The organism is Rhizobacter sp. (assembly GCF_032229685.1).
Classification (GTDB): Bacteria; Pseudomonadota; Gammaproteobacteria; order Burkholderiales; family Burkholderiaceae_C; genus LMDS01.
The window spans coordinates 285,538-340,769 of sequence record NZ_JAVTWP010000031.1 but is presented as its reverse complement, the minus strand read 5'-3'; the positions used below and the strand labels follow the sequence as shown (position 1 = coordinate 340,769).

General features: G+C 67.2%; 54 protein-coding genes (2 of these 54 only partly in view). 22 read left to right on the top strand and 32 right to left on the bottom strand.

Going from position 1 to position 55,232, the window contains the following annotated elements:
• The 7 genes in view from AC30PD_RS13285 to AC30PD_RS13255 are tightly spaced (at most 39 nt apart) and all read left to right on the top strand, a layout consistent with a single transcriptional unit that may run on beyond the window.
• Nucleotides 1–247: the end of an ABC transporter permease gene (locus AC30PD_RS13285; protein WP_489536127.1), read on the top strand. It extends 680 nt beyond the left edge of the window; the window shows 247 of its 927 coding nt (coding positions 681–927); its start codon lies off the left edge, out of view; it ends in the stop codon at nt 245–247.
• A complete protein-coding gene (locus tag AC30PD_RS13280; RefSeq protein ID WP_489536126.1) occupies nt 244–1,086 on the top strand; it encodes an ABC transporter permease in 843 nt (280 codons plus the stop codon). The genes AC30PD_RS13285 and AC30PD_RS13280 overlap by 4 nt, the downstream gene beginning before the upstream one ends.
• A 39-nt stretch (nt 1,087–1,125) precedes the next feature.
• Nucleotides 1,126–2,550: a DUF3138 family protein gene (locus AC30PD_RS13275; protein WP_489536125.1), complete on the top strand. Its 1,425-nt coding sequence runs from the start codon at nt 1,126–1,128 to the stop codon at nt 2,548–2,550.
• A gap of 10 nt (nt 2,551–2,560) precedes the next feature.
• Nucleotides 2,561–4,072: an aldehyde dehydrogenase gene (locus AC30PD_RS13270; RefSeq protein WP_489536124.1), complete on the top strand. Its 1,512-nt coding sequence runs from the start codon at nt 2,561–2,563 to the stop codon at nt 4,070–4,072.
• Between the two features lie 13 nt (nt 4,073–4,085).
• On the top strand, nt 4,086–5,363 hold the full coding sequence (gene gabT / locus AC30PD_RS13265) for a 4-aminobutyrate--2-oxoglutarate transaminase (RefSeq protein WP_489536123.1): 1,278 nt from the start codon (nt 4,086–4,088) through the stop codon (nt 5,361–5,363).
• Nucleotides 5,360–6,700 (top strand): type III glutamate--ammonia ligase, encoded by a 1,341-nt coding sequence (gene glnT, locus AC30PD_RS13260; RefSeq protein WP_489536122.1) that lies wholly within the window; start codon nt 5,360–5,362, stop codon nt 6,698–6,700. The genes gabT and glnT overlap by 4 nt, the downstream gene beginning before the upstream one ends.
• 36 nt (nt 6,701–6,736) lie before the next feature.
• A complete protein-coding gene (locus tag AC30PD_RS13255; protein WP_489536121.1) occupies nt 6,737–7,642 on the top strand; it encodes a DMT family transporter in 906 nt (301 codons plus the stop codon).
• Nucleotides 7,643–7,713: 71 nt separating this feature from the next.
• Here the strand turns inward: AC30PD_RS13255 and dusA are convergent, their stop codons facing one another.
• Nucleotides 7,714–8,655: a tRNA dihydrouridine(20/20a) synthase DusA gene (dusA, locus tag AC30PD_RS13250; RefSeq protein ID WP_489536340.1), complete on the bottom strand. Its 942-nt coding sequence runs from the start codon at nt 8,653–8,655 to the stop codon at nt 7,714–7,716.
• Between the two features lie 217 nt (nt 8,656–8,872).
• Between dusA and AC30PD_RS13245 the strand changes: the two genes are divergently transcribed.
• Together AC30PD_RS13245 and AC30PD_RS13240 are read left to right on the top strand one after the other, a co-directional pair.
• On the top strand, nt 8,873–9,106 hold the full coding sequence (locus tag AC30PD_RS13245) for a (2Fe-2S)-binding protein (protein WP_489536120.1): 234 nt from the start codon (nt 8,873–8,875) through the stop codon (nt 9,104–9,106).
• Nucleotides 9,107–9,308: 202 nt separating this feature from the next.
• Complete coding sequence (locus tag AC30PD_RS13240; protein WP_489536119.1) at nt 9,309–10,040, top strand: ChaN family lipoprotein; 732 nt, start codon at nt 9,309–9,311, stop codon at nt 10,038–10,040.
• Nucleotides 10,041–10,049: 9 nt separating this feature from the next.
• Here the strand turns inward: AC30PD_RS13240 and AC30PD_RS13235 are convergent, their stop codons facing one another.
• Complete coding sequence (locus AC30PD_RS13235; protein WP_489536118.1) at nt 10,050–11,429, bottom strand: NAD(P)/FAD-dependent oxidoreductase; 1,380 nt, start codon at nt 11,427–11,429, stop codon at nt 10,050–10,052.
• Nucleotides 11,430–11,556: 127 nt separating this feature from the next.
• Between AC30PD_RS13235 and AC30PD_RS13230 the strand changes: the two genes are divergently transcribed.
• Nucleotides 11,557–12,324 (top strand): class I SAM-dependent methyltransferase, encoded by a 768-nt coding sequence (locus AC30PD_RS13230; RefSeq protein ID WP_489536117.1) that lies wholly within the window; start codon nt 11,557–11,559, stop codon nt 12,322–12,324.
• Nucleotides 12,325–12,337: 13 nt separating this feature from the next.
• Complete coding sequence (locus tag AC30PD_RS13225) at nt 12,338–13,690, top strand: NAD(P)/FAD-dependent oxidoreductase (protein ID WP_489536116.1); 1,353 nt, start codon at nt 12,338–12,340, stop codon at nt 13,688–13,690.
• Between the two features lie 21 nt (nt 13,691–13,711).
• Here the strand turns inward: AC30PD_RS13225 and AC30PD_RS13220 are convergent, their stop codons facing one another.
• From AC30PD_RS13220 to AC30PD_RS13175, 10 genes are all read right to left on the bottom strand, one after another.
• Nucleotides 13,712–14,596 (bottom strand): alpha/beta fold hydrolase, encoded by an 885-nt coding sequence (locus AC30PD_RS13220; protein WP_489536115.1) that lies wholly within the window; start codon nt 14,594–14,596, stop codon nt 13,712–13,714.
• Between the two features lie 2 nt (nt 14,597–14,598).
• Nucleotides 14,599–15,411, bottom strand: coding sequence for an alpha/beta fold hydrolase (locus AC30PD_RS13215; RefSeq protein ID WP_489536114.1), 813 nt, complete (start codon nt 15,409–15,411; stop codon nt 14,599–14,601).
• 33 nt (nt 15,412–15,444) lie between these two features.
• Nucleotides 15,445–17,142 (bottom strand): wax ester/triacylglycerol synthase family O-acyltransferase, encoded by a 1,698-nt coding sequence (locus AC30PD_RS13210; protein WP_489536113.1) that lies wholly within the window; start codon nt 17,140–17,142, stop codon nt 15,445–15,447.
• 74 nt (nt 17,143–17,216) lie between these two features.
• Nucleotides 17,217–18,095, bottom strand: coding sequence for a DMT family transporter (locus AC30PD_RS13205; protein ID WP_489536112.1), 879 nt, complete (start codon nt 18,093–18,095; stop codon nt 17,217–17,219).
• Between the two features lie 23 nt (nt 18,096–18,118).
• Nucleotides 18,119–19,537, bottom strand: coding sequence for a replicative DNA helicase (gene dnaB / locus AC30PD_RS13200; RefSeq protein WP_489536111.1), 1,419 nt, complete (start codon nt 19,535–19,537; stop codon nt 18,119–18,121).
• A 153-nt stretch (nt 19,538–19,690) separates the two neighbouring features.
• Nucleotides 19,691–20,143, bottom strand: a complete 453-nt coding sequence (gene rplI, locus AC30PD_RS13195; RefSeq protein ID WP_489536110.1) for a 50S ribosomal protein L9 — start codon at nt 20,141–20,143, stop codon at nt 19,691–19,693.
• Nucleotides 20,144–20,154: 11 nt separating this feature from the next.
• Complete coding sequence (gene rpsR / locus AC30PD_RS13190; protein WP_489536109.1) at nt 20,155–20,445, bottom strand: 30S ribosomal protein S18; 291 nt, start codon at nt 20,443–20,445, stop codon at nt 20,155–20,157.
• A 64-nt stretch (nt 20,446–20,509) separates the two neighbouring features.
• Nucleotides 20,510–20,791 carry a primosomal replication protein N gene (gene priB, locus AC30PD_RS13185; RefSeq protein ID WP_489536108.1) on the bottom strand — a complete coding sequence of 94 codons (282 nt, stop codon included), beginning with the start codon at nt 20,789–20,791 and terminating at the stop codon, nt 20,510–20,512.
• Between the two features lie 50 nt (nt 20,792–20,841).
• A complete protein-coding gene (gene rpsF, locus AC30PD_RS13180; protein ID WP_489536107.1) occupies nt 20,842–21,222 on the bottom strand; it encodes a 30S ribosomal protein S6 in 381 nt (126 codons plus the stop codon).
• Nucleotides 21,223–21,373: 151 nt separating this feature from the next.
• Entirely contained in the window at nt 21,374–23,473 is a 2,100-nt protein-coding gene (locus tag AC30PD_RS13175; protein WP_489536106.1) for a sodium:solute symporter family protein, read from the bottom strand.
• 304 nt (nt 23,474–23,777) lie between these two features.
• Between AC30PD_RS13175 and AC30PD_RS13170 the strand changes: the two genes are divergently transcribed.
• Nucleotides 23,778–25,100 carry a hypothetical protein gene (locus AC30PD_RS13170; RefSeq protein WP_489536105.1) on the top strand — a complete coding sequence of 441 codons (1,323 nt, stop codon included), beginning with the start codon at nt 23,778–23,780 and terminating at the stop codon, nt 25,098–25,100.
• A gap of 46 nt (nt 25,101–25,146) precedes the next feature.
• Here the strand turns inward: AC30PD_RS13170 and clpB are convergent, their stop codons facing one another.
• From clpB to AC30PD_RS13125, 9 genes are all read right to left on the bottom strand, one after another.
• Nucleotides 25,147–27,741 carry an ATP-dependent chaperone ClpB gene (gene clpB / locus AC30PD_RS13165; RefSeq protein ID WP_489536104.1) on the bottom strand — a complete coding sequence of 865 codons (2,595 nt, stop codon included), beginning with the start codon at nt 27,739–27,741 and terminating at the stop codon, nt 25,147–25,149.
• A gap of 77 nt (nt 27,742–27,818) precedes the next feature.
• Nucleotides 27,819–28,208, bottom strand: a complete 390-nt coding sequence (crcB, locus tag AC30PD_RS13160; RefSeq protein ID WP_489536103.1) for a fluoride efflux transporter CrcB — start codon at nt 28,206–28,208, stop codon at nt 27,819–27,821.
• A 4-nt stretch (nt 28,209–28,212) separates the two neighbouring features.
• Entirely contained in the window at nt 28,213–28,704 is a 492-nt protein-coding gene (locus tag AC30PD_RS13155) for a molybdenum cofactor biosynthesis protein MoaE (protein WP_489536102.1), read from the bottom strand.
• Between the two features lies 1 nt (nt 28,705).
• Nucleotides 28,706–28,957 (bottom strand): MoaD/ThiS family protein, encoded by a 252-nt coding sequence (locus AC30PD_RS13150; protein ID WP_489536101.1) that lies wholly within the window; start codon nt 28,955–28,957, stop codon nt 28,706–28,708.
• Nucleotides 28,957–30,168: a molybdopterin molybdotransferase MoeA gene (locus tag AC30PD_RS13145; protein ID WP_489536100.1), complete on the bottom strand. Its 1,212-nt coding sequence runs from the start codon at nt 30,166–30,168 to the stop codon at nt 28,957–28,959. The genes AC30PD_RS13150 and AC30PD_RS13145 overlap by 1 nt, the downstream gene beginning before the upstream one ends.
• Nucleotides 30,104–30,706, bottom strand: coding sequence for a molybdopterin-guanine dinucleotide biosynthesis protein B (gene mobB / locus AC30PD_RS13140; protein WP_489536099.1), 603 nt, complete (start codon nt 30,704–30,706; stop codon nt 30,104–30,106). The genes AC30PD_RS13145 and mobB overlap by 65 nt, the downstream gene beginning before the upstream one ends.
• Nucleotides 30,707–32,113, bottom strand: a complete 1,407-nt coding sequence (thrC, locus tag AC30PD_RS13135; RefSeq protein WP_489536098.1) for a threonine synthase — start codon at nt 32,111–32,113, stop codon at nt 30,707–30,709.
• On the bottom strand, nt 32,110–33,447 hold the full coding sequence (locus AC30PD_RS13130) for a homoserine dehydrogenase (RefSeq protein ID WP_489536097.1): 1,338 nt from the start codon (nt 33,445–33,447) through the stop codon (nt 32,110–32,112). The genes thrC and AC30PD_RS13130 overlap by 4 nt, the downstream gene beginning before the upstream one ends.
• 31 nt (nt 33,448–33,478) lie before the next feature.
• On the bottom strand, nt 33,479–34,705 hold the full coding sequence (locus AC30PD_RS13125; protein ID WP_489536096.1) for a pyridoxal phosphate-dependent aminotransferase: 1,227 nt from the start codon (nt 34,703–34,705) through the stop codon (nt 33,479–33,481).
• Between the two features lie 115 nt (nt 34,706–34,820).
• Here AC30PD_RS13125 and AC30PD_RS13120 point away from each other — a divergent pair, with 115 nt between their 5' ends.
• The 3 genes from AC30PD_RS13120 to AC30PD_RS13110 all read left to right on the top strand — a co-directional run bounded on the left by AC30PD_RS13120 (nt 34,821) and on the right by AC30PD_RS13110 (nt 37,646).
• Complete coding sequence (locus AC30PD_RS13120) at nt 34,821–35,219, top strand: Mth938-like domain-containing protein (protein ID WP_489536095.1); 399 nt, start codon at nt 34,821–34,823, stop codon at nt 35,217–35,219.
• Between the two features lie 84 nt (nt 35,220–35,303).
• Entirely contained in the window at nt 35,304–35,780 is a 477-nt protein-coding gene (locus tag AC30PD_RS13115; RefSeq protein ID WP_489536094.1) for a peroxiredoxin, read from the top strand.
• Nucleotides 35,781–35,981: 201 nt separating this feature from the next.
• The gene (locus AC30PD_RS13110; RefSeq protein ID WP_489536093.1) at nt 35,982–37,646 is read left to right on the top strand and encodes a PhoH family protein; all 1,665 of its coding nucleotides are present in this window, start codon (nt 35,982–35,984) and stop codon (nt 37,644–37,646) included.
• A 13-nt stretch (nt 37,647–37,659) separates the two neighbouring features.
• Here the strand turns inward: AC30PD_RS13110 and AC30PD_RS13105 are convergent, their stop codons facing one another.
• Entirely contained in the window at nt 37,660–38,931 is a 1,272-nt protein-coding gene (locus AC30PD_RS13105; RefSeq protein ID WP_489536092.1) for a serine hydrolase domain-containing protein, read from the bottom strand.
• A gap of 37 nt (nt 38,932–38,968) precedes the next feature.
• A complete protein-coding gene (locus AC30PD_RS13100) occupies nt 38,969–40,882 on the bottom strand; it encodes a propionate--CoA ligase (protein ID WP_489536091.1) in 1,914 nt (637 codons plus the stop codon).
• 233 nt (nt 40,883–41,115) lie between these two features.
• Here AC30PD_RS13100 and AC30PD_RS13095 point away from each other — a divergent pair, with 233 nt between their 5' ends.
• Genes AC30PD_RS13095 through moeA form a run of 6 tightly spaced genes read left to right on the top strand, consistent with a single transcriptional unit; the run spans nt 41,116 to nt 46,159 of the window.
• The gene (locus AC30PD_RS13095) at nt 41,116–41,745 is read left to right on the top strand and encodes a C40 family peptidase (protein ID WP_489536090.1); all 630 of its coding nucleotides are present in this window, start codon (nt 41,116–41,118) and stop codon (nt 41,743–41,745) included.
• A gap of 53 nt (nt 41,746–41,798) precedes the next feature.
• Nucleotides 41,799–42,926, top strand: coding sequence for a GTP 3',8-cyclase MoaA (gene moaA, locus AC30PD_RS13090; protein ID WP_489536089.1), 1,128 nt, complete (start codon nt 41,799–41,801; stop codon nt 42,924–42,926).
• A gap of 16 nt (nt 42,927–42,942) precedes the next feature.
• The gene (locus AC30PD_RS13085) at nt 42,943–43,743 is read left to right on the top strand and encodes a phytochelatin synthase family protein (protein ID WP_489536088.1); all 801 of its coding nucleotides are present in this window, start codon (nt 42,943–42,945) and stop codon (nt 43,741–43,743) included.
• Nucleotides 43,744–43,753: 10 nt separating this feature from the next.
• Entirely contained in the window at nt 43,754–44,353 is a 600-nt protein-coding gene (mobA, locus tag AC30PD_RS13080) for a molybdenum cofactor guanylyltransferase MobA (RefSeq protein WP_489536087.1), read from the top strand.
• Nucleotides 44,346–44,867 (top strand): GNAT family N-acetyltransferase, encoded by a 522-nt coding sequence (locus AC30PD_RS13075; RefSeq protein WP_489536086.1) that lies wholly within the window; start codon nt 44,346–44,348, stop codon nt 44,865–44,867. Before mobA ends, AC30PD_RS13075 begins: the two co-directional genes overlap by 8 nt.
• Nucleotides 44,864–46,159 (top strand): molybdopterin molybdotransferase MoeA, encoded by a 1,296-nt coding sequence (gene moeA, locus AC30PD_RS13070; protein ID WP_489536085.1) that lies wholly within the window; start codon nt 44,864–44,866, stop codon nt 46,157–46,159. Before AC30PD_RS13075 ends, moeA begins: the two co-directional genes overlap by 4 nt.
• 3 nt (nt 46,160–46,162) lie before the next feature.
• Here moeA and ppsA read toward each other — a convergent pair whose 3' ends face one another.
• Nucleotides 46,163–48,574, bottom strand: a complete 2,412-nt coding sequence (gene ppsA / locus AC30PD_RS13065; RefSeq protein WP_489536084.1) for a phosphoenolpyruvate synthase — start codon at nt 48,572–48,574, stop codon at nt 46,163–46,165.
• 228 nt (nt 48,575–48,802) lie between these two features.
• Between ppsA and ppsR the strand changes: the two genes are divergently transcribed.
• The gene (ppsR, locus tag AC30PD_RS13060; RefSeq protein WP_489536083.1) at nt 48,803–49,624 is read left to right on the top strand and encodes a posphoenolpyruvate synthetase regulatory kinase/phosphorylase PpsR; all 822 of its coding nucleotides are present in this window, start codon (nt 48,803–48,805) and stop codon (nt 49,622–49,624) included.
• Between the two features lie 4 nt (nt 49,625–49,628).
• Here ppsR and AC30PD_RS13055 read toward each other — a convergent pair whose 3' ends face one another.
• The 8 genes in view from AC30PD_RS13055 to bamA are tightly spaced (at most 18 nt apart) and all read right to left on the bottom strand, a layout consistent with a single transcriptional unit that may run on beyond the window.
• On the bottom strand, nt 49,629–50,417 hold the full coding sequence (locus AC30PD_RS13055) for a TrmH family RNA methyltransferase (RefSeq protein ID WP_489536082.1): 789 nt from the start codon (nt 50,415–50,417) through the stop codon (nt 49,629–49,631).
• A gap of 1 nt (nt 50,418) precedes the next feature.
• Nucleotides 50,419–51,036 (bottom strand): ribonuclease HII, encoded by a 618-nt coding sequence (gene rnhB / locus AC30PD_RS13050; RefSeq protein ID WP_489536081.1) that lies wholly within the window; start codon nt 51,034–51,036, stop codon nt 50,419–50,421.
• Entirely contained in the window at nt 51,008–52,168 is a 1,161-nt protein-coding gene (lpxB, locus tag AC30PD_RS13045; RefSeq protein WP_489536080.1) for a lipid-A-disaccharide synthase, read from the bottom strand. The genes rnhB and lpxB overlap by 29 nt, the downstream gene beginning before the upstream one ends.
• Before the next feature lie 12 nt (nt 52,169–52,180).
• The gene (lpxA, locus tag AC30PD_RS13040; protein ID WP_489536079.1) at nt 52,181–52,969 is read right to left on the bottom strand and encodes an acyl-ACP--UDP-N-acetylglucosamine O-acyltransferase; all 789 of its coding nucleotides are present in this window, start codon (nt 52,967–52,969) and stop codon (nt 52,181–52,183) included.
• Nucleotides 52,970–52,987: 18 nt separating this feature from the next.
• Nucleotides 52,988–53,425 (bottom strand): 3-hydroxyacyl-ACP dehydratase FabZ, encoded by a 438-nt coding sequence (gene fabZ, locus AC30PD_RS13035; protein ID WP_489536078.1) that lies wholly within the window; start codon nt 53,423–53,425, stop codon nt 52,988–52,990.
• Between the two features lie 2 nt (nt 53,426–53,427).
• Nucleotides 53,428–54,489 carry a UDP-3-O-(3-hydroxymyristoyl)glucosamine N-acyltransferase gene (gene lpxD, locus AC30PD_RS13030; protein ID WP_489536077.1) on the bottom strand — a complete coding sequence of 354 codons (1,062 nt, stop codon included), beginning with the start codon at nt 54,487–54,489 and terminating at the stop codon, nt 53,428–53,430.
• An 8-nt stretch (nt 54,490–54,497) separates the two neighbouring features.
• Complete coding sequence (locus AC30PD_RS13025) at nt 54,498–55,028, bottom strand: OmpH/Skp family outer membrane protein (RefSeq protein ID WP_489536076.1); 531 nt, start codon at nt 55,026–55,028, stop codon at nt 54,498–54,500.
• Nucleotides 55,028–55,232, bottom strand: the end of a protein-coding gene (bamA, locus tag AC30PD_RS13020) for an outer membrane protein assembly factor BamA (protein WP_489536075.1). The gene runs 2,102 nt beyond the window's last position; the window shows 205 of its 2,307 coding nt (coding positions 2,103–2,307); its start codon lies beyond the right edge, outside the window — the gene reads right to left on this strand; it ends in the stop codon at nt 55,028–55,030. Before bamA ends, AC30PD_RS13025 begins: the two co-directional genes overlap by 1 nt.

Below are 55,232 nucleotides of genomic sequence, written 5' to 3'. Positions count from 1 at the left end.
GTCGAAGGCCGGCATCATCGCCGGCTCGATGCTGGTGTTCATCCCGTGCGTGGGCGAATACGTGATCCCCGAGCTGCTGGGCGGCCCGCAGACGCAGATGATCGGCCGCACGCTCTGGGACGAGTTCTTCAGCAACAACGACTGGCCGATGGCCTCGACCGTGGCCGTGGCGATGGTGCTGCTGATCATCGTGCCGCTGGCGATCTTCAACAAGTACCAGGCCGAATCGACGGAGAAGCGCGCATGAACGCCGCGGCCATCAACCGTTGGTTCGGCAGAGGCTGGCTGTCGCTGGGTTTCGTCTTCCTGTACCTGCCCATCGTGGCGCTGGTGCTGTATTCGTTCAACGACTCGCCGCTGCCCAACGTGTGGCGCGGCTTCACGCTCAAGTGGTACGCCGCGCTCGGCAGCGACACCGAAATGCTGGCCGGCCTGTGGCTGTCGCTGAAGATCGCTTTCTTCACCGCCTGCTCGTCGGTCGTGCTCGGCACGCTGGCCGCCATCGCGCTGGTGAAGTACCGGCGCTTCAGCGGCCGCACGCTGTTCTCGGGCATGGTCAACGCACCGCTGGTGATGCCCGAAGTCATCATCGGCCTGTCTTTGCTGCTGATGCTGGTGTCGCTGCAGCGCGCGCTCGGCTTCCCCGAGCGTGGCCTCGTCACCATCTGGATGGGCCACTTGCTGCTCGGCATGGCCTACGCCGCGGTGATCGTGCAGGCGCGGCTGCAAGACCTGAATCCGCAGCTCGAAGAGGCCGCGCTCGACCTTGGCGCCAAACCCTGGCAGGTGTTCACGCTGGTCACCTTGCCGATGATCTCGCAGGCGCTCATGTCGGCCTGGCTGCTGACCTTCACGCTCTCGCTCGACGACGTGGTGCTCTCGGCCTTCCTGTCGGGCCCGGGCGCCACCACGATGCCGCTCGTGATCTTCTCGCGCGCCAAGCTCGGGCTGAACCCGAGCGTGAACGCCATCGCCACGCTGATCGTCACGCTCGTGACCATCGGTGTCGTGGCCGCGAGTTACGTGATTGCCCGGCGCGAACGCATCCGCGCCGCTGAAATGGCCGCCGCCGTGCGCGCCGGCTGAACACCGCACAACCAACGATTCAACAAGAGGAGAGACCGCATGAAGAGACTCCAGCCACACGCCATCGCTATCGCCAGCGCCCTCGCCCTGGCGGCGGCCGCACCAAAGCTCGCGCTGGCGCAGTCGAACGATGCGCTGATGAAAGAGCTGAAGGCGCTGAAAGACCGCGTCACGCAGCTCGAAGAAGCACTGAAAGCCAAAGACGCCAAGCCCGCCGATGCCGACAAACAATGGGGCATGACGCCGCAGCAGGTGCAGGACTTCAACCGCGTCAGCGTGAAGACCGAAGCGCTCGAAGACGCGATCGAGGCCCAGGGTTTCAAGGGCCTGAAGATCAGCGGCCAGATGGACCCGAGCTTCATCTACAACAAGCGCCAAGACCGGGCCGGCTTCCAGTTCCTGAACGCGGTCGGCGACGACGGCTACAACTACGACAACTCGTACTTCGGCATGGCGATGATCGACTTCCAGAAAGAAATGGAAGGCGGTACCAAATGGCGCCTGACGCTCGCGCCGAACCGTGGCGTGGGCGCGGTGTTCGACGGCCAGTCGATCGTGCACGAAGCGAGCGTCTCAATCCCGCTCGGCGACCTGCAGACACGCCTGATCGCCGGCCAGATCCCCGACTGGTCGGGCTACGAATACCTGCCGCCGACGCAGAACAAGCTGATCACGCACAACCTGCTGTTCGACTTCACGCTGCCCACCGCCTACACCGGCGCCGGCATGGAAATCACCAGCGGCAAGTGGATCGTGAAGGGCGTCGTCGCCAACATGAACGCCTCGCGCAAGACCAGCGGCAACAAGACACCGGTGCTCGCCTACCGCGTCGACTACTCCAAGGGCGAATACCAGGGCTTCGGTTTTGCCGGCGTGCACGGCAAGGGCGCTAACTTCCGCGCCGACGACGGCGTGGGCAACCCGGTCAGCGGCCTGCCCTACGACACGCGCGACACCTCGATCAACCTGCTCGAGTTCGACGCCTACTTCATCCGCGGCGACTGGACGGTGCTCGGCCAGGTCAGCTATGGCCAGCAGAAGAAGGGCGCGATCACGGCCGACCCGCTCACCGGTGACCTGCGTGATTCGCGCTGGTACGGCGCTTCGGTGCTGGCGGCCTACAAGTTCACGCCGCGCTTCGAGGGCATCGCGCGCGTCGACTACATCAACAACAAGAAGAACGGCGGCGGCCTGCTCGGCTACACCTTCGCCGACGACCGCAACGGCATCGGCCCCGGTTATGTGGACGACGGTGCCGGCGGCTGGATGGCCGGCGACCAGGAACGTGGCGCGAACCGCATGGCCATTTCCTTCGGCGTGGGCTATCTGTTCAACGCCAACACCACCTTCAAGGCCGAGTACCGCCTCGACCGCGCCAACCAGGCCGTGTTCATCGACGCGAAGGACGGCGGCTACAGCAAGTCCAACCACCTGCTCGGCGCCTCGATGGTGCTGAGCTTCTGACGCACCGCCCATGGCCACGACCAGCAAGCCCGCACCAATCGACTGGCGTGCGCGAGCCGCCGAACTTCAATTCGACGGTCGCGGGCTGATCGGCGGCCAGCGTGTGGCGGCGGCGTCGGGTGAAACCTTCGACAGCATCTCGCCCATCGACGGGCGGGTGCTGACGGCCGTGGCGCGGGGCCGCGCACCCGACATCGACGCGGCGGTGGCCTCGGCGCGGCAGGCCTTCAATGACGGGCGCTGGTCGGGCAAGCCGCCGGCCGTGCGCAAGAAGGTGCTGCAGCGGTTCTCGGAATTGATCCTCGGTGCGAAAGAAGAGCTCGCGCTGCTCGAAACGCTCGACATGGGCAAGCCGATCCAGTACAGCCTGGCCGTCGACGTGGGCGCCACGGCACGCTGCATCGCCTGGTACGCCGAAGCCATCGACAAGGTCTACGACGAGATCGCGCCGACCGGCAGCAACGCGCTCGCGTTGATCACGCGCGAACCCATGGGCGTGATCGGCGCGGTGGTGCCCTGGAACTACCCGATGATCATGGCCGCCTGGAAGCTCGGGCCTGCGCTGGCCACCGGCAACAGCGTGGTGCTCAAACCGAGCGAGAAGTCGCCGCTGACGGCCTTGCGTCTTGCCGAACTGGCGATCCAGGCCGGCTTGCCCGAGGGCGTGTTCAACGTCGTGCCCGGCTTCGGCGGCGAAGCGGGCGAGGCTCTCGCCCTGCACATGGACGTCGACGCCATCGGCTTCACCGGCAGCACCCGTGTGGGCCGCAAGATGCTCGAATACGCGGGCCGCAGCAACCTCAAGCGCGTCTACAACGAGCTCGGCGGCAAGTCGGCCTTCGTCGTGTTCGACGATTTCGAAGACGTGGCGCGTGCCGCGAAAACGGCCGCCGGGAGCCTGTTCTTCAATGCGGGCGAAAGCTGCAATGCGCCCTCGCGCGTGTTCGTGCACGAGTCGGTGGCCGACGAGTTCACGGCCATCGTCCAGGCCGAAGCGCCGAAATACGCTCCCGGGGACCCGCTCGGTGGCCAGGCGCAGATCGGCGCCATCGTCGACGAGACACAGATGCGCACCGTGCTCGGCTACATCGAGGCCGGCCGCAGCGAAGGCGCGCGCGTGCTCAACGGCGGCAAGCAGGTGATGAGCGAAACGGGCGGCTACTACATCGAGCCGACGGTGTTCGATGGGGTGAGCAACCAGATGAAAATCGCGCGCGAAGAGATCTTCGGGCCGGTGCTCTCGGTGATCCGCTTCAAGACCGAAGCCGAGGTCGTGGCCATGGCCAACGACAGCGCCTACGGCCTGCAGGCCAGCGTGTGGAGCGACAACATCAACCGCGCCCACCGCGTGGCGCGCGCGCTGCGCGCCGGCACCGTGCACGTGAACCAGTACGACGAAGACGACATCACCGTGCCTTTCGGCGGCTTCAAGCAGAGTGGCAACGGCCGCGACAAATCGCTGCACGCCTTCGACAAATACACCGAGCTCAAGACCACGTGGATCCGCATCGACGCGGAATGAAGGGGCCAGCGCCATGAACCACTCGAAGAACGAACAGCTGATGGCCCGCAAGGCCGCCGCCACGCCGCGCGGCGTGGGCGTGATGGGCACGTTCTTCGCAGACCGTGCCGACAACGCCGAACTGTGGGACGTGGAAGGCCGGCGCTACATCGACTTCGCCGGCGGCATCGCCGTGATGAACACCGGCCACGGCAACCCGCAGGTCGTGGCCGCCGTCGCCGCGCAGTTGCAGCGCTTCACGCACACCTGCTACCAGGTCGTGCCGTATGAAAGCTACATCGCGCTGGCCGAGAAACTCAATGCGCTCACGCCGGGCACACACGCCAAGAAGACCGCGCTGTTCTCGACCGGCGCCGAAGCGATCGAGAACGCGGTCAAGATCGCACGCTCGTACACCAAGCGCTCAGGCGTGATCGCCTTCAGCGGCGCCTTCCACGGCCGGAGCCTCTTCGCCGTGTCGCTCACCGGCAAGGTGCAGCCCTACAAGGCCGGCTTCGGGCCGTTCGCGCCCGAGGTCTACCACGCGCCCTTCCCTTGCCACTGCGCGAACCTCGACGAGGTGAAGAAGGCCGTTCAGCACATCTTCAAGGCCGACATCGAACCGAGCCGCGTGGCGGCCATCGTGTTCGAGCCGGTGCAGGGCGAAGGTGGTTTCAACGTGATCCAGCATGAGGCTGTGAAGTGGTTGCGCGCGCTGTGCGACGAACACGGCATCGTGCTCATTGCCGACGAGATCCAGACCGGTTTCGGGCGCACCGGCAAGATGTTCGCGATGGAACATTTCGGCGTGCTGCCCGACCTGATGACGATCGCCAAATCGCTCGCCGGCGGCCTGCCGCTCTCGGCCGTGACCGGCCGCGCCGAGATCATGGACGCGCCCGCGCCCGGTGGCCTGGGCGGCACCTACGCCGGCAACCCGCTCGCCATCGCGGCGGCGCACGCGGTGATCGACGTGATGGCGGCCGAGCGCCTGCCCGAGCGCGGCCAGAGGTTGGGCGACCGTCTGAAGGCCGTGCTCGAATCGCTGCGCGCCGAGGTGCCACAGATCGCCGACGTGCGCGGCCTCGGTGCGATGGTCGCGGTCGAGTTCAACCAGCCCGGCAGCGGCGCGCCCGACGCCGACTTCACTCGATCAGTGCAGGCCGAGGCGTTGAAGCGCGGCCTGATCCTGCTGACCTGCGGCGTCAACGCCAACGTCGTGCGTTTCCTGTTCCCGCTCACCGTCAGCGAGCCGGTGTTCGACGAGGCGATGCAGATTCTTCGCTCCGGAATGCACGCCGCCCTCGCATGAGCCGGGCCGACGACGAGACCGTTCAACGCCTGCAAGCATCGCTGGCCGCCGAGGGCGTGCACACGCTGATCGCGCAGTTCACCGACATCCACGGCGTGGCCAAGGGCAAGCTCGTGCCCCTGGCGCACCTGGGCACCGTGTTGGGCACCGGTGCAGGCTTCTCGGGCCCGTCGATCGCCGGTACCGGCCTGCCGCGCATGGGCCCACGTTCCGAGTACTACGGGCGCGGTGATGCGCTCACGGCGCGCGCGCTGCCGTGGATGCCGGGTTACGCCGGCATCGTGTGCGACGGGTTCGTTGCCGGTGAACCCTTCGAGGCCTGCCCGCGCCAGGTGCTGCGGCGCCAGATCGCGCGCCTTGCCGAACGCGGCTGGGCGCTGCAGACCGGCATCGAGCCCGAGTTCTTCTTGTTGCGCCGCGGTGCGAACAGCGTCGAGCCCGCCGATGCGAACGACCGCCTGGCCAAACCGTCTTACGACCTGAAGAGCCTGCCGCGCCAGCACGCCTTTCTGGCCGAGCTGGCCGAGGGCTTGCGCGCTTGCGGGCTCGACGTGTTTCAGGCCGATCACGAAGACGCGCAAGGCCAGTACGAGATCAACTTCATGCACGCCGACGCGCTGGCCAGCGCCGACGCGCTGATGCGCTTCAAGCAGGCAGCCCACGTGCTTGCCGAGCGCCATGGCAGCGTCTTCTCGATGATGCCCAAGCCCTTCGCCAACCAACCCGGCAGCGGCATGCACTTTCATGTGTCGCTGTGGCAGGGCGAACGTTCCCTGTTCGACGACACGGCCCAGGGCATGCCCGAACTGCTGCGGCACTTCATCGGCGGTGTGCTCGCCCATTCGGCAGCGCTGTGCGCGGTTGCGGCGCCGACCGTCAATTCCTACAAGCGGCTCGTCGTCGGCGAGTCGCTGTCGGGCACGAGCTGGGCGCCGGCGGTGGTGGCGCACGGCCCGAACAACCGCACGGCGCTGGTCCGCACCCTGCCCGGCCGTTTCGAATGGCGCCTGCCCGACGCCTCGGCCAACCCGTATCTCGCCACCGCGGCGCTGATCGCCGCCGGGCTCAACGGGGTCGACCGCCGCCTCGAACCGGGCGAGGCGTGTACCGACGACTTGTTCGAATGCACGCCCGCCGAGTTGGCCACGCGTGGCATCGGCCTGTTGCCGCAGAGCCTCGGCGAAGCGGTCGCCGCGCTCGAAGCCGACGCCACCGTTCAGCAAGCCCTCGGCGCCGCCTTGAGCGCGGAGTTCATCAGCCTCAAGCGCGCCGAATGGTCGGCTTATGCACGCCACGTGAGCGCCTGGGAACTGGAGCGTTATGCCGACGTCTTCTGAAGCCTTGCATGGCTTCTGGCGTTGGCACGCCGCGCGATGAGCGCCACGCCGGTTCCCTGGCTCGCGTACCTCAGCCTGGCCGCCAGCATGGCGCTGGTGGGCAGCTACGTGGGCCTGTCGAAAGTACTGGTCGTGGTGTTCCCGATCTTCCTGCTGGCCCTGCTTCGTTTTGGCATGGCCGCGGTGGCGATGGCGGGCTGGGTTCGGCGCGGCCCGAACGAAGCGCCGCTGAGCCGACATGATCGCTGGCTGTTGTTCTTCGAGTCGTTCTTCGGCAACTTCCTGTTCTCGATCTGCATGCTGTTCGGCGTGTCGATGAGTTCGGCGCTCGAGGCCGGCGTGATCATGGCCGGCATTCCGGCCGCGGTCGCGTTGATGTCGCGTGTGTTCCTGAAAGAGCGCATCGCACTGCCGGTGATGGCCGGCATCGTCTGCGCGGTGGGCGGCATCGCGCTCGTGTCCGTCACGAAAAACGGCAGCGCCACGCACGGCGGCTCGCTGCTCGGCAACCTGTTGCTGGTTGGCGCGGTGCTGTGCGAAGCCAGCTACGTGGTGATGGGCAAGAAGCTCACAGGCAACGTGAGCCCGAAGCGCATCAGCGCGCTGATCAACCTGTGGGGGCTGGTGCTCGTGCTGCCCCTGGGGCTTTGGCAGGCGCTGCAATTCGACTTCACGGCGGTGGCCGCTGGTTCGTGGTGGCTGCTGCTGTTCTACTCGATCGCGGCCAGCGTGGTCACGGTCTGGCTCTGGATGACCGGCCTGCAGCACGTGCCGGCCGCCAAAGCCGGCGTCTTCACGGTGATGCTGCCCGTGAGCGCGGCCGCGGTCGGCGTGCTGCTGCTGGGCGAGCAGTTCAGCGCCGCACAGGCGGCGGCGTTCGCGCTGGCCTTGCTCGGCGTCGTGCTCGCGACCTGGCCTCAGGCCGGACCGAAGCCCCTATGACAATTGGGCAGGGCAGGCCTGAGTTGAGTCGCCTGCGGTGCGCAATTTCATAGGCGCTTCCCTTCGGCGACTCAGGCCAGCGCAGGCACCGCAGCACGCGCGAGCTGAGACACCTTGGCCGGGTCGTCGGCCTTGAAGCGGTGGTCCGACCACACCTGGCGCCAGTGGCGCGCACCCGGCAGGCCGTTGCGCAGGCCGAGCAGGTGGCGTGACACGTGCGACCAGGGCTCGCCGCGCGCGGTCACCGAGCGCATGTAGTCGACCATCCTGGCTTCTATGGCATCGCGGTCGTGCTGCGGCGGTGCCTCTCCGAAGTGGCGCGCGTCCCAGTCGGCCATGACCCAGGGGTTGTGATAGGCCTCGCGGCCGAGCATCACGCCGTCGACGAAGGCGAGCTGCTCTTCGATCTGCGCGTTCGTCTTCACGCCGCCGTTGAGCACGATCGTGAGCCCCGGGAAGTCACGCTTGAGCCGGTGCACGGTCTCGTAGCGCAGTGGCGGCAGTTCGCGGTTCTCTTTCGGGCTGATGCCTTTCAGCCAGGCGTTGCGTGCGTGCACGATGAACACCTCGCAGCCGGCCTGCGCCACCGTGCCGACGAAGTCGCGCACGAACTCGTAGCTCTCGGTGCGGTCGATGCCGATGCGGTGTTTCACCGTCACCGGCAACGACACGGCGTCGCGCATCGCCTTCACACCGTCGGCCACCAGTTGCGGCTCGGCCATCAGGCAGGCACCGAACGCGCCGCGCTGCACCCGCTCGCTCGGGCAACCGCAGTTCAGGTTCACCTCGTCGTAAGCCCATTGCTGCGCCAGCTTCGCGCACAGCGCCAGGTCGGCCGGCTCGCTGCCGCCGAGTTGCAGGGCAACCGGGTGCTCTTCGGGGTTGAAGTCGAGATGCCGGGGCACGTTGCCGTGCAGCAAGGCACCGGTCGTCACCATCTCGGTGTACAGACGCGTGTGGCGGGTCAGCAGGCGGTGGAAAAAGCGGCAATGCCGGTCGGTCCAGTCCATCATCGGTGCGACAGACAGGCGCCAGGGGTTGGGTTGCGGGTTCAAGACGGTCTCGGATTCGACGGTGGCGCCCGCGGCAGAACGCCAGGCGCGGCGCATCTTACTGAAGTTGCACTTCGTGGCCGCCAGGCCCGGTCGCATCGGTTTCTGGGGTTTTGCTTGTAAACGCGAACGCTTCGCATTACATTCGATTCTCATCGATCCAACCCCTGCCCCATTCATGATCGTCTGCATCTGCCACCGAGTCTCCGACCGCGACATCGCGCGCGAAGTCAAAGCCGGCTGCCGTGACTTCGGCGAACTGCAGGAAGAACTGCGCGTCGCCACCGCGTGCGGCGCCTGCACCGACTGCGCACGCCAGACCTTCGACGGCCAGGTGCGTGCGGCGCAGAGCGTTGCGGCGCCTCTGCGCTTGTGCCCCGTCGTCAACCACCGGCCGGCGCTCGCGGCCTGATCCGCCTTCGGCAGCAGCCTTTGCCACTGCAGCGAGCGAACCACCGCTGCCGCAGTAAGCTGCAGCGTCACGTCTTTGCCATGGCGCACTTTTGAATCACTGCACGGTCTTGCTGCGTTTGATGCCGCTCATGTGTGCTGGCCTGTGTGCCTGCGCCCAGCACACAGCGCCCGGCTCGGCGCAGCAGCGTTTGTCGGAGGCCGTGCGCTCGCGCCCGATCGTGCTGCTCGGTGAAGTGCACGACAACGCCGCACAACACACCCTGCGCGCGCAGGCGTTCGGTGAACTGCTGGCCTCGGGCGCACGGCCGGCCCTCTTGATGGAACAGTTCGACCGCGAGCGCCAGCCCGACATCGACAAGGCGATGGCGCTGCCCGGCGCCACCGCCGACGACGTGATCAAGGCCGCCGCCAGCGAAGGCACGGGCTGGGCCTGGCCGCTGTACCGCCCGTTCATCGCACTCGCGCTCGAGCACCGGTTGCCGCTGATCGCGGCCAACGTGTCGCGTGCAGACGCACGGCGCGTGTCGCAGGAAGGTCTGGCCGCGACCGGCTTCGACGCCAGCGTGCCCGCCGCGATCACGTCGTACCAGACGAGCACGATCCTCGCGAGCCACTGCGGCATGCTCAACGAAGCCCAGGCGCGGCGCATGGCCACGGCCCAGGTCGCACGCGACCAGTTCATGGCGCGGCTGGTGAACGAACATGCAGCGCGCGGCGTGGTGCTGCTCGCCGGCAATGGCCATGTGCGCAACGACGTCGGTGTGCCGACCTGGTTGCCGCCCGCCGTGCGCCAACGCAGCGTGGGCATCGGCCTGCTGGAACAGGGCGAGCCGGGCGAACCTGGCGCAGCGACCTACGACGAGGTGATCACCACCGCCGCGCCCCCAGCCCGGCCCGACCCCTGCGAGGGCATGCGGCGCCCGGCTTCGTGAGGCGCTGCCTCAGTGCAGCTTCACGTGCGGCTCGGTGCGTCGCGTGATCATGCGCGACAAGGTCTCGAGCGCCACCTTCGGCAGCCCGTGCAAAGCGAGTTCGTGCATCTTGTAGAGCGACAGGTACATCAGCCGCGCGAAAAGACCTTCGACCATCAGGCTGCCACCGACCAGCCCGCCCATCATGTTGCCGACGGTGCTGAATTCACCGAGCGACACGAGCGAGCCGAAGTCGCGGTAGCGGTAGTCGCGCAGGCGCTGGCCGGCGAGCCGGCGCCGGATCTGCCCGACCATGTGCGAAGCCTGCTGGTGCGCGGCCTGTGCGCGCGGTGGCACGAAGGCCGGCCGGGTGCCGCCGCCGGTCATGGCGGCCGGCGCCTCGGGCCAGGGGCAGGCGGCGCAATCGCCCATCGCGAACACGTTTTCGTCGAGCGTGGTCTGCAGCGTGGCGTTGACGAGCAACTGGTTGATGCGGTTGGTTTCCAGCCCGTCGAGGTGTTTCAGGAACTCCGGCGCCTTGATCCCTGCGGCCCAGACCACCAGTTCGGCCGGGATCACACGCCCGTCGGCCAGGCGCACGCCGCCTTCCAGCACCTCGGCCACCTTGGCGTTGGTGTGCACCACCACGCCGAGCTTGCGCAGCAGGCCTTCGGTGGCTTCAGAAAGGCGCTCGGGCAAGGCCGGCAAGACGCGGCCCGCCGCCTCGATCAGATTGAGGCGAATGTCGCGTTCGGGGTCGATGCGGTCGAGCCCATAAGCCACCACCTCGCGCGTGGTGCGGTGCAGTTCTGCCGACAGCTCCACGCCGGTCGCGCCGGCACCGATGATCGCCACCTGCAACTGGTGCGGCAGCAGCGGCCCGTCTTGCGCGTGGGCGCGGATGCAGGCATTGACCAAGCGCTGGTTGAAGCGGCGTGCGTCGTCGGCAGTTTCGAGCTTCAGGGCATGTTCGGAAACACCCGGCGTGCCGAAGTCGTTGCTCTGGCTGCCGACCGCGATCACCAGCGTGTCGTAGGCGATGCTGGCTTGCGGCGTGACCGGCGTGCCTTCGTCATCGATGAAGGCGCCGACCGTGATCTGGCGCCGCGCGCGGTCGATCGCCGTCATTTCGCCGACGCGGTAACGAAAATGATGCCAGTGCGACTGCGCCAGGTAGTCGACCTCGTGGAGCCCCAGGTCCATGCTGCCGGCCGCGATCTCGTGCAGCTTGGGCTTCCAGATGTGCGAGCGGTGACGGTCGACGAGGGTGACGTCGGCCCGGCCTCGTTTGCCCAGCGTGTTGCCCAGCGTGGTGGCCAGTTCCAGCCCGCCAGCGCCACCGCCCACGATCACGATCTGGTGCCTGCCGGAGCGCTCGGCGGGTGGCTGGCGGGGCAGTTCGGTGGTCATGCGGGTCTCGGGGCAGGCACAAGGCGGTGGTATCAGCATACCCACATCGGCGTGTGTTACCGACGTACACAAGCCCGGGTTTCCGACCTGCGCGGTCGGCGACCGTCGCCTTGCAATAATCACGCCGATGAACAAGAACAGCAGTTCGACCGCGGCCGCCCAGGTGTTGCGGCCCCACGCGCCGTTGCCGGCCTACTACGGCGACGAAGCCGACCGCGAGCACTACCTGCGCCGCATCTTCGACGACACCGCGGCCGACTACGACCGCATCGAAAAAGTACTGGCATTCGGCTCAGGCCGCTGGTACCGGCACCAGGCTCTGAAGCGCGCGCACCTGGCCAGCGGGGCCGAGGTGCTCGACGTCGGCATCGGCACCGGCCTGGTCGCGCGCGAAGCCTTGGTGCTGATCGGCCCACAAGGGCGTCTGGTCGGCGTCGATCCGAGCCCCGGCATGATGAACGAGGTGGCCTTGCCCGGCGTCGAGTTGGTGTGCGGGCGGGCCGAGGCCTTGCCACGCGCCGACGCCAGCAGTGACTTCGTCAGCATGGGCTATGCCCTGCGCCACATCACCGATGTGAGCGCAGCGTTCGCCGAGTTTCACCGCGTTCTGCGACCGGGTGGGCGGCTGCTGGTGCTGGAGATCAGCAAACCCGCCAGCCGCGTCGGCACGGCGCTGCTCAAGACCTACATGCGCGCTGTGGTTCCGCTGATCGCGGCCGTGGTTTCGCGCCAGCGCGACACCGCGGAGCTGTGGCGTTATTACTGGGACACGATCGAGAGCTGCATTCCGCCGGAATCGGTGCTCGGCGCCTTGCGCGCCGCTGGTTTCGCAGACGTGCAGCGGCATGTCGAACTCGGCATCTTCTCCGAGTACACCGCCGTCAAGCCGGCTTGAAGAGCATCACCTCATGAACCCACCCATCGCCCCCACCCGCGAGGCCCCCGAAGACCACTGCGACGTGCTCGTGATCGGCGGCGGCCCGGCCGGCTCGACCATCGCCGCGCTGCTCGCCACGCAAGGCCGCCAGGTCGTGCTGCTCGAAAAGGCGCAGCACCCGCGCTTTCACATCGGCGAGTCTTTGCTCCCCTGCAACGTCGAGCTGTTCGAGCGGCTGGGCGTGAAGGAGCAGGTCGACAAGATCGGCATGCCCAAGTTCGGCATCGAGTTCGTCTCGCCCGACCACGATCACCGCAGCGCGGTCGAATTCGCCGAAGCCTGGGACAAGAGCAAACCTTCGGCCTGGCAGGTGCGGCGCTCCGAGCTCGACGAGCTGCTGTTCCGCAACGCGGCGGCCCGCGGCGCGACCACGCTCGAAGGCTGCCGCGTGCGCGAGGTCGACTTCGACGCCGACGGCGCGACCGTGCAGGCCGAGCTCGACGACGGCGCGCGCCGCCGCTGGCGCGCGCGCTTCGTGGTCGACGCGTCGGGGCGCGACACCTTCATCGCCAACAAGCTGCGCTGCAAGGAAAAGAACCCCAAGCACAACAGCTCGGCACTCTTCGCCCACTACACAAATGCACGCCGTCTGCCGGGCAAGATGGAAGGCAACATCAGCATCATGTGGTTCCAGCACGGCTGGTTCTGGTTCATTCCGCTGGCCGACGGCACCACCAGCGTCGGCGCGGTGTGCTGGCCCTACTACCTGAAGTCGCGCGACAAGCCGCTGCCGCAGTTCTTCAACGACACGGTGGCGCTCTGCCCCGAACTCGCCGACCGCCTGAAAGACGCCACGCGTGTCGACGACGCGGTGCACGCGACCGGCAACTACTCGTACAGCGCGACCCACTCCAGCGGTGAGCGTTACCTGCTGCTCGGCGATGCCTTCACCTTCATCGACCCGATGTTCTCGTCGGGCGTTTATCTCGCGATGGTCAGCGCCTTCGAAGGCGCCGACGTGGTGGCGACCGCGCTCGACTGCCCGGCCGAAGCAGCGCGTGCGCGCAAACGCTTCGACGCGATGATGAAGAAGGGGCCGAAGGAATACTCGTGGTTCATCACGCGCGTGACCAACCCGACGATTCGCCAGCTCTTCATGTACCCGATCAACCCGCTGCGCGTGAAAGAAGCGCTGATGTCGCTGCTGGCTGGTGACCTGTACGGCAAGAGCCCGATCAAGCCTTCGCTCTGGGCGCTGAAGGGCATCTACTACGCGATCTCGATCGCCAACCTGCGCCGCAGCTACCGAGGCTGGCGGGCACGCGGCAACAACATCCGAGACATGGGCCTGCTGGCCGACGAAAACGTGCAGGCGGTGAAGTAGGCCGCGCCGCCGCGCGCAGCGTCAGGCGCGCGCTGCAGCGTCGGCGATGCCGGCCACGAAACGTGGCCACAGTTCCACCGGCAGGTCGTGGCCCATGCCCGCGATCAGATCGAGCTTGGCACCGGCGATCTTCTGCGCCAGGTCGTGGCCTGCGGCGACCGGCACGAGCGGGTCGTCCTGGCCATGGATGACCTGCGTGGGCACCTTGATCTGCGCCAGCAGCTTCGACCGGTTGCCGTCGGCCGCGATCGCGACCATCTGGCGCGCCGTGCCCTGCGGCCGGTACGAGCGCCGCACCGACATGCCCAGGCGTTCGTTCAGGTAGGCGTCGCTGGCGGGGTAGCCGGGGCTACCGATGAGCCGGTAGAGGCGCACGTAATGCGCGATCACGCTCTGAATGTCGTTCGGATTCTCCGGCCGCGAGATCAGCGCGCTGCGCACCTTCAGCGTGGGCCCGGGCAGACGGCGCGAGCCGCTGCTGGTCATCATCAGCGTCAGGCTCTTCACGCGCGTGGGGTGACGCACGGCGAGCTGCTGCGCGATCATGCCGCCCATCGAGGCGCCGCACACGTGCGCGCTCGCAATGCCGAGTGCATCGAGCAGGCCGGCGGTGTCGTCGGCCATGTCGGCCACGGTGTAGGGGCCGTTCACCTTCAGGCCGACGGCGTACTTGATCGAATCGAGCGCGAGGTTGGGCACGCCGAGGTGGTCGTAGCGCTGGCTCAGGCCGATGTCGCGGTTGTCGAAACGGATCACGCGGAAGCCACGCGCCACGAGGCTGGCCACGAACTCGGTGTGCCAGGCCACGAGCTGCATGCCCAGGCCCATGATGAGCAGCAGTGGCTCACCGTTGACCGGCCCGTGGTCTTCGACTTCGAGCTGGATGCCGTTGGCTGAGACTTGCATGGTCAGGGGCTCGTCGACGACGCTTCGGGGTGGCCGGTGCGGAAGAAGTGGCGGCGCTGGCCGTGCGGCTCGAACGGCTGCCACCGGCCCGGGGCTTGCGCGAGCCGGTCGGCCACGGCATAGAGCGCGAGCGGGTTCATGCCCATGCCGACGTGGCTCGCCTGCACTTCGATGTTCTCGGTCAGCGGCCCCGGCGGGTTCAGGCTGCAGCGCCACGAGACGATGCCGTCGGTGCGCGAATAGATCGAGGTCGTGGGCACCGGCGGGGGTGTGCGCAGGCGTTCGATCATGGCCGGGTCGTGCGCCTTCTGGCCGCTCAGCAATTCGAAGATGCGCCACGCGTTGGTGGCACGCGGGTGGCCGCTGAAAGGCGTTCCGAGCGTGATCACGCAGCGGGTGTGCTCGGGGAGTTGCTTTGCCATCTCGCGGGCATACAACCCGCCGAGACTCCAGCCGACCAGACTGACCGGCTGGCCGTGTTGTTCAGCGAGCGCGCGCACGTCGGCAGCGCACTTCTTCAGCACGCCGTCGCGCGGGCCGAAGTTGAAACCCTGCCCCCAGGCCTTGGTGACGTAACCCAGGCTGTCGAGAAAGTTGCGCAGCGGGATCGTGGTGAAGTCGTTCGCGCCCATGCCGGGGAACACGAGCACCGGGTGACCGTCGCCGCGTGGCAGGCGCCGCAGCCAGGGCGTGGCGGCGAACATCGCGGCCAGTTCCCAGGGCGCCCGGCCCTCGAGCATCATCAGGAACGCGCTGGGGGGCCGCAGGTCGTCGGCGGCGTGGTGTGTCGGGGCGGCTTGGCGCGTTCTCGGCATGCGATGAAACGGGGCAATTTCGATGAGGGCATGTTAGCGGCGGGCCGCGGCTTTCTTTGGAGCGCTTGCCCTAGGCGCCGGTGTCGCGCTGGCGACAACTTTGGCGGCTTTTCCGGGGACGGCTTTTTTGGCCACGGACTTTTTGGCCACGGCTTTCTTCGCCACCGCTTTCTTCGCCACCGCTTTCTTCGCTCCGGGCTTCTTCACTCCCGACTTCTCGGCGACCGGGCCGGTGCTCTTCGGTGGTTCGGCGGGTTCGGGCGCCACACTGGCCGGCAAGGCCTGAAACTCGTCGAACGCGGCCTGCACGTGGCGCGCGAGTTCGGCCACCTCGGGCATCGCCTCGCCGCACGCGATCAGGCCGAACTCGAGCGACTCGTCGTAGGTCTGCACCGTGATGTTGAGCGCCACGCCATGCACCACGATCGAGGTCGGGTAGTTGGTCAGCATGCGCGCACCCGCCATGTAGAGCGGCACGGTCGGGCCGGGCACGTTCGAGATGGTCACGTTGGCGATCGCCGGCAGCCGCTCGGCCACGCGGGCCTTGGCGTAGAGATTGCCGAGCGATTCCATCAGCCAAGGCACGCCGAGCGAAGGAAAGTCGCTCGGCATCAGGCTCTTCACCGCGCCCAGGTTGTTCTTCATTGCGGCCGTGGCAGCCAGCACGTGGGCAAGACGTTTGGCCGGGTCGGCGATGTGCGTGCCGAGGCTCACGACGGTCATCGTGGCCTGGTTGTTCGACGAGGTGTCCCCCTTGGCGCGTGTGGAAACCGGGACGCCGGCGACGAGCGACTTGCGCGGCATCGGGCCGTGTTTGAGAAAGTGGCGCCGCAGTGCACCGCTGCAGACCATCAGCACCGCATCGTTCAGGCTCGCCTTGTGTTTGCGGCGCGTCGCGTTCAACCCGGCCAACGGCAGGCTGATGGAAGCGAACGCGCGTGTCGCCGACACCGTGGCGTTGAGCCGTGTGCGCGGTGCGAGCGAGAGATTGCTGACGCTGTTCGCACGTGCCGCTGCGCCCTGCCCTTTCAGGCGCGACAACACCGAGGTGACCGTGCCACCGGCCGTGTCGCCGACTTTCTGCGTGGCCATCTGCGACAGCACGCCCACCGTGCCGGGGATCGCTTTCACCGCGTCGAGCACCAGCCCCGCCTGGTTGCCGAGCACACCGCGCAGCATGTCGGCCAGGCCGAGCTCGCGCCTCACCTTGCCTGGGCGTTGCTGAGCGACTTCGCGACCGGCCGGGCTCAGGTCGAGGATGGCCTGCCCGAGTGCGACCGCGGCCTGCCCGTCGACGGCGGCGTGGTGCAGCTGGGTGTACATCGCAAAGCGCTTGGTGCCGCCCGGGCCGTCGGCGAGGCCGCTGAACACGTGGAACTTCCAGAGCGGGCGGCTGCGGTCGAGCAACACCGTGTGCAGCCGACCGACCTGTGCTTCGAGCTCGGCCTGGCCGCTGCCCTTCGGCAGCGTGATGCCGACCACGTGCTCTTCGAGATCGGGTTCGTCGTCGACCCAGGTCGGGTTGCTGAGGTTGAGCGGCATCTTCACGAGCTTCTGGCGCAGCGCGGGGGCCAGCACCAGGCGCGCGGCCATGTGGCGGCGCATGTCGGCGAGAAAGTCGCCCGTGTAGCCGGCAGGCAGCTCGAAGTTGTGGAGCGCACCCACATGCATCGGCATCTGCGCCGTCTCGAGGTGCAGAAAGCTCGCGTCGAGCCCCGGGAGTTGTTTCATGCGGTGTGCCTCGGCAGTGTTGAGCCGATGCTACGGCGCGCCCCTTGGCGTGGGCTGAGGGGAAGCCCTGTGGGTCAGGGCTTCGACTGGCGCAGTGCGAGGGCTTCGTTCGCAGCGAGCGCAGTCAGCACCAGTGCGCCGCCACCGAGCACGTGGACAGCCGGCGCCTCGTTGGCACCGAGCCAGGCCCAGGCCACGCCGAAAACGACTTCGAGCAAGGCCAGCAGCGAGGCTTCGGGCGCGGTGAGATGGCGCGCCACCGACACCGCGATCAGGCACGGGATCGAGAGTTGCACCACACCGAGCAGGGCCAGCAGGCCCAAGTCGTGAGCCGAAGCGGCAAAGGGCAACGCGAACGGCAGGGTCACCACCGCCGAGATCACGGCGCCGATCAGCACCGCGGGCAGCAAGTCGAGGCCCGCAGCGCTGCGGTTGTGCTGGATCACGGTCCAGTTGACCGCGGCGGCCATCGGCACCGCGAGCGCGACCGCCGTGCCCAGCACGTGCTGCGCGCTGGCGCCGCTCACCTCGCGCGCGTACATCCAGGCGATGCCGACGCCGGCGACGGCAATCGCCGCCCAGGTGCGGGTGGCGAGCCGGTGGCCGAGAAAGAAGCGCGCGACCAAAGCGGTGAGCAGCGGCGAGATCGCCATCGTGACCAGCACGTTGGCCACCGTCGTCATCATCAGCGCGACCATGAAGGCCGTGAACATGACGCTCCAGCACAGCCCCGAAAGCCACAGGGTGCGGCCGCCTTCGCGCAGCGAACGCCCCAGCGCCTCGCGCCCGCGCAAGGCCGGCAGCAACATCGCCAGCGTGACCACGGTGAACGCGCTGCGCCAGAAAGTGACTTCGAAGCTGCGCGCCGCTTCGAGGTGGCGCGTGACGACGCCCGCGATGCTCCACATCAGCGTGACGGCGATCATCGTGAACACAGCGCGGCGGTGGGTCATGCCCCCCGCGGCATCAAACAGCTTCAATAGTCGCCGCCTGCGCTGCCGGGTGCGAGGTTGTCGAACTTCGTCAGCGGCTTGTTGAAGAACAGCTTCACCGTGCCCGTGGGCCCGTTGCGCTGCTTGCCGATGATGATCTCGGCGACACCCGGTTCCTTGCTGGCTTCCTTGGTGTAGTAGTCGTCGCGGTAGATGAACATGATCACGTCGGCGTCTTGTTCGATCGCACCCGACTCGCGCAGGTCGCTCATCATCGGGCGCTTGTCGGTGCGGGTCTCGACGCTGCGGTTCAGCTGCGAGAGCGCGATCACCGGGCACTTCAGTTCCTTGGCGAGCGACTTCAGGCCGCGCGAGATCTCGCCGATGACGGTGGCGCGGTTCTCTTCGCTGGTGCCGCCGCTGCCGCTCATCAGTTGCAGGTAGTCGACCACGATCATGCCCAGCTGGCCGCACTGGCGCGCCTGGCGCCGGGCCCGCGCGCGCACTTCGGTGGGCGTGAGCGCCGAGCTTTCGTCGATGAACATGCTCACGCTGCCGAGCTTCTCGACCGCTTCGGAGAGGCGCCCCCATTCGTCGTCTTTGAGCCGCCCGGTGCGCAGGTTGCTCTGGTCGATGCGGCCGAGCGAACCGACCAGGCGCAGTGCGAGCTGCGCAGCGCCCATTTCCATCGAGAACACGACGACCGGCAGGCCTTCGCTCACGGCCACGTGCTCGGCGATGTTCAGCGCGAACGCGGTCTTGCCCATAGAAGGGCGCGCCGCCAGCACGATCAGGTCGCCGGGCTGGAAGCCCGAGGTCATGCGGTCGAGGTCGAAGTAGCCGGTGCGCACGCCGGTCACGTCTTCGGCGCCGTTCTCGTGCAGTTCGGTCACGCGGTCGAGCAAGGCCACGACCAGCGAGTCCATGCTCTGGAAACCCTGTTGCGACTTGGAGCCTTCTTCGCCGATGCGGAAGATCTTGCCTTCGGCCTCGTCGAGGATCTCGGAGACCGGCCGGCCCTGCGGGTTGAAGGCGCTGGTGGCGATCTCGTCGCTCGCCGCGACGAGCTTGCGCAGCACCGCGCGCTCGCGCACGATCTCGGCGTAGCGCCGCATGTTCACTGCGCTGGGAACGCTCTGCGCCAGCGCGTTCAGGTAGACCAGGCCACCGCAGTCTTCGGCCTTGCCCAGGCTCTGCAATTGCTCGAAGACCGTGATCACGTCGGCCGGCTTGGTCGCACCGATCAGCCCGCCGATGGCGGCGTAGATCAGCCGGTGTTCGAAGCGGTAGAAGTCGCTGTCGACGAGCAGGTCGCCGGCGCGGTCCCAGGCGCTGTTGTCGAGCAGCAGACCGCCCAGCACGCTCTGTTCGGCCTCCACCGAGTGCGGCGGAATGCGCAGCTTCGAGACCTCGTCGTCAGAACGGGTCGCGCTGGAATCTCGGAAGGGGAAGACGGCCGACATCGATTGATCCTATGAACACAGACGCAAGTCGCGTACCGGGTGAACCCGCTGTGTGCAACCATGTGCACAACCCGGTGGAAAGCAGAGGAAAACTGCCGCTCCAATGAGAAAGGGCCGGCATGGCCGGCCCCTCATGACTTCGGCTGTGAGGCGTCAGTCTGTCTCGCCCATGACGACGACTTTCACTTCCACGACCACGTCGGTGTGCGGCGACACGCTCACCGTGTGCTCGCCCACAGTCTTCAGCGGGCCGTTCGGCAGGCGCACCTGCGACTTCACGACCTTGAAGTCGATGCGGGTCAGCGCGTCGGCGATGTCGGCATTCGTGACCGAGCCGAACAGGCGCCCGTCGACACCGGCCTTTTGCGTGATGTGCACCGTGCGGCCGCTCATCTTCTCGCCCAGGGCGCTGGCAGCAGCCAGCTTCTCGGCAGCAGCCTTCTCGAGCTCGGCGCGGCGCGCTTCGAATTCCTTGATCGCCGATTCGGTGGCGCGGCGGGCCGCGCGCTGCGGGATCAGGAAGTTGCGTGCGTAGCCGTCTTTCACCTTGACGACGTCGCCGAGGTTACCGAGGTTGGCGACTTTTTCCAGCAGGATGATTTGCATGTGTGTGCTCCTCAGACCTTGTGCTGGTCGCTGTACGGCAGCATGGCCAGGAAACGGGCGCGCTTGATGCACGTCGTCAGCTGGCGCTGGAAGAACGCGCGCGTGCCGGTCAGACGGGCGGGCGTGATCTTGCCGTTTTCACCGATGAAGTCACGCAGGGTGTCGACGTCCTTGTAGTCGATCTGCTTGACGCCAGTGACCGTGAAGCGGCAAAAGCGCTTGCGACGGAACAGCAGGGATTGGGTATTGCGCTTGGGTTTGCGGTCCTTGGAGAACCGGCCTTTACCACGTGGCGGGGGCATATTGACACCTCTTTGCTAATCAAGTCCGGATGCGGACGTATTTCGAACAGTGAGCCCGATTCGTTCAATCGAGCTCGGTCACATGGAACACCACTCCGCGGCCGTTGCGTTGCGAACCCAGAAAACCGGCGAAGCCATGTGTGCTTCCCATTTCCAGGCCCGCCACCTGCTGCGTGACCGCCCCGATTGCCCTGGCCTTGATCTCGAAGAAGACCTGCCTGGGTTGGCCGTCTTGCGTGACCTGCGATTCGTGCTTCAGGCTCAAATCGAGGGCGGGCAAACCGGCCGGGGTGTAACGCAACGCGCCTCGCTCGAGCAACTGTGCGGTCAGAACCAGACGGTTCATTCAGCGCGGCTGCGAAGCCAGGCCAGCGGCCGACGCGTTTACTGAACGCGTCAGGCTGCGGTTTCCTGGTGTTGTTGCTGGGGCGCCGGCGCCTTGCGCGAATCTTCGCGCTCGACCATCTTCATCATGACCGACGGCGCGGTTTCGGCTTCGTCTTTCAGCACCGTGAGGTGGCGGATGACGGCGTCGTTGAAACGGAAACCCGTTTCCAGCTCGGCCAGCACTTCCTTGCCGCACTCGATGTTGATGCACAGGTAGTGCGTCTTGGCGAGCTTCTGGATCATGTAGGCCATCTGGCGACGACCCCAGTCTTCCACGCGGTGCACCTTGCCACCGCCGGCGGTGACGACACCCTTGTAGCGTTCCAGCATGGCCGGAACCTGTTCGCTTTGATCCGGATGGATCAGCAGCACGATTTCATAGTGACGCATTGAGACTCCTTGTGGTTTCCGTCACCGCGACACCGCCGCGGGATGCGGCGGCGCAGGGGTCAGGGTTGGAAGCCACCCCGAAGCGTCAGACCCGGGTGTGGCAAGGCAAGCCGAAGATTATAGCCCGAGAGCGGCGCCGCAGGCCATTCGCTCAGTCGCTCGGCCCTTCGGAGCCCTGCGGGTGGCGCAGGGCCCGCACGAAGGCGCGCTGCGCTGGCGATGGCGCCGGCGTGAGCAGACTCACCAGCACGCAGGCCACGAAACCCGCCGGCACGCCGAACACACCGGCCGAGATCGGCAGGATGCCGAACCAGAGTTCGGGCGGCGCCACCACGCCGAACGCGCCGCGCAGCCAAGGCTCGTTGTGCACCAGGTAGTAGAGCGTGATCGCCAGGCCCGTCAGCATGCCGGCCACCGCACCCCAGCGGTTGGCCCGGCTCCAGAAGATGCCGAGCACCAGCGCCGGGAAAAACGCCGAAGCACCGATCGAAAACGCCGCGGTGACGAGAAACAGGATGTCGGCCGGCTTCTGTGTCGCCAACGCCGCCGCGGCCAGCGCTGCCGCCAGCAGCAGCACCTTGGAGATCGTGACCCGGCGCGAACCCGACGCGTTGCGCCCGATCATCTTGAAGTACAAGTCGTGCGACAAGGCGTTGGAGATCGTCAGCAGCAGCCCGTCGGCCGTCGACAGCGCTGCCGCCAGGCCGCCGGCGGCCACCATGCCCGACACGACGTAGGGCAGGCCGGCGATCTCAGGCGTGGCCAGCACCACCAGGTCGCTGCCGAGGCGGATCTCGCTCAGCTGCAGGATGCCGTCGAGGTTGATGTCGGTCACCGACACCAGCGAAGAGTCGACCCGGGACCAGTTGGCGATCCAGGCCGGCAAGCGGTCGACGGGCAGGCCGACCAGGCCATTGAAGACCTCGAACTTGACCAGCACCGCCAGCGCCGGCGCCGTCACGTAGAGCACGGCGATGAACAGCAGCGACCAGCCCACCGATTCGCGCGCCTCCTTGACCGAAGGCGTGGTGTAGCTGCGCATCAGGATGTGCGGCAGCGCGGCCGTGCCCAGCATCAGGCAGAACATCAGCGCGATGAAATTGCGGCGCGACTCGGTGAAGGCCTGGCGCTGGGCGGCGTTGCCTTCGGGGTCGCCGGCGAACTGCTGCGCATGCGGTGGCATACCGCCGAGTGGCTGTGCACTGAGGGTGTTGCTCGCCTGCGCACGCCGCCAGGCCTCGCGCGCCAGTTGCTCGTTCTTGGGCAGCGCGGCGAGTGCCTTTTCGGCGCGCTGGATGTCGCGCAACGGCGCCCTCTCGAGCTTCAGGTCTTCGACCCGCTGCCGCGCTGCGATGCGGTCACCGACCAGGGCTTCGGGCACGTTCTTCAGCTTGTCGCCGTACTCGTCGGCACGAGCCTTGAAGAGCGCGCGAACCTCCAGCTCTTTCGGGTCGTTCAGCAGTTGCTGTTCGCGTTCGCTCACCTTGGCGAGTTGCTGGCCGAGCACGAGCTGCGGCACCGGCACGCCGGTCTGCTTGACCGACAGCCACACCACCGGCACCACGTAGGCGATGACCAGGATGATGTACTGGGCCACCTGGGTCCAGGTGACCGCGCGCATGCCGCCCAGAAACGAGCACACGAGCACGCCACCCAGGCCGAGAAAGATGCCGATGACGAAATCCACCCCGGTCAGCATCGTCGTGATCAGGCCCACGCCGTAGATCTGCGCCACCAGGTAGACGAAAGAGCAGAGGATCGCCGAAAGCACGCCAATGAGGCGCGGCAGGTTGCCGCCGAAGCGCTCGCCGAGGAAGTCGGGGATCGTGAACTGGCCGAACTTGCGCAGGTAGGGCGCGAGCAGCAGCGCCACCAGAACGAAGCCCCCGGTCCAACCCATCACGTAGGCCAGGCCCCCGTAACCCTGCAGGTAGAGCGTGCCCGCGAGGCCGATGAAAGAGGCGGCCGACATCCAGTCGGCCGCCGTGGCCATGCCGTTGTAGACCGCCGGCACGCGCCGCCCGGCCACGTAGTACTCAGTGGCATCGGTGGTGCGGCTGATGATGCCGATGCCGGCATACAGGCCCACCGTCGCGAGCAGGAACACCACGCCCACCCAGCGTCGCGGCAGTCCCATCTGCTCGAGCACGGCGACCATCGCCACGAAAACGATGAAGCCCACGGTCGCACGCAGGTAGATCCGGTTCAGCCGGTGCCTGAAAGCCAGCGTCGAATCCGAGCGGCGCGTCATGTCAGCCGGTCTCGGCCGGGCGCCCATCGGCAAGACGGCTTGGGAGAGTCGACGTGGCAGCACATGGGCCGATTGTGCCGCCCAGCCTTGCCGCTGCCGCGGCCGACAGGAACAGTCGCCTCGTTGTTGAGGGCGCACTCGCCACCCGCTTCACCGGGTTCGGCGTGAAAACCTTCCGCCAATCGTCGGGGTCTGCCCACAGCCGGGATTACACTCGGGCAGACTTCGTGTGACCAGCGGTTGTGCGTGCACCCCAGGGACATCAGCGCAGCACAGGTCGACGATCTCCACGAGAACCTTCGCGATGACACCTCCGAACGGCGCCGAGTCAGAATGGAAGCCCACTCAGGCGGCGCCGTCGCGGGCCCCTTCTGCGCCCGAGGCTTGGCAGGCCACGCGTGCGCAGACTTCGCTGGCCACGCAATTCCTGACCGACGAAGACGACGAGGCCGCGCCTGAAAAGCGCGACATCGGGCGCCAGACCGGCACCAACGAGCGTGAGTTGTTCGTCTCCTGCGCTCCGGCAGAGGCCTTGCAACAGCAGTTCGAGCACCTGCACCCGGAATTCATCGCGATCCACGACATCGCCACGGCCTCGTCGCGCAAGTTGCTGGCGGGCATCGCCACGGCCAGCGGACGCGCCATGCAGAAGCTGACGATCCGCCGCCAGGGCTACGGCACGCCGTTGGCCACGCTCGAGTTCATCGAGCTTCCCACCGCCGAAGGCGCGCTGTTGCGGGTCTATTCGACCGAGGTCGACGCCGACACCACCGCGCGCCACGGCATCGCCCGCATGCTGCTCGGTTTCAGCCGGCTCGGCGTGGTGATGGTCGGCGACCTGCCGGCCCACGCGATCGCCACGGCGATCAAGCCCCTGCAGGAAGCCATGCTGGCCGGCCCGTGGCCGAACCGGCAGATGCTTCTGTTGCCACTGGCCTCGGCCAGCGCGCTGGTGTCGCAAGGCATGGCCTTGTCGCGCGAAACCGGCGTGAGCGTGCGCACCACGCCGCAGGTGGCACGCCCGGCCGACGCCTGGGGTTTCATCAACGGCACCTGGAACAGGCTGCGCGAACAGTCGCAGCCCGACGGCCGCGCGATCCCGGCACTGGTTGGCACAGCGCCTGCAGCCGCGGCGCGCGCACCGGTCGCTGCCAGCCCGGACGCGGCTGCGGCACCGCTTCGTCCGGCCGCCACACCCCCGTTGACGATGCGGCCGATGCCTGCGGTTCCCGCCGCAGGCGCGCGCGCTGCGGCGCCCGTGCCCGAGAGCGTGCTCGAGCGCTACGTGCACCAGTTGATCGAACTCGGCGGCATGGTCAGCTGCTGCATCTTCGACGTGGCCACCGGGCGCGAAGTCACGCACGCCGGCGCGAGCCCGGGCGCCGCCGATCTGGCGACCCACGGCACCGAACTGCTCGCCGCGATCGGCGCCACCAGCCGCAAGCTGGGGCTTGGCCACACGCTGCCCGAAGCCGCGATCACGCTCGGCTCGCACCACCTGCTGATCCGTGCGGTGCCGCGCCACCCCGGCCTCGCCTTGCACGCCGTGCTCGACAAGGCCCAGGCCAACCTCACGCTGGCGCGGCTGCAGGTGCTGCGCCTCGACTCGGTGTTCGAGGACGGCTGAAGCCCGCCGCGGCCGCGCCCGGCCGCCTCGCTTCCCTGTGCGGCCCTCAGTGCACCACGCGCTCGAACACGAACTGGCCGCCTTCGAAGTCGACCGGAATCACGTCCTTCGGGCCGAAGCGCCCTTCGAGAATCAGCTTCGACACCGGGTTCTCGATCTGCCGCTGGATGGCCCGCTTGAGCGGCCGCGCACCGAACACCGGGTCGAAGCCCGCCTTCGCCAGCTCGGCCAGCGCGCGTGCCGACACGTCGAGCTTCATGTCCATCTTGTCGAGCCGGGCCTCGAGCACCTTGAGCTGGATCTTCGCGATCGCCTGGATGTTCTTCGCGTCGAGCGCATGGAACACCACGGCCTCGTCGAGCCGGTTCAGGAATTCCGGCCTGAAGTGCTGCTTGACTTCGGCCCACACCGCATCGTGGATCGCCTCGCTGCTTTGCCCCGCCATCTGCATGATCTGCTGTGAGCCGAGGTTGCTGGTCATCACGATCACGGTGTTCTTGAAGTCCACGGTGCGGCCTTGCCCGTCGGTCAGCCGGCCATCGTCGAGCACCTGCAGCAGCACGTTGAAGACGTCGGGATGCGCCTTCTCGACCTCGTCGAGCAGCAGCACGCTGTAGGGTTTGCGACGCACGGCTTCGGTGAGGTAGCCGCCCTCGTCGTAGCCCACGTAGCCCGGCGGCGCGCCGATCATGCGTGCGACCGAATGTTTCTCCATGAACTCGCTCATGTCGAGCCGGATCAGGTGCTCTTCGCTGTCGAACAGGAAACCCGCCAGCGCCTTGCACAGCTCGGTCTTGCCCACACCGGTGGGGCCGAGGAACAGGAACGAGCCGGTCGGGCGGTTCGGGTCCGCCAGGCCCGAGCGCGAGCGCCGGATCGCGTTGGCCACCGCCGTGATCGCTTCGTCCTGCCCCACCACACGCTCGTGCAGCCTGGCCTCCATCTGCAGCAGCTTGTCGCGCTCGCCTTGCATCAGCTTCGAGACCGGAATGCCGGTGGCGCGCGCCACCACTTCGGCGATCTCTTCGGTGCCGACCATTGTGCGCAAAAGTTGCGGCTTGCCTTTGGCAGCGCCCTTCTTCGTCTCTTTCGCCTGGGCGTCCTTCAAGGTCTTCTCGAGCTCGGGCAGGCGGCCATACTGCAACTCGGCGACCTTGTTGAAGTCGCCCTTGCGTTTGAACTCTTCGATCTGGGTGCGGATCCGGTCGATCTCTTCCTTGACATGCGCAGAGCCCTGCGCGGCCGCCTTCTCGGCCTTCCAGATGTCGTCGAGGTCAGCGGCCTCACGCTGCAGCTTCTCGATCTCGACCTCGATCAGGTCGAAGCGCTTCTTCGAGGCTTCGTCTTTCTCGCGCCGCACCGCTTCACGCTCGATCTGCAGCTGGATCAGCCGGCGGTCGAGCTTGTCCATCACCTCGGGCTTGGAGTCGATCTCGATCTTGACCTTGGCCGCCGCTTCGTCGATCAGGTCGATCGCCTTGTCGGGCAGAAAACGGTCGGTGATGTAGCGGTGGCTCAGCTCGGCCGCGGCCACGATGGCCGGGTCGGTGATCTCCACGCCGTGGTGCACCTCGTACTTTTCCTGCAGGCCGCGCAGAATCGCGATGGTGGCTTCCACGGTCGGCTCGCCCACGAGGATCTTCTGGAAGCGCCGCTCCAGCGCCGCGTCTTTCTCGACGTACTTGCGGTACTCGTTCAAGGTGGTCGCGCCGATGCAGTGCAACTCGCCACGCGCCAGCGCCGGCTTGAGCATGTTGCCGGCGTCGATCGCGCCTTCGGCCTTGCCGGCGCCAACCATGGTGTGGATCTCGTCGATGAAGACGATGGTCTGGCCTGCATCCTGCGCCACTTCCTTCAGCACCGACTTCAGGCGCTCTTCGAACTCGCCACGGAACTTGGCGCCGGCGAGCAGCAGCGCCATGTCGAGCACCAGCACACGCTTGTTCTTCAACGAGTCGGGCACCTCGCCGGCCACGATGCGCTGCGCCAGGCCTTCGACGATGGCCGTCTTGCCGACCCCCGGCTCGCCGATCAACACCGGGTTGTTCTTGGTGCGACGTTGAAGCACCTGGATCGCGCGGCGGATCTCGTCGTCGCGGCCGATCACCGGGTCGAGCTTGCCTTGCCGCGCACGCTCGGTCAGGTCGAGCGTGTACTTTTTCAGCGCCTCGCGCTGGCCTTCTGCTTCGGCGCTGTCGACCGTGGCGCCGCCGCGCACGGCGTCGATCGCCACTTCGAGCGCCTTGCGCGTCAGGCCATGGCCACGCACGATGCCGCCCATGTCGGTCTTGGCGTCGGCCAGCGCCAGCAGGAACATCTCGCTGGCGATGAACTGGTCGCCGCGCTTGCCGGCTTCTTTCTCGGTCGCCTGCAACAGGGCCGTGAGGTCACGGCCCGGCTGCACGACCTGGCCGCTGCCCTGCACCTGGGGCAAGCCATTGATGGCGGTGTCGAGCGCCGTCTTCAGCGCCGCGTTGTTGACGCCGGCACGCTCGAGCAGCGCCTTCGGGCCGTCGGCTTGCGTGAGCATCGCCGCCAGCAGGTGCGCCGGTTCGATGTACGGGTTGTCGCGTGCGACGGCCAGGCTCTGGGCGTCGGCCAGCGCTTCCTGGAACTTGGTGGTGAGTTTGTCGATTCGCATGGGGAAAAACCTCCGATTGCGATGGACATGGGGGAATCTGGCGCGGATTCAAGGCGGCGCCGGCGCCGCGGTTTGATTCAGCGCAAACCGGCGCGCAACACGCTGTAGCCCAGGGCGGCAAAACCCAGCGACCCGAACAGATGCGCCGCCGTGTGCCCGAGCGCCAGGGCGAACTGCCCGCGCTGCAGCAGCAACAGCGACTCGCCCGAAAAGGCCGAAAACGTCGTCAGCCCGCCGAGAAAACCCGTCACCAGCAGCAGCCGCAACAACTCGTCGGGCGAGCGTTCGAACCAGGCCAGCGCCACGCCGATCAACAGGCCGCCAACGCAGTTGACGAGCAGCGTGCCCAGCGGAAAGCCCGACCACTGCCCGTTCAACCACAGGCCGGCGAACCAGCGTGCGATCGCCCCGATAGCCGCGCCCACGGCGACGGCCAGCACGTGCGCCCAGGGCAGAGCCGCGCTCATCGGGTCAGCCCTTAGACAGGGCGGCGTTGCCCGCCGGCAGGCCCCAGCGCGCCACCGCCGCGTCGTCGCTGCTGCGGGCGTCGACCCAGCGCGCGCCCTCGGGCGTTTGCTCCTTCTTCCAGAACGGTGCCTGGGTCTTCAGGTAGTCCATCAGGAATTCGCAGGCCAGGAAGGCCTGGCCGCGGTGCGCCGAGGTGACTGCGACCATCATGATCTGGTCGAGCGGCTGCAGCAGGCCGACACGGTGGATCACGCGCGCGCCGCGAATATCGAAGCGGCCGTGGGCCTCGTCGATCATCGCCTCGATCGCGCTTTCGGTCATGCCCGGGTAGTGTTCGAGTTCCATCGCGCTGACGCCCAGACCGTCGTTGCGGTCGCGCACCGTGCCGATGAAACTCGCGACCGCGCCGATGCCGGCGTCTTGCACGCGCAGCGCAGCGACCTCGGCGCCGAGGTCGAAGTCCGCGGTCTGCACGGTGACACGCGGCTGGCCCATCTCAGCCACCGGTGACGGGCGGGAAGAACGCCACTTCAGCGTCGGCCGTCACGCTCACGTCGTCGCCACACATCTGGTGGTTGAACGCGCTGCGCAAGGCACGGTTGCGGGCGAGCGCCGCGGCGTAGGCACCACCACGCGCGATCAGCGCATCGCGCACGCTGCCGACGGTGGCGTCAGCCGGCACCTCAAGGGTTTCGCTCGAACCCAGGGCCTCGCGGATCGAGGCGAAGTAACGCACGGTGATCTTCATCAATGCATTTCGTTGAAGGCGAGAAAGCGTACCGCATCGCCGCGGCGGATGGCCTGCCCGCTCGGGTTGTCGACCACACCGTGACCCCAGACGGCCGAGGTCAGCACCCCGGAGCTCTGGTTCGGGAACAGGTCGAGGCCCCCGGCGTCGTTGCGACGCACGCGCAGGAATTCGCGGCGCTTGTCGGGGCGCGGCCAGTCGAAGTCGGCACGCATCAGGGTGTGGGCCGGCTGCAGGTCGCTCGCGCCCTGCAGGCGCAGAAGCACCGGCCGCACCATCAGCAGGAAGGTGACGAAGCTCGACACCGGGTTGCCCGGCAGGCCGATGATGTAGGCGGCCGAGCCGTCGGGCCGGTTCACTTCGCCGAAGGCCAGTGGCTTGCCGGGCTTGATGGCGATCTGCCAGAGTTCGATGCGGCCTTCGGCCTGAACCGCGGGCCGAAGGTGGTCTTCTTCGCCGACCGACACGCCGCCCGAGGTGACGATCAGGTCGTTGCCCAGCGCGGCACGGCGCAGCGCGTCGCGCGTGGCGGCCAGGTTGTCGGGCACGATGCCCAGGTCGGTGCAATCGCAGCCCATCGCCTGGATCAAGGCCCGCAGCGTGAAACGGTTCGAGTTGTAGATCGCGCCGGGTTTGAGCGGCTCGCCGGGCATCACGAGTTCGTCGCCGGTCGAGAACAGCGCGACGCGCGGCCGACGCACCACGGCCAGCGTGGCAGCGCCGACCGAGGCTGCCAAGCCGAGCGCTTGCGGCGTGAGTCGTGTGCCAGCCGTCAAGACGACCTGGTCTTGCTGCACGTCTTCACCGCGCCGGCGGATCCACTGGCCTGGCGCCGGCACCACGTCGACGCGAACGCCCTCGCCGAAGCCTTCGCATTGCTCCTGCATCACCACGGCATCGGCGCCTGCCGGCACCTGCGCGCCGGTGAAGATGCGCGCCACCGTACCGGGCTTCAAGGCTTCGCCGACGACGCCAGCCGGGATGCGCTGGCTGACCGGCAACACGGTGCCCGCCACCGGCACGTCGGCGCAGCGCATCGCGTAACCGTCCATCGAGGTGTTGTCGGCCGGCGGCACGTCGAGCCCGGAGCGCACGTCTTCGACCAGCACCCGGCCGAGTGCGTCGAAGGTGGAAAGCGCTTCGTGCTCAGTCGCCGGCAACGGCCGGACGGCGCCGAGCAAGCGGCTCAGCGCTTCGTCCAGCGTCAGCATCGGCGGTCTCGTCGGCGAAGGGTGAGATGTACTCATAGCGTCCAGGGTGGGCCAACAGGAACTCGGCGACGGCATCGGCCTGGTTGAGGTCGAGCACGGGCAGCCCGGTGGGCTGCGGCAGGCTTTTCGGCGCGTCGGTGCAGACGGCCACGACGAACGGATCGTCAGGGTACTGCGCGGGCTTGCCGGTGGAGGCGCGCCAGATCTCGAGTTTGGGCAGCGCCGCGTGCTTGAAGCCTTCGACGAGCACCCAGTCGCAGTCGTAAAGCTCGTTGATCAGTTGGTGCACCGTGGGTGCTGCATTCACTTCGTATTCCCGGATCTTCGCGAGGCGACGATCCGAAGCGATCACGACCTCGAACGCGCCCGCCTCGCGGTGCCGCCACGAGTCCTTGCCCTCGTGGTCGATGTCGAACGAGTGGTGGGCGTGTTTGACGACCGAGACGCGCTGCCCGGCCAGTTTCAGCCGGACGATGAGCTTCTCGACCAGCGTGGTCTTGCCCGAACCCGAATAGCCGCTGAAACCGACGACCTTCATTCAGGCATTCTCGGCAATGAAGCGCTTCACTGCTGAAACGTCGGCCGCCATCACCACGAAGCGCTTGGGGAGTTGCTCGATGCCCTGCATCGCCGCCGGGCGGTCGGGCTGCTGGCCGATCGCCTCGACGATGGTCTCGGCGAACTTGGCGGGCAAGGCGGTCTCGAGCACCAGCGTCGGCGCGCCTGGCGTGAGGTGTTCGCGCCCGACCTTCAGGCCGTCGGCGGTGTGGGTGTCGATCACGGTGCCGAAGCGTGCATGCGTGTCGCGAATCGTCGCCAGCCGGTCGGCATGCGTGCTGCTGCCCGACACGAAGCCGAACTCGCCGATGCGCGCGAATTCCGGCGCCGTGAGCGTGAAAGCGCCGTTGCGGTCGAGTTCCTGCTTGAACAGCGCGTGGGTCCGTTGTGCGTCGCGCCCCAGCAGGTCGAACACGAAACGTTCGAAGTTCGAGGCTTTCGAGATGTCCATCGACGGGCTCGAGGTCTCGTGCGTCTCGGCACTGCTGCGCACACGGTAGGTGCCGGTGCGGAAGAACTCGTCGAGCACGTTGTTCTCGTTGGTGGCGAGCACGAGTCGGCGGATCGGCAGGCCCATCATGCGGGCCACGTGGCCGGCGCAGATGTTGCCGAAGTTGCCCGAAGGTACCGCGAAGCTCACCTGTTCGTCGTTGCGCTTCGTCGCCTGGAAGTAGCCGGCAAAGTAGTAGACGACCTGGGCCAGCAAGCGCGCCCAGTTGATCGAGTTCACCGTGCCGATGTGATGGGCTCGCTTGAAAGCGAGGTCGTTCGACACGGCCTTGACGATGTCCTGGCAATCGTCGAACACACCTTCAATGGCGATGTTGTGGATGTTCGCGTCTTGCAGGCTGAACATCTGCGCTTGCTGGAACGGGCTCATGCGGCCCTTGGGCGAGAGCATGAAGACGTTGACGCCGGCCTTGCCGCGCATCGCGTATTCGGCCGCGCTGCCGGTGTCGCCCGACGTGGCGCCCAAGATGTTGAGCGATTGGCCGCGGCGCGCGAGTTCGTACTCGAACAGGTTGCCGAGCAACTGCATCGCCATGTCCTTGAAGGCCAGCGTCGGGCCGTTCGACAGGGCTTCGAGGTAGACGCCGGGTTCAAGCGGCCGCAGCGGCACGATCTGCTCGGTGCCGAAGACTTCTCTCGTGTAGGTCTTCGTGACCAGCGCGCGCAGGTCGGCGGCGGGAATGTCGTCGACGAACAGCGAGAGGATCTCGAACGCCAGTTCGTGGTACTTCAGGCCGCGCCAGCGCGCGAGCGTGGCCCCTTCGATCGTCGGGTAGTGGGTGGGCAGGTACAGGCCGCCGTCGGGCGCCAGGCCTTCGAGCAGGATCTCGCAGAAGCTGCGTTCGGTCTGGTCGCCGCGCGTGCTGATGTACTTCAACTCAGCTCTTCCTTGCGGATTCGCACGATCGGCGCCAGCACCGTCGGCAAGGCCTGCATCTGCGCGATGGCTTCGTTCATGCGGCCTTCGACCGTGTCGTGCGTCAGGATGATCACGTCGGTCTGCGCCTCACCCTCGGCAGATTCGCGCTGCAGCAGCGCGTCGATCGAGATGTTGCGCTCGGCCAGGATGCCGGTGATGCGCGCGAGCACGCCGGCCTGGTCGGCCACCTGCAGGCGCAGGTAGTACGCCGTCACCACTTCATCGATCGGCAGGATGCGGGTGTCGTGCAGTTCGCCGGGCTGGAAAGCCAGGTGCGGCACGCGGTGGTCGGGGTCGGCGGTGTGCAGCCGGGTGATGTCGACCAGGTCGGCGATCACGGCCGAGGCGGTCGGCTCGGAACCTGCACCCTTGCCGTAGTAGAGCGTGGTGCCGACGGCGTCGCCCTGCACCACCACCGCGTTCATCGCGCCTTCCACGTTGGCGATCAGGCGTTTGGCAGGCACCAGCGTCGGGTGCACGCGCAGTTCGATCCCGTCGACCGCACCAGCGGGCGACTTCACGCCCGAGCGTCGCTTGGTGATGCCCAGCAGCTTGATGCGGTAGCCGAGCTGCTCGGCATAGCGGATGTCGGCCGCGTTGAGTTTCGTGATGCCTTCGACGTGCGCCTTCTCGAACTGCACCGGCGTGCCGAACGCGATCGCGCTCATGATGGTCGCCTTGTGGGCCGCGTCCACACCTTCGATGTCGAAGGTCGGATCGGCCTCGGCATAACCGAGGCGCTGCGCTTCCTTGAGCACGACGTCGAAGTCCAGCCCCTTGGCGCGCATCTCCGAGAGGATGAAGTTGGTGGTGCCGTTGATGATGCCGGCGATCCACTCGATGCGGTTGGCGGTGAGGCCTTCGCGGAGCGCCTTGATGATCGGGATGCCCCCGGCCACGGCCGCTTCGAAAGCCACGACCACGCCCTTCTCGCGCGCCGCCGCGAAGATCTCGGTGCCGTGCACCGCGAGCAAGGCCTTGTTGGCGGTGACGACGTGCTTGCCGGCGGCGATCGCTTCCATCACCAGCGTCTTGGCGATGCCGTAACCGCCGATGAGTTCGATCACGATGTCGATCTGCGGGTTGGCGATCACGAGCCGCGCGTCGCTCACGACCTGCGCCGAATCGCCGACGATGCTCTTGGCACGCGCCGTATCGAGGTCGGCGACCATCGTGACGCGGATGCCGCGGCCGGCGCGGCGCTGGATCTCTTCCTGGTTGCGCTGCAGCACGTGAAAGGTGCCGCTGCCCACGGTGCCGATGCCCAGCAGGCCTACTTGAATCGGTGTCATGTTGCGTGCCTCTGGGGCAGTCTCAAAAGAGTCAGTGCGAATGGCGTTTGCGGTAATGCTCGAGGAACCGTGCGATGCGGCCGATGGCTTCGGTGAGGTCGTCTGAATTCGGCAGAAAGACGATGCGGAAGTGGTCGGGTGTCTTCCAGTTGAAGCCGGTGCCCTGCACGATCAGCACCTTCTGCTCCGACAGCAGCTCGTAGGCGAACTGCTGGTCGTCGGCGATCGGGTAAATCTTCGGGTCGAGCTTCGGGAACATGTAGAGCGCGGCCTTCGGCTTGACGACGCTCACGCCCGGAATGGCGCTCAGCAGCTCGTAGGCCAGGTCCCGCTGGCGGCACAGCCGCCCGGTCGGCGCCACCAGGTCGTTGATGCTCTGGTACCCGCCCAGCGCTGTCTGGATCGCGAGTTGCCCCGGCGTGTTGGCACACAGACGCAGCGACGAGAGCATGTTCAGCCCCTCGATGTAGTCACGCGCGTGCCGCTTCTCGCCCGAGACGACCATCCAGCCGGCGCGGTAGCCGCAGGAGCGGTAGTTCTTCGACAGGCCGTTGTAGGTCACGAACAGCACGTCGTCGGCGAGCGACGACATGCTGGTGTGCTTGTGGCCGTCGTAGACCGTTTTGTCGTAGATCTCGTCGGCGAAGATCACCAACTGATGCTGGCGCGCGAGCTCGATGATCTCGAGCAGCACGCTGTTCGGGTACAGCGCACCGGTCGGGTTGTTGGGGTTGATGACCACGATGCCGCGGGTGCGCGGTGTGATCTTGGCCTTCATGTCGGCCACGTCGGGCATCCAGTCAGAGGCCTCGTCGCACACGTAGTGCACCGGCTTGCCACCCGACAGGCCGACCACGGCCGTGTAGAGCGGGAAGTCGGGCGACGGGATCAGCACTTCGTCACCGTCGTTGAGCAGCGCGCTCATGCTCATCGTGATCAGCTCGGAGGCGCCGTTGCCGAGGTACACGTCTTCCAGTGCCACACCGCGCACGCCCTGCTGCTGGGTGCGGTGCACCACGGCCTTGCGCGGGGCGAACAGGCCTTTCGAGTCGGTGTAGCCGGCCGCGTGCGGGATGTTGCGGATCATGTCCTGCACGATCTCGTCGGGCGGCTCCAGGCCGAACTCGGCCACGTTGCCGATGTTCAGCTTGATGATCTTGTGGCCCTCTTCCTCCATCTGGCGGGCCTTCTCCAGCACGGGCCCGCGGATGTCGTAGGCCACGTTGGCGAGCTTGGCTGACTTGACGACGGGTTTCAAAAGAAGCACTCCTGGCGCTGGACGCGGCTGCAAAACCTACAATTTAACCACAGGGGTTTTGCTGCACGAGGGCAACTCACCCGGCCAAAGCGCCCAACCGGACAACTACGCACCCATGAAACTGCAAGCCGATCGCATCGAGGGCCAGAACGCCATTGCCCGCCACGGCCCCGGCGGGGTGATCGTCAACGGTGTCGAGCACCGCAGCAGCGTGCTCGTGCCGTGGCACGGTGCGGTGGCCGCATGGCCGGTGTCCGACTTCGGCGCGCTCACCGAAGCGCACTTCGCGCTGCTGGCCGATCTGAAACCCGAACTCGTGATCTTCGGTTCGGGCACGCGAATCCGCTTCGCCGCCCCGGCCCTGCTGCGGCCGCTGATGTCGCAGCGAATCGGCATCGAGACGATGGACGTCGCGGCGGCCTGCCGCACCTACAACGTGCTGCTCGCCGAAGGCCGATCGGTGCTCGCGGCCTTGCTGTTCGAGGCCGCGGTATCACCCGTCGGTGGGGGTTGAAGCGGGCGTGGGCGAGGGACGCGCAACGTTTATAATCGATGGGTTGGGGCCTATCGGCACCAAAGCAACCAAACAGAATACTCCATGACGCCAGCCCTCAATAAACCCCTCCCGGAATTTGAAGCGCTTGCAACCGGTGGCGTGAAGTTCACGCCCCAGGCTTTCGCCGGCAAGATCGTCGTTCTGTACTTCTACCCCAAGGACAACACCCCTGGCTGCACCACCGAAGCGATGCAGTTCCGCGACCACCACAAGGAATTCGTGAAGGCGGGCGCTGTGGTCTTCGGTGTCTCGCGCGACAACATGGCCTCGCACGACAAGTTCAAGCAGAACCTCGAGCTGCCGTTCGAGCTGATCGCCGACACCGAAGAAAAGCTCTGCCACATGTTCGGCGTGGTCAAGAACAAGATCATGTACGGCAAGAAGGTCAAGGGCATCGAGCGCAGCACCTTCCTGATCGACGGCACCGGCATGCTGGTCGGCGAATGGCGCGGGCTGAAGGTGGCCGGCCACGTCGAAGAAGTCCTGAAAGCCGTCAAGGCGATCAAGAAGGCCAGCTGACACTGCCGCTTGTTCCCTGCGAGAGGCCGGCTGAAGCCGGCCTTTTTGTTGTTGCGGCCGGTTTCTTCTGCGAGCAGAACGGTCACGCAACTTGTGCATAATCTTTTTCATGCCAGCGAACCGCAACGCAAGCATCTTTCACCCCAAGCCGCACAGCCGACTGTGCGGCTTTTTTGTTTCTCAGCCCCTCAAGAAGCCTCCATGCCACTGCCCAAGCCGCCTGCCAAACGAGCCTCTTTGCTGACCGCCGCCGACTTCGATTCGCAGTCGGCCCCCCAACCGGGCAAGCGCCCCCAAAAGACCCGCGCCGCGTCCGAGCCCACGTCGCCGGCGGTGCTCGACCTGTTCGATGGCGGTGGCATGCAGCAGGCGGTCGCGGTCAAGCCCGCCCCCGTCGCCCCGGTCATCGCCCCCGTGGTGCGGCGCCCCGCCCCGCAGGCACGCGCCCGCAAGCCGCGCGGCACCGGCCCGGCCAGCCTGTTCGTGCTCGACACCAACGTGCTGATGCACGACCCGACCTCGCTGTTCCGCTTCGAGGAACACGACATCTACCTGCCGATGATCACGCTCGAAGAGCTCGACGGGCACAAGCGCGGCATGACCGAGGTCTCGCGCAACGCGCGCCAGGTGAGCCGCGAACTCGACGCGCTGGCCGCCAGCATGCCGAGCCGTGACGCGTCAGGCATGTCCGAAGGCTTGCCACTCGCCCGCACCGGCCACCGCGAGGCCGGAGGCAAGCTGTTCTTCCAGACCAACCTGATCAACGTGCAGCTTCCGGCCGGCCTGCCACAAGGCAAGGCCGACAACCAGATTCTCGGGGTGGTGCAGGCCCTTCGCGAGCAGCAGCCGGGGCGCGACGTGGTGCTGGTGTCGAAAGACATCAACATGCGCATCAAGGCGCGTGCACTCGGCCTGCCGGCCGAGGACTACCTGAACGACATGACGCTGGAAGACGGCGACCTGCTGTACACCGGCGTGCTGCCGCTGCCTGCCGACTTCTGGGACAAGCACGGCAAGACCATGGAGAGCTGGCAGCAAGGCGGCCTCACCTACTACCGCATCAGCGGCCCGATGGTCTCGGTGCTGCTGATCAACCAGTTCGTGTTTCTCGAAGCGCCGGGCGCCGCGCCGCTGTACGCCAAGGTCGTCGAGATCACCGGCAAGACCGCGGTGCTGCGCACGCTGAAGGAATACACGCACCAGAAGAACGCCGTGTGGGGCGTGACCGCGCGCAACCGCGAACAGAACTTCGCGCTCAACCTGCTGATGGACCCGGACTGCGACTTCATCACGCTCACCGGCACCGCCGGCACCGGCAAGACGCTGATGACGCTGGCCGCCGGCCTGAGCCAGGTGATGGACGACCGCCGCTACACCGAAATCATCGTCACCCGCGTGACGGTGCCCGTCGGTGAGGACATCGGCTTCCTGCCCGGCACCGAAGAAGAGAAGATGGGCCCGTGGATGGGCGCGCTCGACGACAACCTCGAGGTGCTCTCCCGCACCGACGGCGGCGCCGGCGAATGGGGCCGTGCCGCCACCAACGACCTGGTGCGCAGCAAGATCAAGATCAAGAGCCTGAACTTCATGCGCGGGCGCACCTTCCTGAACAAGTTCGTCATCATCGACGAGGCCCAGAACCTCACGCCCAAGCAGATGAAGACGCTGATCACGCGCGCCGGGCCGGGCACGAAGATCGTCTGCTTGGGTAATCTGGCGCAGATCGACACGCCTTACCTCACCGAAGGCAGCTCGGGCCTCACGTTCGCGGTCGACCGCTTCAAGGGCTGGCCGCACTCGGGCCACGTGACGCTCGCACGGGGCGAACGTTCACGCCTGGCGGATTTCGCTTCCGAAGTGTTGTGAGCGGCGGCGGGCTTCAGCCCGCCATCAGGTGCTTCGCGAGCGCGTGGTAGGCCGGCAGCGTGGTCGGGTCGATGCCCATGTTGCCGGCGATGTGGTGCGAGGCGAAGCGCGCGATCACCATCTCGGCCGTCGGGTCGATGTAGATGCCCTGGCCGTGGATGCCGCGCGCGCAGTACGCGCCGTGCTCGTTGTGCGAGACCCACCACATGTTGCGGTAGCTCCAGCCGGGCAGCGTCACGTAGCCGGCCGGCGCGAAGTGCGCCGGGTCGGCGCCGCCACGGATGTCGGCGACCGCCGCCGAAGGCACCAGCCGGCGGCCGTTCAGCATGCCCTCGTTGCGCATCAGCTCGCCGAAGCGCGCCAGGTCGCGCAGGCAGCAGTTCAGGCCGCCACCCGCGAACTCGGTGCCGGTGCTGTCGACCATCAGTTCGGCGTCTTGCTCGGCGCCGATCTGCGACCAGAAGCGCTGCCGCAACAGCTCGCCCAGCGGCACGCCGGTCACACGCCGCAAGACCCAGCCCAGCACGTCGGTGTTGACGGTCTTGTAGGCGAAGGCCTGGCCGTGCGGCCCGGCCTGGCGCAGTGTGCGCAGGTACTCGTAGAAGCTTTGCGGGCCGGCGTAGTCTCCGGGGCGCGAGAGGATGCTGCCGGCACGCCCGTGCTGCCAGATCTCGGCGTCGGGGTTGGTGTAGTCCTCGGAGTAGTGGATGCTGCTCGTCATGTCGAGCACCTCGCGCAGCCGCGCGTTGCCCAGGCCACTGCCGGCCAGCTCGGGCAGCGTGTCGCTCACCGGTGCCTGCGGGTCGAGCCGGCCTTCGGCGACCAGCGACGCGGCGATCGTGCCGAAGTACGACTTCGTGACCGACCACGCAATGTGCGCGCGGTGCGGGGCCAAGGCCCCGAAGTAGCGCTCGTGCACGATGCGCCCGCGGTGCAGCACCACGATGCCGTCGGTGTAGTTGGCGTCGAGAGACTGCGCCCAGGTCATCGCATCGGTGCGGCCGATGGGTGTGAAGCTCACCGCATCGATGTCGTCGCGGTCGGCGCGTGGCAACACGCTCACCGGGCCGTCGCCACGGGCCACGCTCGTCGTGGGTACCAAACGCCGAATGTTCGAGTACGCCCAGCGCAGCTTCGGGAAGCTGTACATGCCACCGTCGTCGAAGCGCACCTGGAGTTCGGGCGGCGGCGGCGCGCCCTGCATCCAGCCCAGCAGGTTCGGGTCGCTGGCGGCAGCGTTCAGGTGTTCGACGGGAGCGGGTGGGGTCGCGGTGGTGTCGGTCATGGTGACCGCATTCTGGGGCCGCGCCGCAAGGCCGGGCTCAGGCGGGCCCGATCAGGTCGGCAATTTGCTGCAGCGCTGCCGGGTCGTCCATCGTGGTCAGATCGCCCGGGTCGCGCCGCTCGCACACGGCCTGGATCGCGCGGCGCAGCATCTTGCCCGAGCGCGTCTTCGGCAGCAGCGTCACGAAATGCACACGAGCGGGCCTCGCCAGCGCGCCCAGTTGCTGGTCGACGGTCTTCATGACCTCGCCTTCGAGCCGGAGCCGCGCGGCGGGGTCGGCGCCGAGCGCCGAGTCTTTCAGCACCACGAAGGCCATCGCCACCTGGCCTTTCAAGGCATCGGCCACGCCGACCACGGCCACCTCGGCCACCGCAGCGTGGCTGGAGATGCTCTCTTCGATCTCGCGCGTGCCCAGGCGGTGGCCGGCCACGTTGATCACGTCGTCGGTGCGACCGAGGATGAAGAAGTAGCCGTCGGCGTCGCGCACCGCCCAGTCGAAGGTGTTGTAGCGCTGCTTCCCTGCGAAGTCGCTCCAGTAGGTCTTCACGAAGCGCGCATCGTCGCGCCACACGGTCTGCATGCAGCCGGGCGGCAACGGCCCTTCGATCGCGAGCACGCCCTTCTGGTTCGGCTCGGTGACTTCGGCGCCCGTCGTCTCGTCGATCAGCTTGACGTCGTAGCCGTACATTGCCACGCCCGGGCTGCCGAACTTGCTCGGCTTCTTCTCGACGCCGTTGGCGATGGTCAGGATCGGCCAGCCCGATTCGGTCTGCCAGTAGTTGTCGATGATCGGCTTGCCCAAGGCGCCGGCGATCCACTGTGCGGTGGGTTCGTCGAGCGGTTCGCCGGCCAGAAACAGCGCGCGCAGCGAACTCAGGTCGTACTGGCTCAGGAATTTCTCGTCGTGTTTCTTCAGAACCCGCACCGCCGTGGGCGCGCTGAACATCACGCTGACCTTGTACTTCTCGACCAGCTGCCACCAGATGCCGGCGTCGGGGCGCGTCGGCAGGCCTTCGTAGAGGATCGTCGCCATGCCGTGGATCAGCGGGCCGTAGACGATGTAGCTGTGGCCCACGACCCAGCCGATGTCGCTGGTGGAAAAGTAGGTTTCGCCCGGCTCGCCGCAGAAGATGTGCTTCATGCTGGCCGCCAGCGCCACCGCGTAGCCGCCGGTGTCGCGCTGCACGCCCTTGGGTTTGCCGGTGGTGCCGCTGGTGTAGAGCGTGTAGCTGGGGTGGTCGGAGTCGAGCCACACGCAGGGCACGTCGGCATCCAGGTGCTGCTCGCGCAAGGTGGCATAACTTTCATCACGTGCGGGGTCACGCTTCATCGGCGCGAGACCGCGGTCGACCATCAGCACTTTGGCCGGTTTGTGCGCCGCGAGCCGGATCGCTTCGTCGAGCAAGTGCTTGTACGGCACGATCTTGCCCGAGCGGCTGCCGGCGTCGGCGCTGACGATCAGCACCGGTTCGGCGTCGTCGATGCGGCTGGCCAGGCTGCCGCTCGCGAAGCCGCCGAACACCACGCAGTGGATCGCGCCGATGCGCGCACAGGCCAGCATCGCAAACACGGCCTGCGGAATCATCGGCATGTAGATCAATACGCGGTCGCCCTGCTTCACACCGAGCGACAACAGGATCGCCGCCATGCACTGCACCTCGGCGTGCAGCTCGCGGAAGCTGTAGGCACGCTCCTCGTCGGTCTCGGTCGACACGCAGACCAGCGCGTTCTGGTCGGCGCGGTCTTTCAGGTGGCGGTCGACAGCGTTGTGGCACAGATTGGTCCGGCCACCGACGAACCAGTTCGCGAACGGCGGGCGGCTGGTGTCGCAGACCTGCGTGAACGGTGTGTGCCAGTCGATCAACGCCGCCTGTTCAGACCAGAAGCCTTCGCGGTCGGCGAGAGAGCGGCGGTGAAATTCGGCGTAGGAGGTCGTGCTGGCAGCGGTCATGGCGAGATGTCTCTTTGTGGTGCGCCCGGAGCGTAAGCCTGCTGGCTGTCGTGCAGCTTTCAACGCACGGTGCACCAAGCCGGGCATCGGGCACAGCGCAACCGGCGTTCGCACGGCCTCACATCGGCTCACAAATCAGCGCCAAGTCATTGTCGAATATGAGATTTTCTGGTTTGACGCGCCCCGGGCCTTCACGTATCCTGCGCGCGATGCTGAAACCCTGGCCCGCCACCATGACCACCGTTCGCCGGCTGTGCGCGACCGTGCTGGTGCTCATGAGCGCGGCCGCGTCGGCCAGCCCCGAACCCGTCGACGGCGTGAGCCGTTATCTCATCGAAAACGGCATGCTCACGGCGCCGGCGGCCGAGGCGCCCGCGCCCAAGGCAGAGAACGCCCTCGTCAGCCGCATTCGCGACAAGGCCTCCGACATGGTGCTCACGGCCATGAACTTTCTCGGCGTGCCCTACAAGCGCGGCGGCAGTTCGGTCGAGCGCGGCTTCGACTGCAGCGGCTTCACCCGCCACGTGTTCGAGATGAGCGTCGGCCTGGTCTTGCCGCGCCGTGTCGACGAACAGGCCACCGCACCGGGCTTGATCAAGGTCAAGCGTGAAGAACTCAAACCCGGCGACCTGGTGTTCTTCAACACCTTGAAGCGCACCTTCTCGCACGTGGGCATCTACGTCGGCGAAGGCAAGTTCATCCACTCGCCGCGCACCGGCGGCGAGGTGCGCGTGGAAGACATGCGCTACGCCTACTGGGCCAAGCGCTTCACCGGCGCGCGGCGCGCCGAGCCGGCCTTGGCGCCCCAGGCGCCCGACACCACGGCGAGCACCAGCGCTGCACCGGCGCCGATCAACCACTGATCGGCCGGGCCGCGCAGCCGGCCGGGTTGTTCTTCCGCAGGCACAATCGGGCCATGACTGACCGCGTCATTCCCCTCGCCGACCTGCGCTATGCCGCCAGCCTGCCGCGCATTCCGCTGGTCGACACCTTGCCCACCGGCCTGCTCGGCGACACGCTGGGCCGGCCGCTGCGCGACTTGCGCATCTCGGTCACCGACCGCTGCAACTTCCGCTGCAGCTACTGCATGCCGAAGGAAGTGTTCGACAAGCACTACAACTTTCTGCCGCACTCATCGCTGCTGAGCTTCGAAGAGATCACCCGCACCGCCAAACTCTTCGTCGCGCACGGCGTGCGCAAGATCCGCCTGACCGGCGGCGAGCCTCTGCTGCGCAAGAACCTCGAGATCCTGATCGGCATGCTGAGTGCGCTGCGCACCCCCGAAGGCGAGCCGCTCGACCTCACTCTCACCACCAACGGTTCGGTGCTCGCGCGCAAGGCGCAGGCGCTGAAAGACGCCGGCCTGCAGCGCGTGACCGTCAGCCTCGACGCGCTCGACGACGCGATCTTCCGCCGCATGAACGACGCCGACTTTCCGGTGCACGAAGTGCTCGAAGGCATCGAGGCGGCGCAGAAGGCCGGCCTCGGCCCGATCAAGGTCAACATGGTCGTCAAGCGTGGCACCAACGATTCGCAGATCCTACCGATGGCGCGCCACTTCAAGGGCACGCCGGTGGTGCTGCGTTTCATCGAATACATGGACGTGGGTGCCACCAACGGCTGGCGCATGGACGAGGTGTTGCCCTCGGCCGAGGTGGTCGCGCGCATCGGCGCCGAATTCCCGCTCGAACCGATCGAAGCGAACGTGAGCGGCGAAACGGCCGAACGCTGGCGCTACAAGGACGGCAGCGGCGAAGTCGGCGTGATCTCGAGCGTGACCCAGGCCTTCTGCCACGACTGCAACCGCGCCCGCCTGTCGACCGAAGGCAAATTGTTCCTGTGCCTGTTCGCCAGCCACGGCCACGACCTGCGCGCGCTGCTGCGCGGTGGCCACACCGACGCGCAGATCGCCGGCGCGATCGGCCTGATCTGGCAGGGCCGCGACGACCGTTACTCCGAGCTGCGCACGGCCGCCGGCGCCGAAGGCGCAGCCGGCGTCGAGCCGCGCGAGCGCCGCGTCGAGATGCACTACATCGGCGGTTGAGGCTGCGGAGCAAGCGATGCGCCTGTTCGTCCACCTCGTTTTCGCCTGCTGTCTGGCGGCCTGTGCCGCGCCTGCGACCGTTGCGCGCGACGAGGCACGGGCGGCAGCGACACAAACACTCGTTCCCTTCAGCTCCGAAGAAGGCCTGGCGCGGCTGGTGCGCTCGAACGCCAAGGTCGACTTCCCGTCGCTGGCGAACCAGTTCGAGCCGCAATCGAACGGCGCTTTCTGCGGCCCGACCACCACCGCCATCGTGCTCAACACGGTGCGCGGCCGCAGCGCCGACCTGCCACGCGACCGCAGCCGCCTGCGCCCCGAAGACTTTCAATATGCGCCGCCCGGCTTCGACCCGTCGGTGCCGCGCTTCACGCAAGACAACGTGATCGGCAAAGGCCTGAAGACACGCTCGCAGGTGCTCGGCGAACCGGTCGTGATCAACGGCAAGCAGATCCGCGACTTCGGCTACCAGCTGCGCCAGCTCGACGAGCTGCTGCGCGCGCACGATCTCGCCACCACGCTCGTGGTCGTCGACGACAAGAAGCCCGATGCCGACATCCGCCGAGAAATCGCCGACAACCTGCAGCGCGCGGGCGACTACGTGATCGTCAATTACCGCCGCTCAGACGTCGGCCAGACCGGCGGCGCGCACATCTCGCCGCTGGGCGCGTTCGATGCCGAGTCCGACTCGGTGCTGGTGCTCGACGTGAACCCGGCCAGCGCGGGCTGGGTGTGGATGCCGGTCGCTTCGCTGATCCGCGGCATGCGCACCTTCGACACGGTCGAGAACCGCGGCTACATCCTCGTGCAGGCACGTTGAAGGCCGAACCGTGATCCCGCCCGAACAGATCACCGGCCTGATCCTGGCCGGCGGCCGCGGCAGCCGCATGGGCGGTGTCGACAAGGGCCTGCAGAACCACCAGGGCAGCACGCTCGCGATGCATGCGCTGCTGCGCCTCGGCCCGCAGGTCGGCGAGATGATGATCAATGCCAACCGCAACCTGGCCGCCTACGAGGCCATGGGCGTGCCGGTGTGGCCCGATGCCCTGCCCGACTATGCCGGGCCGCTGGCGGGCTTTCTGGCCGGCCTGGAGCATTGCGAAACGCCGTACATGGTGACGGTGCCGTGCGATTCGCCGCTGTTCCCGCTCGATCTGGTCGATCGCCTCGCGGCAGCGCTCGAAGCAGAAGGCGCCGAGATCGCGATGGCGGCCACGCGCGAAGGCGGCACGCTCCAGGCCCAGCCGGTCTTCTGCCTGATGAAGACGGAACTGATGGAAAGCCTGATCCGCTTCACGCAAAGCGGGCAGCGCAAGATCGACCGCTGGACCGCGCAGCACCGCTGCGTCGAGGTGCCTTTCGACGACCCGCTCGCGTTCGCCAACGCCAACACGCCCGCCGAGCTGCAAAAGCTGCAAACGAATGGCTGAGCCGGTCGACATCCATGCGCTGGTCGCGGCCGACCTGCCGGCGTACAAGGCGCTGCGCGACACCATGCTGGCGGCGCACCCCGAAGCCTTCACATCCGACGCGGCGGCCGAACGCCAGCGCACCGCGCAGAGTTACCTGCCGCGGCTCGGGCTCACGCAGCCGGGTGGCGGCAGCTTCATGCTGGGCGCCTGGCAGTCGGGCCAGCTCGTCGGCACGCTGGGCTGCGAGCGTGATACCCGCGTCAAGGTCTGCCACATCGGCCACCTGGTCGGCATGATGGTGCGCACCGAACTGCAAGGTGGCGGCATCGGGCGGCGCTTGCTCGAAGCCGGCATCGCGGTGGCACGCAGCGTCGAAGGCATGGAGATGCTGACGCTGACCGTCACGGCCGGCAATGCCAGCGCCGTGCGCCTCTACGAACGCGCCGGGTTCATGCGTTTCGGAACCCTGCCCCGTGCCATCCAGGTCGACGGCCGCTACCACGCCAAGGACCACATGTTTCTGACCCTATGAGCCCGCTGCCCCCTTCATTGCAAGAGATCGCGTCGTGCGTCGCCGGCTACGACCCGAACGCCCTGCCGGTGGCGCAAGCGCAGGAGTTCATCGCGCGGCTCGTGCCGCGCGTCGAAGCGGTCGAGATGCTGCCGATCCGCAGCGCGCTCGGGCGCGTGCTCGCGCGCGACATCGTGTCGAACATCAACGTGCCGGCTTCCGACAACTCGGCGATGGACGGCTACGCGCTGCGTGGCAGCGACCTCGCTGCGGAAGGCGACACCGTCCTCACCTCGATCGGCACCGGCTTCGCCGGCCAGCAGTTCGGTGGTGCGGTGCAGCCCGGCCAATGCGTGCGCATCATGACCGGCGCGGTGATGCCGGCCGGCCTCGACACCGTGGTGCCGCAAGAATTCGTGAAGGTCGACGGCGAGCGTGTGCATGTGCCGGCCGGCGTGGTGCGCACCGGCGACAACCGGCGTCTCGCCGGCGAAGACCTCGCCCGCGGCGACGCCGCCTTGCGCACCGGCCGACTGCTGCGCCCGGCCGATCTGGGCATGCTGGCCTCGCTCGGCCAGGCCGAGGTGCCGGTGCTGCGGCGCTTGCGCGTCGCCTTCTTTTCCACCGGCGACGAGTTGCGTTCGCTCGGCGAGCCGCTCGATGCGGGCTGCGTCTACGACAGCAACCGCTACACGCTGTGGGGCATGCTGCAGCGCCTGGGCGTCGAGGTTCTCGACCTCGGCGTCGTGCGCGACGACCCGGTGGCGTTGGCGCAGGCCTTCAAGCACGCCGCGGCGAATGCCGATGCCGTCATCACGTCGGGCGGTGTCAGCGTCGGCGAGGCCGATCACACCAAACAAGTCATGGCCGAACTCGGCGACGTGCTGTTCTGGCGCATCGCAATGCGGCCGGGCCGGCCGATGGCGATCGGGCGCATCAACGCGGGCGGCGGCGGGCCGGGCGCGATCCTGTTCGGCCTGCCGGGCAACCCGGTCGCGGTGATGGTGACCTTCTACGCCTTCGTGCGCGACGCGCTGCTCGCGATGAGCGGCACGGCCCCGAGCCCGCTGCCGATGCTACGCGCCGCGAGCACCGCGGCGATCCGCAAGAAGCCGGGGCGCACCGAGTACCAGCGTGGCATCGTGACCCGCAGCGCCGACGGCAGTTGCCAGGTCACGCTGACCGGCTCGCAAGGCTCGGGCATCCTGCGCAGCATGAGCGAGGCCAACGGCCTCGTCGTGCTGCACCACGGGCAAGGCAACGTGGCCGCCGGCGAGACCGTCGACGTGTTGCCGTTCGACGGCCTGGTCTGAAGCCTACTGGCGCGAGGCCAGCCGCTTCCAGGTCTCGACCACCGAGTCGGGGTTCAGCGAGATCGACACGATGCCTTCGTCGGCCAGCCAGTCGGCGAAGTCGGGGTGGTCGCTCGGGCCCTGGCCGCAGATGCCGACGTACTTGCCGGCCGACACGCAGGCCTTGATGGCGCGCGAGATCATCATCTTGACGGCAGGGTCGCGTTCGTCGAAGTCCTTGGCCAGCAACTCCATGCCCGAGTCACGGTCGAGGCCGAGCGTGAGCTGCGTCAGGTCGTTCGAGCCGATCGACATGCCGTCGAAGTGTTCGAGGAACTGCTCGGCCAGGATCGCGTTGCTCGGCACCTCGCACATCATGATGATCTTCAGGCCGTCGGTGCCGCCTTCGGCCGCGCGTTTCAGGCCCCGCTCGGCGAGCATGCCGATCACGGCCTTGGCCTGGCCGAGCGTGCGCACGAAGGGCACCATGATCTCGACGTTCGTGAGGCCCATCTCGTTGCGCACGAACTTCAGCGCCTCGCACTCCATCGCGAAAGCTTCGCCGAAGGTCTCGCTCACGTAGCGCGACGCGCCGCGGAAGCCGAGCATCGGGTTCTCTTCTTCCGGCTCGTAGCGCGAGCCGCCAATCAGCTTGCGGTACTCGTTGCTTTTGAAGTCAGAGAGCCGCACGATGACCGGCTTGGGCCAGAACGCCGCGCCGATCGTGGCGATGCCCTCGACCAGCTTGTCGACGTAGAAAGCGCGCGGCGAAGCATGGCCACGCGCCACGCTCTCGACCGCCTTTTTCAGGTCGCTGTCGATGTTCGGGTAGTCGAGGATCGCCTTCGGGTGCACGCCGATGTTGTTGTTGATGATGAACTCGAGCCGTGCCAGGCCCACGCCGCTGTTGGGCATCTGCGCAAAGTCGAAGGCCAGCTGCGGGTTGCCCACGTTCATCGTGAACTTGACCTTGCAGGCCGGCATGTCGCCACGCTGCACGTCGGTCACTTCGGTTTCGAGCAGGCCGTCGTAGATGTAGCCGGTGTCGCCTTCGGAACACGCCACGGTGACGAGCGCGCCTTCTTTCAGCACATCGGTCGCGTCACCGCAGCCCACGACGGCCGGAATGCCGAGCTCGCGCGCAATGATCGCCGCGTGGCAGGTGCGCCCGCCGCGGTTGGTGACGATCGCGGACGCGCGTTTCATCACCGGCTCCCAGTTCGGGTCGGTCATGTCGGTGACGAGCACGTCGCCGGCCTGCACCGTGTCCATGTCGGCCAGGCTGTGCACGATGCGCACCGGGCCCGTGCCGATCTTCTGGCCGATGGCGCGGCCTTCGGCCAGCACGGTGCCGCTGCTCTTGAGCTTGTAGCGCTGCTCGACCTTGCCTTCCTGCTGGCTCTTCACGGTCTCGGGCCGCGCCTGCAGGATGTAGAGCTTGCCGTCGGCGCCGTCCTTGCCCCATTCGATGTCCATCGCGCGGCCGTAGTGCTGCTCGATGGTCAGCGCGTAGCCGGCGAGTTCGGTCACGTCGGCGTCGGTCAGCGAAAAGCGGTTGCGGTGCTCGTGCACCGTGTCGACGGTCTTGACCAGCCGGCCGCTCGTGGCCTTCTCTTCGGGCGTGGCGAACTCCATCTTGATCAGCTTGGAGCCGAGGTTGCGCCGGATGATCGCGTGCTTGCCGGCGCGCAACGCGGGCTTGTGCACATAGAACTCGTCGGGGTTCACGGCGCCCTGCACCACCGTTTCGCCGAGGCCGTAGCTCGAGGTGATGAACACCACGTCCTTGAAGCCGCTTTCGGTGTCGATCGTGAACATCACGCCGGCGGCGCCGAGGTCGGAGCGCACCATGCGCTGCACGCCCGCCGAGAGCGCCACGTCGCTGTGCGCAAAGCCCTTGTGCACCCGGTAGCTGATCGCGCGGTCGTTGTAGAGCGAGGCGAACACCTCTTTCATCTTCGCCAGCACCTCGGTGATGCCGACGACATTCAGAAATGTTTCCTGCTGCCCGGCGAACGACGCGTCGGGCAGGTCTTCGGCGGTGGCCGAGGAGCGCACCGCGAACGACGCGCCGGGCGAGCCGGCCGTCAGCTTGGCGAACTCGGCCGCGATGGCCGCGTCGAGCTCTGGTGGGAACGGCGTGGTCTCGATCCAGTGGCGGATCTCGGCGCCGGCGGCCGCCAGCGCGCGCACGTCGTCGGTGTTGAGCGTCGCCAGCCGCGCTTCGATGCGTTCGGTCAGGCCGTTGTGCTTCAGGAACTGCCGGAAAGCGTGGGCCGTGGTGGCAAACCCGCCCGGCACCCGCACGCCCGAAGCGGCCAACTGGCTGATCATTTCGCCGAGCGAGGCGTTCTTGCCGCCGACCGCCTCGACGTCGGTCATTCTCAGGTGTTCAAACGGGGCGACCAGGGCGGTCGCCAGGGGGTTGCTAGACATGGGAAAGCTCCAGGATGGTGAAAAACCGGTGCTTCTGCGTCGCAGCGGCGGCGACCCGAGCGGGGCTCGAGGGTCACGGCGGCCCGTGTGCACGCCCGGCCCGAGGGGGCTTCTGCGGGGGTGGGGGCGGCGTTCATCGGGTGCGGAATGGAAGCGTGGGGCTGATTCTAGGGTCGAACTGCCTATCATCGAGCCCACCCCCCACGAACCGGCGCCGCCTTCGCAACCATGGCCAACCGCACAGTCTTTTTCATCTCCGACGGTACCGGCATCACGGCCGAGACCTTCGGCAATTCCATTCTTTCGCAGTTCGCTGTTCGGCCGCGCCACGTGCGCCGGCCGTTCATCGACACCGCCGACAAGGCCCACCAGGTGCTGCGCGAGATCAACCACACGGCCGACACCGAAGGCCGCAAGCCGGTGGTCTTCATCACGCTCGTGAACCCGGAAATCCTGGCGATCGTGAAGAGCGAGTCGAAGGGCCTGGTGCTCGACATGTTCAACACCTTCATCGAGCCGCTCGAAGCCGAATTCGGCATGACCTCGAACCACCGCATCGGCCGCTTTGCCGACGTGTCGAAGAGCCAGGAATACACCGACCGCATCGAGGCCATCAACTTCTCGCTCGCGCACGACGACGGCCAGTCGTCGAAGAACCTGGCGCAGGCCGATGTGATCCTGGTCGGCGTGAGCCGCAGCGGCAAGACGCCGACTTCGCTCTACCTCGCCATGCAGCACGGCATCAAGGCGGCCAACTACCCGCTGATCCCCGAAGATTTCGACCGCGGGCAGATTCCTTCTTCGCTGGCGCCTTACAAGAAGAAGTGCTTCGGGTTGACCATCGACGCCGAACGCCTGAGCCAGATCCGCAACGAGCGCCGGCCCGGCAGCAAGTACGCGTCGATCGAGAACTGCCGCCAGGAGGTGAAGGAGGCCGAGGCGATGATGCGGCGCGAAGGCATCGCCTGGCTGTCGTCGACGCACAAGTCGATCGAGGAGATCGCGACGACGATCCTGCGCGACCTGAGACCCGACCGTCTGATGTACTGAGCCCCTATCGAGGGCGCTGACGCGCCGATTCGTACAGGCACACGGCGGCGGCCGAGGCCACGTTGAGCGACTCTTCGCCGCCCGGCTGGGGAATGCCCAGCACCTCGGCGCAAAGCGGCACCAATGCCGGCGACACGCCCTGCCCTTCGTGGCCCATGACCCAGGCGCAAGGCCAGGGCAGCTGCGCGTGCTGGATCAGGCGCTGCGCGTGCGAACTGGTGGCGAGCAGCGGCACCTGCAACGTCACGAGCGCTTCTTCGGGCACGCCTTCGACGAGCCGCAGCGCGAAGTGCGCCCCCATGCCGGCGCGCAAGACCTTGGGCGACCACAGCGCCGCCGTGCCCTTGAGCGCGACCACCTGCGTGAAGCCGAAGGCCGAGGCGCTGCGCAGGATGTTGCCCACGTTGCCAGCGTCCTGCAGCCGATCGAGCACCACGCTCGGCTGCGCCGGTTCAAGTTGCCCCGGCCCGGCCCACGACAGCACGAAGCCCACCGGCGCCGGTGACTCAAGCGCGCTCAGCGTGGCCATCAGCGCCGCCGGAATCACCACCACCGCGGGCGCGGTGCTCGCCAGTTGCTGCAGCGCCGGAACCTGCCAGGCCTCTTCGGTGATCACCGCCTGCAGGGCCGCACCGCCGCGCTGCACGAAGGCCGAGCACAGGTGCTCGCCCTCGATCCACACGGTGCCGAGCTTGCGATAGGCCGTCGGGTCGGCGGCGAGCTTGCGCAGGCGCGCCAACAGCGGGTTATCGCGCGACGTGATGTGCTTGACCGCCGCGGCAGGCTCGGCCATGTCAGAGCACTTCACGCACGGGCGCAAAGCTGCGCCGGTGATGGGCGCACGCGCCGTGCTCGCGCAGGGCCGCGAGGTGTGCCGGCGTGGGGTAACCCTTGTGGCCGTCGAAGCCGTACTGCGGGTGCTCTGCGTGCAACTCCACGCACAGCCGGTCGCGGAACACCTTGGCCAGGATCGACGCCGCCGAGATCGCTCTCACCGTGGCGTCGCCGCGCACGATGGCCTCGGCGGGCACCTTCAGGATCGGCAGCCGGTTGCCGTCGACCAGCACGCGGTGCGGTCGCAGCCGCAGCCCGTCGACGGCACGCTGCATTGCGAGCATGGTCGCCTGCAGGATGTTCAGCGTGTCGATCTCTTCGACGCTGGCCTGCGCGATGCTGCAGCACAAGGCACGCGCGCGGATCTGGTCGAACAGCAACTCGCGGCGGCGCGGTGTCAGCACCTTCGAATCGTTCAGGCCATCGATGGGCTGCAGGTCGTCGAGGATGACCGCCGCGGCCACCACCGGCCCGGCGAGCGGGCCGCGGCCGGCCTCGTCGACCCCCGCGTGCAAGGCACCGGGTGCGACGAAGCTCAGGTCGAGCTGCTCAGCCCGCCAGAAGTTTTTCGATCGCATCGGTGGCCGCCACGGCGGTGTTGCGTTGCAGTTCGCGGTGCAGCCCTTCGAAACGCAGGCGCAGCGCCTCGCAGCGTGGCGCGTCGTCGAGCCAGGCCAGCGCGGCGTGGGCCAGGCGCTCGGGCGTGGCGTCGCCCTGCAGCAGTTCGGGCACCGCGAAGTCTTTGAGCAGGATGTTGGGGAGGCCGACCCAGGGCTGGTACTTCATGCGCTTCATCATCTGCCAGCTGAGCGCGTGCATGGCGTAGGTGATGACCATGGGCCGCTTGAACAGCGCGGCCTCGAGCGTGGCGGTGCCGCTGGCGATCAGCGTCACGTCGCAGGCCGCGAGCGCTTCGTGGGACTGGCCGTCGAGCAGATCGATGTTCACGTCGGCCGCGCGCTGTTTGCGCAACGGCTCGACCAGATGGCGCAGGCCTGGCACGACCGGCAACACGAAACGCAAACCGGGTCGCAGGCGGTTCATCTCTGAGGCAGCGGCGAGCAACAGCGGCGCGATGTACTGCACCTCGGCGCGACGACTGCCGGGCAGCAGCGCCACGACGGTTTCTTCGGCGCCGATGCCGAGCGCCGCGCGGCTCGTGGCGCGTGGCACCTCGAAAGGGATGGCGTCGGCGAGCGGGTGGCCGACGTAGCTGGCTGCGATGCCCTGCTTGGCGTAGATCGGCGGCTCGAACGGGAAGATGCACAGCACCAGATCGGCGGCCTGCCGGATCTTCTGGATGCGCTTGCCGCGCCAGGCCCAGATCGACGGGCTGACGAAGTGGATCGTCTTGATGCCCTGCGCCTTCAGCTTCGCTTCGAGGTCGAGGTTGAAGTCGGGTGCGTCGACACCGATGAAGGCGTCGGGCCGGTCTTTCGAATCGGCGCGAAGCAAACGTTCGGCCAGTTGGGTGCGGATGCCAGAGATCTCGCGGTAGCGGCGCAGCACTTCCATCGAATAACCGTGCACCGCGAGCTTGTCGTGCGGCCACCAGGCGTCGAAGCCCTGCGCTGCCATCTTGGGGCCGCCGATGCCGGCCGCGTGCAGGTTCGGCCAGCGTGCTTTCAGGCCACCGAGCAACAAGCCCGCGAGCAGGTCGCCCGAGGCTTCGCCTGCCACCATCGCCAACCGAGGTGCGTTGGATTCCATGCCTTCAGGGCCTCAGCGTGCGATCCCGCGGGTGGCTTGCGCCAGGAACTCGCTCATCAAGTGCACGTCGCCGGCTGCTTGAGGCATCTCGGCGCCCAAAGCGGTGATGGCCGTACAGGCTTCGGCGAAGGTGAGACCGTTGCGGTACAGCAGGCGGTGCATCTGCTTCACGGCCGCCAGACGCTCGGGGCCGAAGCCGCGCCGGCGCAGGCCTTCGACGTTGAAACCGCGCACGGCCAGCGGGTTCCCGTCGACCATCATGTAGGGCGGCACGTCTTGCGTCACGGCACTCGAGAAGCCGACGAAGGCGTGCGCACCGATCTTCACGAACTGGTGCACCCCCGAGAGGCCGCCCACGATCACCCAGTCGCCCATGTGCACGTGGCCGGCCAGCGTGGCGTTGTTGGCCAGGATGGTCTGGTTGCCGAGCTGCACGTCGTGCGCGATGTGCACGTAGGCCATGATCCAGTTGTCGGAGCCGACGCGTGTCACGCCGCTGTCTTGCGCGGTGCCGGTGTTGAAGGTGCAGAACTCGCGGATCGTGTTGCGGTCGCCGATCTGCAGTTCGGTCGGCTCACCGGCGTACTTCTTGTCTTGCGGCGCGGCACCGATCGAGCAGAACTGGAAGATGCGGTTGTCGCTGCCGATCGTGGTGCGGCCTTCGATCACGCAGTGCGGGCCGATTGTGGTGCCGCGGCCCACGCGCACATGCTCGCGCACGATGCTGTAGGCGCCGACCGTGACCGACGGATCGAGCTCGGCGCCGGCCTCGACGATCGCCGTGGGGTGGATGCTGGCCATCTCGTGCGCGAGCCGCTGTCAGGGAATGCGGCGCATCGTGCACAGCAGTTCGGCTTCGGCGGCCGTCGCACCGTCGACCGTGGCCTGCGCTGTGAACTTGACGATGCTCGCCTTGGCGCGGTCGAGCGTGACGTTGAGCATGAGCTGGTCACCGGGTTCGACCGGGCGCTTGAAACGCGCGCCGTCGATGCCGGCGAAATAGAACACCGTCTTGTCGTCGGGGAACACGCCCATGTCGTCGAAGGCCAGGATGGCTGCGGCCTGCGCCAGCGCTTCGAGAATCATCACGCCCGGCATCACCGGGCGGTGCGGGAAGTGGCCCACGAAATACGGCTCGTTCATCGTCACGTTCTTCAGGGCCTTGATGCGCCGGCCCTTTTCGAGCTCGAGCACACGGTCGACCAGCAGGAAGGGGTAGCGGTGCGGCAGGCGCTTCAGGATTTCGTGGATGTCCATCGTCAGGCAGTCTTCGTATCGTTGTTGTCGAGCAGGCTCTTTTCCAGCGCACGCAGGCGATCGCGCATCGAATGCAATTGGCGCAGGGTGGCCGCGTTCTTTTCCCAGGACGCATTCTCGTCGATGGGGAACACGCCGGTGTAGACGCCCGGCTTGCGGATCGAGCGCATGACCATCGAGCCGGCCGAGATGTGAACGTGGTCGGCCAGTTCGAGGTGGCCGATCACCATGCCGGCGCCACCCACTGTGCAGTGCTTGCCGATGACCGCGCTGCCGGCCACACCCACGCAGCCCGCCAGTGCCGAGTGCGCACCGATGCGCACGTTGTGGCCGATCTGGATCTGGTTGTCGAGCTTGACGCCGTCTTCGATCACGGTGTCATCGAGCGCGCCACGGTCGATGCAGGTGTTGGCACCGATCTCCACGTCGTCGCCAATGCGCACGGCGCCGAGTTGTTCGATCTTTTCCCAGCGGCCCTCGGTGGGCGCGAAGCCGAAGCCGTCGGCGCCGATCACCGCGCCGCTGTGCACGATGCCGCGCGCGCCGATCGAACAAGCGGCACCGAAGGTCACACGCGGCGCGAAGCGCGTGCCCACGCCGACGTGTGCATTCGCGCCCACGACGCTGTGCGCGCCGATCTGCGCACCGTCGCCCACCACGGCGCCGGCTTCGATCACGACGAAGGGCCCGATGACCGCACTGGCCGCCACCCGCGCCGAGGCGTCGACGAGCGCGCTCGCATGCACGCCCGACAGCGGCGCGGGCCGCGTGCGTGCCGCCCACCACTGGGTGAGGCGAGCGAAATACAGGTAAGGGTCGGGGGTGACGATCACCGCGCCGCGCGCCACGGCCGCGTCACGCGTCGCAGGGCCCACGATCACGCAGCCGGCACGCGTGGCGTCGAGCTGCGCACGCAGGCGCGGGTTCGAATAGAAGGTGATGCTCGAAGGCGTGGCGCTTTCAAGAGCACCGATGCGGTCGATGAGCGTGGCGGCGTCGCCGATCAGTTCACCACCGAGCTGCCGGGCGATTTCGCCGAGGGCAACACCGGCGGTATTGGCCACGGCTCAGGTCACTTCGCGCCCTGGGCGTTGAGTGCCTTGATGACCTTGTCGGTGATGTCGACGCGGGCGCCGGCGAACACCGCTTCCTGCAGGATCAGGTCGTACTTTTCCGACTCGTAGATCTGCTTGATGACCTTGTTGGCACGCTCGACCACCGAAGCCAGTTCTTCGTTCTTGCGCTGGTTCAGGTCTTCCTGGAACTCGCGGCGCTTGCGCTGCAGTTCGCGGTCCTGGTCGACCAGTTCGCGCTGGCGGCGGTTGCGCTCGCTTTCGGACAGCGTGGGTGCGTCCTTGTCGAGCTTGTCGGCGGCGGCCTTCAGGCGGTTGGCGGAGTCGTCGCCTTCTTTCTGGCGCTTCGAGAACTCCGACTCCAGCTTGGCCTGAGCCGCCTTGGCCAGCGTGGCCTCGCGCAGCACACGGTCGCTGTTGACGTAACCGATCTTCAGTTCCTGAGCCTGTGCCGCGACCGACGCGGTGACGAGCAGCGCCGCACCGACAACCGACTTCAGCAGACTCGACTTTGACGTGGAGCTTTTCATTAGAACGCAGTCCCGATCTGGAATTGAAGACGCTGGATTCTATCTTCTGGGCGCTTCTTGATCGGCGTGCCGTAGCTGATCTTCAGCGGGCCCACCGGAGACACCCAGCTCAGGCCGACACCGGCCGACGAACGCAGGTCGCCGAATCGTGCCTTCTCGAACTCGCCCCAGACGTTGCCGGCGTCGACGTACGTGAACAAACGC

Excerpts from the sequence above, each read along its gene's own strand:
- gabT (WP_489536123.1), top strand. The coding sequence starts at position 4,086 with ATGAACCACTCGAAGAACGAACAGCTGATGGCCCGCAAGGCCGCCGCC.
- AC30PD_RS13155 (WP_489536102.1), bottom strand. The coding sequence starts at position 28,704 with ATGGGCCAGCCGCGTGTCACCGTGCAGACCGCGGACTTCGACCTCGGC.
- crcB (WP_489536103.1), bottom strand. The coding sequence starts at position 28,208 with ATGAGCGCGGCTCTGCCCTGGGCGCACGTGCTGGCCGTCGCCGTGGGC.
- AC30PD_RS13215 (WP_489536114.1), bottom strand. The coding sequence starts at position 15,411 with ATGCCGAGAACGCGCCAAGCCGCCCCGACACACCACGCCGCCGACGAC.
- AC30PD_RS13130 (WP_489536097.1), bottom strand. The coding sequence starts at position 33,447 with ATGACACCGATTCAAGTAGGCCTGCTGGGCATCGGCACCGTGGGCAGC.
- AC30PD_RS13095 (WP_489536090.1), top strand. The coding sequence starts at position 41,116 with ATGACCACCGTTCGCCGGCTGTGCGCGACCGTGCTGGTGCTCATGAGC.
- AC30PD_RS13055 (WP_489536082.1), bottom strand. The coding sequence starts at position 50,417 with ATGGCCGAGCCTGCCGCGGCGGTCAAGCACATCACGTCGCGCGATAAC.
- ppsA (WP_489536084.1), bottom strand. The coding sequence starts at position 48,574 with ATGTCTAGCAACCCCCTGGCGACCGCCCTGGTCGCCCCGTTTGAACAC.
- AC30PD_RS13145 (WP_489536100.1), bottom strand. The coding sequence starts at position 30,168 with ATGCTGACGCTGGACGAAGCGCTGAGCCGCTTGCTCGGCGCCGTCCGG.
- clpB (WP_489536104.1), bottom strand. The coding sequence starts at position 27,741 with ATGCGAATCGACAAACTCACCACCAAGTTCCAGGAAGCGCTGGCCGAC.
- AC30PD_RS13105 (WP_489536092.1), bottom strand. The coding sequence starts at position 38,931 with ATGACCGACACCACCGCGACCCCACCCGCTCCCGTCGAACACCTGAAC.
- ppsR (WP_489536083.1), top strand. The coding sequence starts at position 48,803 with ATGGCCAACCGCACAGTCTTTTTCATCTCCGACGGTACCGGCATCACG.
- rplI (WP_489536110.1), bottom strand. The coding sequence starts at position 20,143 with ATGCAAATCATCCTGCTGGAAAAAGTCGCCAACCTCGGTAACCTCGGC.
- AC30PD_RS13085 (WP_489536088.1), top strand. The coding sequence starts at position 42,943 with ATGCGCCTGTTCGTCCACCTCGTTTTCGCCTGCTGTCTGGCGGCCTGT.
- AC30PD_RS13245 (WP_489536120.1), top strand. The coding sequence starts at position 8,873 with ATGATCGTCTGCATCTGCCACCGAGTCTCCGACCGCGACATCGCGCGC.
- rpsR (WP_489536109.1), bottom strand. The coding sequence starts at position 20,445 with ATGCCCCCGCCACGTGGTAAAGGCCGGTTCTCCAAGGACCGCAAACCC.
- AC30PD_RS13100 (WP_489536091.1), bottom strand. The coding sequence starts at position 40,882 with ATGACCGCTGCCAGCACGACCTCCTACGCCGAATTTCACCGCCGCTCT.
- AC30PD_RS13225 (WP_489536116.1), top strand. The coding sequence starts at position 12,338 with ATGAACCCACCCATCGCCCCCACCCGCGAGGCCCCCGAAGACCACTGC.
- AC30PD_RS13205 (WP_489536112.1), bottom strand. The coding sequence starts at position 18,095 with ATGACCCACCGCCGCGCTGTGTTCACGATGATCGCCGTCACGCTGATG.
- rpsF (WP_489536107.1), bottom strand. The coding sequence starts at position 21,222 with ATGCGTCACTATGAAATCGTGCTGCTGATCCATCCGGATCAAAGCGAA.
- moaA (WP_489536089.1), top strand. The coding sequence starts at position 41,799 with ATGACTGACCGCGTCATTCCCCTCGCCGACCTGCGCTATGCCGCCAGC.
- AC30PD_RS13110 (WP_489536093.1), top strand. The coding sequence starts at position 35,982 with ATGCCACTGCCCAAGCCGCCTGCCAAACGAGCCTCTTTGCTGACCGCC.
- dnaB (WP_489536111.1), bottom strand. The coding sequence starts at position 19,537 with ATGTCGGCCGTCTTCCCCTTCCGAGATTCCAGCGCGACCCGTTCTGAC.
- AC30PD_RS13230 (WP_489536117.1), top strand. The coding sequence starts at position 11,557 with ATGAACAAGAACAGCAGTTCGACCGCGGCCGCCCAGGTGTTGCGGCCC.
- glnT (WP_489536122.1), top strand. The coding sequence starts at position 5,360 with ATGAGCCGGGCCGACGACGAGACCGTTCAACGCCTGCAAGCATCGCTG.
- fabZ (WP_489536078.1), bottom strand. The coding sequence starts at position 53,425 with ATGGACATCCACGAAATCCTGAAGCGCCTGCCGCACCGCTACCCCTTC.
- AC30PD_RS13170 (WP_489536105.1), top strand. The coding sequence starts at position 23,778 with ATGACACCTCCGAACGGCGCCGAGTCAGAATGGAAGCCCACTCAGGCG.
- AC30PD_RS13255 (WP_489536121.1), top strand. The coding sequence starts at position 6,737 with ATGAGCGCCACGCCGGTTCCCTGGCTCGCGTACCTCAGCCTGGCCGCC.
- priB (WP_489536108.1), bottom strand. The coding sequence starts at position 20,791 with ATGAACCGTCTGGTTCTGACCGCACAGTTGCTCGAGCGAGGCGCGTTG.
- rnhB (WP_489536081.1), bottom strand. The coding sequence starts at position 51,036 with ATGCGATCGAAAAACTTCTGGCGGGCTGAGCAGCTCGACCTGAGCTTC.
- AC30PD_RS13075 (WP_489536086.1), top strand. The coding sequence starts at position 44,346 with ATGGCTGAGCCGGTCGACATCCATGCGCTGGTCGCGGCCGACCTGCCG.
- AC30PD_RS13175 (WP_489536106.1), bottom strand. The coding sequence starts at position 23,473 with ATGACGCGCCGCTCGGATTCGACGCTGGCTTTCAGGCACCGGCTGAAC.
- moeA (WP_489536085.1), top strand. The coding sequence starts at position 44,864 with ATGAGCCCGCTGCCCCCTTCATTGCAAGAGATCGCGTCGTGCGTCGCC.
- AC30PD_RS13210 (WP_489536113.1), bottom strand. The coding sequence starts at position 17,142 with ATGAAACAACTCCCGGGGCTCGACGCGAGCTTTCTGCACCTCGAGACG.
- AC30PD_RS13115 (WP_489536094.1), top strand. The coding sequence starts at position 35,304 with ATGACGCCAGCCCTCAATAAACCCCTCCCGGAATTTGAAGCGCTTGCA.
- AC30PD_RS13270 (WP_489536124.1), top strand. The coding sequence starts at position 2,561 with ATGGCCACGACCAGCAAGCCCGCACCAATCGACTGGCGTGCGCGAGCC.
- lpxA (WP_489536079.1), bottom strand. The coding sequence starts at position 52,969 with ATGGCCAGCATCCACCCCACGGCGATCGTCGAGGCCGGCGCCGAGCTC.
- AC30PD_RS13150 (WP_489536101.1), bottom strand. The coding sequence starts at position 28,957 with ATGAAGATCACCGTGCGTTACTTCGCCTCGATCCGCGAGGCCCTGGGT.
- lpxB (WP_489536080.1), bottom strand. The coding sequence starts at position 52,168 with ATGGAATCCAACGCACCTCGGTTGGCGATGGTGGCAGGCGAAGCCTCG.
- AC30PD_RS13120 (WP_489536095.1), top strand. The coding sequence starts at position 34,821 with ATGAAACTGCAAGCCGATCGCATCGAGGGCCAGAACGCCATTGCCCGC.
- AC30PD_RS13275 (WP_489536125.1), top strand. The coding sequence starts at position 1,126 with ATGAAGAGACTCCAGCCACACGCCATCGCTATCGCCAGCGCCCTCGCC.
- AC30PD_RS13220 (WP_489536115.1), bottom strand. The coding sequence starts at position 14,596 with ATGCAAGTCTCAGCCAACGGCATCCAGCTCGAAGTCGAAGACCACGGG.
- AC30PD_RS13235 (WP_489536118.1), bottom strand. The coding sequence starts at position 11,429 with ATGACCACCGAACTGCCCCGCCAGCCACCCGCCGAGCGCTCCGGCAGG.
- AC30PD_RS13025 (WP_489536076.1), bottom strand. The coding sequence starts at position 55,028 with ATGAAAAGCTCCACGTCAAAGTCGAGTCTGCTGAAGTCGGTTGTCGGT.
- dusA (WP_489536340.1), bottom strand. The coding sequence starts at position 8,655 with ATGATGGACTGGACCGACCGGCATTGCCGCTTTTTCCACCGCCTGCTG.
- mobB (WP_489536099.1), bottom strand. The coding sequence starts at position 30,706 with ATGAAGGTCGTCGGTTTCAGCGGCTATTCGGGTTCGGGCAAGACCACG.
- AC30PD_RS13280 (WP_489536126.1), top strand. The coding sequence starts at position 244 with ATGAACGCCGCGGCCATCAACCGTTGGTTCGGCAGAGGCTGGCTGTCG.